Genomic DNA, 56203 nt, shown 5'->3' on the forward strand with positions numbered 1-56203 from the left:
GCCGTGCACCCGCTGTCCGTGCTGTGGCCGGGGCTCGCCATCACGATCACCGTCCTCGGCCTCAACCTCCTGGGGGACGCCCTGCGCGATGCGACCGACCCGACCCTCGGCCGGCGCGGGCCCGCCTCGACGCCCACCTCACCGCAGGGGGTGACCGCATGAGTCTCGACGTCGAAGACCTCGTCATCACGCTCGGTGGCCGCCGCGTCGTCGACGGGGTCGGGTTCAGCGTCCCGGACGGTGCCCGGTTCGGCATCATCGGCGAGTCCGGCTCGGGGAAGTCGTTGACCGCGCTCGCGATCCTCGGCCTCCTCCCCGACGGCGCGACGGTGAGCGGCAGCATCCGGTGGCAGGGCGAGGAGCTCGTCGGCCGCGACGACCGCGAGCTCGCGAGGATCCGCGGCCGGGAGATCGGCATCGTGTTCCAAGAGCCGCGGACGGCGCTGAATCCGATCCGGACGATCGGCCGGCAGATCGGCGAACCGCTCCGCATCCACGAGGGGATGTCGAAGCGGGACGCCCTCGCCCGAGCCGTCGACCTTGCCGCCCGGGTGCGGCTGCCGGAGCCCGAGCGCATCGTCCGCCGATACCCGCACCAGCTCTCCGGCGGGCAGCGGCAGCGGGTCGCAGCGGCCATCGCCCTCGCCTGCGGTCCGTCGTTGCTCATCGCGGACGAACCGACCACAGCGCTCGACGTCACGATCCAGTCGGAGATCCTCGGCCTCTTCGAGCGCCTCGTGAGCGAGACGGGGGCGTCGCTCGTCTTCATCACCCACGACCTCGCCGTCCTCTCCCGGATCGCGAGCGATGCCGTGGTGCTCGCGCAGGGGAAGGTCGTCGAGGCAGGACCCGTCGCGCGCCTGCTGTCGGCCCCGGAGTCACCCGTGACGCAGCGACTCCTGGCGGCCGCGAAGACGATGAGCTGGAAGGGCGAGGACGATGACTGAGCCGCTCCTGCGCGCCCAGGGTGTCAGCCGGGTGTACACGAACCCGCGGGAATCCCTCTTCCAGCGCCCGAGCCGCACGGTCGCGCTCCACCCGAGCAACCTCGTCGTCGCCCCCGGGGAGGCGGTCGGGATCATCGGTGAGTCCGGGTCGGGGAAGTCCACGCTCGTGCGACTCCTCCTCGCGCTCGACACCCCGAGCTCGGGCTCGGTCGAGTTCGACGGCCGCCCGGTGAGCACCGCGGCGAGTGCCCGCAGCCTGCACTGGTTCCGCCGGCAGACCGGTGTCGTGTTCCAGGACCCCTACGCGTCGCTCGATCCGCGGATGCGGGTGGGCCGGATCGTCGCCGAACCCCTCGAGGCGCTCGGGATCGACGGTGACCACCGTTCCCGGGTCGGCGAGGTGCTGCGCCTGGTCGGGCTCGAGGCGGACGCCGCCGACCGCTTCCCCCACGAGTTCTCGGGTGGTCAACGCCAACGCATCGCCCTCTCGCGCGCGATCGTGCACCGCCCGCGGCTGCTCGTCGGCGACGAACCGCTGAGCGCGCTCGACGTCACCGTCCGCGCGCAGATCCTCGACCTGCTCGGCGGGCTCCGCCAGGAGCTCGGCCTGGCGATCGTGCTCGTCTCGCACGACATCGGGGTGGTGCAGCATCTCTGCGACCGGGTCGTCGTCATGCGCGACGGCGCGATCGTCGAGGAGGGTCCCGTGTCGCGGGTCCTCAGTCGGCCCTCGCACCCGTACACGACCCAGCTCCTCGCCTCGGTCCCCCGCCTCTGACGCCGTCCCGGTCCTGAGCCGCCGCCCCGGTCGCTGAGCCACCGCCCCGGAGCCTGAGCCACCGCCCCGGTCCCTGAGCCTGTCGAAGGGCGTCAGACGGCCGGGTTCGCCAGTCGACGGTGCCGCCGCAGGGCCGCACGCTGGCTGGGCGACTCGCCGTGGAGCACGAGGCCGACGACCCAGAGGACGACCCTCGTCGCGGTCACGACCGGCAGCGGGATCGGGCCGAGGTGCGCTGTCCGGAGCCCGAGGATGCGGCGGTACTCGGGCGGGAGCGTCGCGACAGCGCCGGCGAAGAGGATCGAGTACGCGGGCAGCAGTGAGCGGTCGAGCGGTGGCCGACGGAGGAACGCCAGGGTCTCGTCCACCCGCGGGCCGCCGGTGAGTTCGCCCCGGTTGAGATACCCGCGCAACTGTCGGGCCAGCTCCGCCTCCGACCGCGGCGGGTCGACGACACCCATCAGCTCGCCCGCGAGTGCCCAGTCGGCGACGTAGGCGTCCGCGCCGCCCGGGATCGGGCCGCCCCAGGTCTGCCGCACGCTCAGGAAGGCGTCGGTGAACGCCAGGTGGACCCACCGCAGGAGGTCTGGATCGTTGGCCGCGTACGGTCGCGTCACCCCGTGGGCGTCCAGGTACTCGCCGACGACCCGCTCATGCAGGTGGAGGACGTAGTCGCTCGTCCGCCGAGCCGTGTCGCGGTCGCCGTAGGTGACCGTGAAGATCCAGCGGATGGTCCCGTCGAGCCGCCCGAGCGGATCGTCCCGATAGCGGGACCAGTCGTGCACCCCGGCGAGGGCCCCCGGGTGGGCCGCCTGCAGGAGCAGCGCCCGGAGGCCGGCGACCATGGTCTCGACGCCGCCGTGGACGACCCAGGCGGCGGATTCGGGCGTGAAGTACCCGGTGTCGGTGCCGTCCTCGAGGTCGAGCGTCCACTGCGGTGGGCGATCCTGCTCCACCGCGAAGACGGCGAGGATTCGCGAGCGGAGCCCGGCGAGGAGCCGGGTGCGTATCCGCGAGACCGGTCGTCGCCCCGTGCCGGTGTCCACCACCCGATCGTCCTCCACTCGCTGTCACGACGAGCCTACGTCGGGGTGCCGCCGCCCCCACCCGTAGGAGGCAGCGGGAGCTCATCCGACGGCCTCGGAGCGGCTCGAGTCGCGCTCGAGGTTCCGTCCGCCGCGGTACCGGGCCGCCGGGTGGTCGGACGGGAGCCGGGCGGCTCCCCCGGTCAGTCGCTCGCGGAGCGTCTCCCCCGGTCGATAGCCCTCGCGCAGCCGTCCCCTCCGACGGAGCTCCGGCACGACGAGGTCGACGAAATCGGTGAGCGTGTCGAGGCTGTGGTACTGGCGCAGGTTGATGCCGTCGATCCCGACCTCGTCGAGCCACCGCTCGATCTCGTCCGCGACGACCTCCGGAGTGCCGACGGCGAAGAAGTCCCGCTCGAGGTCGCTGCCGACGCGCGCGATGAACTCACCGACGGTGCCGGCCGTCACCTGCGGGGGCAGGGCGTCGGCCGGGACCCCCTCCGCGGCGAGCGCCTCGGCGACCGTCCGGTCCTCCGGGTGCGCCAGCGGATCGAACGGCAGGCCGGCGTGCACGAACCGGCCGACGAGGCTCGCGTGTTCCCGGTACTGCGCCGCCTTCGCCTCGGCCTCCTCCTGTGTGGCCGCGACGATCACGGCGGCCTGGACGACGATCTTCAGGGCGGTACCGTCACGGCCGTTGTCGGCTGCCGCCGCACGGAACCGCTCAAGGAGCGGCCCCGCACCGCCCGGTCCGCGCACACCCGTGAACACCGCTTCGGCATGCCGTCCGGCGAAGGCGATCCCGGCCGGCGAGGCGGTCGCGGTGTACAGCAGCGGTGTCCGTTGCGCGCTCGGCTCGGACAGGTGCGGCCCGGCGACCTGGAAGTAACGCCCGACGTGGTCGATGTACCGGACCTTGTCGGGATCGGAGTAGACGCCGGCCTCGCGGTCGCGGACGACGGCGTCGTCGTCCCACGAGCCCTCCCACAGCTTGTAGAGGACGTCCAGGTACTCCTCGGCGATCGCGAACCGCTCGTCGTGCGGGATCTCCTCGGCCAGGCCGAAGTTCCGGGCGGCGTTCGGCAGGTAGGAGGTGACGATGTTCCACGCGACACGACCGTTCGTCAGGTGGTCGAGTGTGCTCATGCGACGGGCGAAGGCGAACGGTGGTTCGTAACTCGTCGAGAAGGTGATCCCGAACCCGAGGTGCTCGGTCACGGCGGCCATCGCCGGCACGATGAGCAGCGGGTCGTTGTTCGGGATCTGCAGCCCCTCGCGCAGGGCGTCCGCCGGGCCACCGCGGAAGACGTCGTACGTCCCGACCACGTCGGCGATGAAGACGGCGTCGAAGCCGCCGGCCTCGGCCGTGCGGGCGAGCTCGGTCCAGTAGCGGATGTCGGTGTACTGCTCGCGCCGGTTGCCCGGCAGCCGCCAGAGGCCGTGGGTGATGTGGCTCACGCAGTTCATCTCGAACAGGTTGAGGATGAGGCGTTTGGGACTGGACTGGACGGTGATGACGGGCTCCTCTGCTGGAGCGGTCCGATCGATCCGTTCCGAACGGGCCGCTTCAGCACCCTAGGTGCGACGGACCGTGTCGGGCAGGGTGACCGCGTCACATCCCGTCATACGTCGCTGGGCCCGTTCACCTCGCGACGGGCGGCACCCGGTCCTGCCAGCGCAGCCGACGCTCCAGCTGCGCACCGAGGGCGAGGAGGGTGGTCTCGCCACCGGGACGGCCGATCAGCTGGACGCCCATCGGCAGCCCATCTGCCGTCTGGTGCACCGGGAGGGTGATGGCCGGGAGGCCGGTCGCGTTCACGAACGAGGTGTGCGGGGCGTAGCGCACCTGCTGCTCGAAGTTCAGCTCGGGCGAGACCGCGTCGTACCAGCCGATCGGTCGCGGTGTCTGCGCGAGCGCGGGGGTGATGATCGCGTCGAACGGGGCGAACTGGGCGAGGACGCTGCGCTCGAACCGGAGGAGGCTGGCGAGCGTCTCCATGAGCCGTGTGGCCGGCAGCGCCCGACCCCGTTCGACGAGTGACCTCGTGATCGGCTCGAGGAGCGCCAGCTCCGCTTCCGAGGACGCCGGGACACCGGCGGCGGAGGCCTGCCAGATCGTCGTGAAGTCGGCCGGGTAGCGTTCGGCGTCGCGGAGGGCGAGCTCGTCGATGCCGTGGCCCATCGCGGTAAACGCCTCGACCGCGACACCGACCGCCGCCCGGGCCTCCGGATCGTAGGACAGCTCGTAGGCGGCGTCCCACGGGGACCCGTCGAGGACCGCCAGTTGGAACCGTCCCTCACCACGGACGGCATGGCCGAGCAGTGGACCGTCGTCGGCGTCGGGCGCACGGAGGGTGAAGTGGTGGTCGATCCGGCCGTGGACGCGTTCGATCATCGCGTCGAGGAGGAGGGCGGCATCGGCGACCGTCCGCGCGATCGGGCCGGGGACCACGAGTCCGGCGAGCCGGTCGACGCCCGACCCGGCCGGGACGAGTCCCCTGGTCGGTTTCAGGCCGACGAGCCCGCAGGCGGCAGCCGGGATCCGGACGGACCCGCCGCCGTCCGAGCCCGGCGCGAACGGGAGCAGTCGAGCGGCGACGGCAGCGGCGGCTCCACCGCTCGAACCGGCGGCCCCGCGGTCGAGGGCCCACGGGTTGCGCGTCGGCTCGGCGCCGATCGGCTCCGTGTAGCCGTAGAGTCCGAACTCCGGCGTCGCAGTCTTGCCGAGACTCACCGCACCGGCGCGATCGAGCACGGAGACCAGCTCGTCGTCACTCGTCGCGACGAACTCAGCGGTGAGCCGGGACCCGAAGCGGACGGGCTGCCCCGCGCGGGACACGAGGTCCTTGTCGCCGATCGGCAGTCCCCAGAGCGGTGCGGTCCGCGACAGCTGCTCGACGGCCTCCACCCGCCCGGCAAGCGATCCGGCGGCGACCGAGGTGAACGCCCCGATCGCGTCGTCGAGCCGCTCGATCCGATCGAGGTAGTGCCGTGCCAACTCCGTCGGTGACACCTCGTCGCGCTGCAACGCCTGCCACTGCTCGAGCGCCGTCAGCTCGTGGAGTTCCGCCATGGGATCAGCCTAAGTGCGGTGGCCACCACAGCCCGTCCGGTCCCCGAGCTTGTCCTCCGGTCCCTGAGCTTGTCGAAGGGACCTTCGACAGGCTCAGGGACCGGAACGCGAGGGTCGCCCGCGAGCGGTCAGCGCTTGAGCGACTTCTGCAGCAGGACCGTGCCGATCCACCGGTCGAACTTGAATCCGACCCGGCCCATGCGCCCCACCTCGGTGAAGCCGAACTTCTCGTGCAGCTTGATCGACGCCTCGGCGCCCTTGTCGGCGATCACCGCGAGCATCTCCTTGAGGCCCGCGGCCTTTGCGCGCTCGATGAGTTCGCCGAGGAGGTCGGTGCCGAGTCCCTTCCCCGTCGCCGCCGCTCCGAGGTAGATGGAACTCTCCACCGTGAACCGGTACGCGCGCTTCTGTTTCCACGGCGCGCAGAGCGCGTACCCGAGGATCTGTCCGGTCGGGTTGACCGCGACGATGAACGGCAGCTGGAGCCGCTGGAGGTAGGCGAACTTGGACCGCCACTCCGCGAGCGTCATCGCGTCCTCGTCGAACGTCACCATGCTGTTGGCGACGTAGTGGTTGTAGATCGCACGGATGTCGGGCAGGTCGGCCGCGGTCGCGTCCCGCATGGTGAAGGCGAACGGCGTCTCCGGCGTCGGCGGCTTCCGCAGGTGCGGTGGCAGTCGGCGCTTCGGCTCGTACTCCTCTTCCAGCATCCCCCCAGCCTAGCCAGGGGGCGCGACGACGGACAGGCCTTGCGGCCCGCACCGGAGAGCGGCGCTCAGACGAGTGACCAGTCGATGGGGTCCGCCCCGCGCGAGGCGAGGAAGTCGTTCGTGCGGCTGAACGGTCTCGATCCGAAGAACCCGCGCGAGGCGGAGAGCGGACTCGGGTGGGCGGAGACGATCACGTGGCGGTCCGGGTCGTCCGGGGAGGCCAGGAGTGGCGCCAAGCGTTCGGCGTCCTTCCCCCAGAGGATGGACACGAGCGGCCCAGGACGCTCGGCGAGCGCGCGGATGGCCTGCTCGGTGACCGCCTCCCAGCCGCGTCGGCGGTGGGAACCGGCGGCACCGGCCTCGACCGTGAGCACGCGGTTGAGGAGCATGACACCCTGTCCGGTCCACGCACTGAGGTCGCCGTGCTCCGGGGTCGGGACGCCAAGGTCGTCGCGGAGTTCGCGGTGGATGTTCACGAGACTGCGCGGCAACGGGCGGACGGCCGGGTCGGCGGCGAAGGACAGCCCGATCGGGTGACCGGGCGTCGGGTACGGGTCCTGGCCGACGATGAGGACGCGGACCGCGTCGAACGGGGTCCGGAAGGCCCGCAGCACGAGCTCCGGCGCTGGGAGCCAGTGGGTGCCTGCTGCCGTCTCCGAGGCGAGCCAGGCGTCGATCCCGGCCAGTCGCTCGGTGACCGGTTCGAGCGCTGCCGCCCAGCCGTCATCGATCGAACCCGCCTCAGCGAGCTGCGCCGGGCTCCCGCCCAGGACACCGTCCGTCATCGGCTACTGCTGCTGCTCGGCGCCGATCGTGCGCACGACCACGCCGTGCTCGGCGGTGAAGACCTGCCACACACTGCCGCCGCCCAGCACGGTCAACGCACCCTGCCCGACCACGAGGGCCGTGTTCTCGTCGATCGCGACGCCGCCGTCGACGACCCCGGCCTCGGTCGCGGCCACGAGGCGCCCGAGGGTGCCCCACTGCGCGGCGTGCGCCTCGACCGCGATGTCCACGAGCCCCAGACCGTCGCCGATGGTGACCTCGTCGAGTTCCTCGGACGCGGCCTCCGGGCTCACCGGGACCTCGCCGACCCGCCAGCCACCGATGATCGCGTGCTCCGCGGCGATCATCGCACCGGCCGAGATGCCGAGGTAGGGCAGGCCTGCGGCGACCAGACGACGGATGTCGGTCGCGACGGGAGCCACGGCCTCCGCGTAGGCGGACGGCAAGCCGCCGCCGACGATGACACCGTCGACCTCGGCGAGCTGCGCCTGCGCGACCACGCCGCCCTCGCGGACCACGACCCGCACGGCCTCGATCTCACCAGCGCGGGCGACGGCGCGCTCCAGCGCGGCGGACTGCTCGAGCCCGTCGCCGTCGTGGACGACGACGATCGCGATCCGCGGCGCGAGCCGGCCAGCGACGACCGCGAGGGCGGCCGCCTCGGCGATGAACGCTGCGTAGACGGTCGACTCGGTCTCTGGGGCGGCCGGACCGCCGAGGAGGAAAACACTCACCCTGTGACCCTACCCGGCACCCGGGCCACGAGGGGTCCGGTCAGGCCGTGATCGTCGGCAGGGTCGACCAGGGGAAGGAGATCCACCGGTCGACGCGCTTCCACACGTAGTCCGGGCGGAGCACCGTCTGCGGCTTCTCGTAGAGGGTGACCGTCCGCACCTCGGCCCCGCTGGCCTGCATGAGTTCCAGCACCATCGCGAGGGTGCGCCCGGAGTCCGAGACGTCGTCCACGAGGAGCACCCGGCTGCCGGGCAGGCCGGCCACGTCGAGCAGCGGCGGCAGGACGACGGGCTCCGGGAGCCGTGCGTCGACGCCCGTGTAGAACTCCACGTTCAACGCACCGCACGCCTTGACGTCGAGGGCGTAGGCGATGGCGCCGGCCAGGAGGAGGCCACCGCGGGCGATGGCGACGACCGAGTCGGGCCGGAACCCGCTCGCGACGATCTGGCTGGACAGCTCACGGGACGCGTCACCGAACGTGGGCCAGTCGAGGACCTCTCGCTCCGTGGACGCTGCGCTGGGGTTCTCGGTCGACATCCTCCAACGCTATCCTGCCGGACCGGGCGCCTGTACCATCCCCCTCATGACGCGAGATCGGCAGGCTCAGGGGGCGGCGGCCGGCGGGTGGCGGACGTCCCTCCGCGGTTCGACGGCGGGCATCACGGCAGGGCTCATCGGCTGGCTGTTCTTCGTCGAGATCACGAGTGGTGTGCTGCAGGGGTACTACGTCCCGCTCATCCCCGACCTCGTCCGGCACCTCGGGGTCGTCGACGCGGACTTCAACTGGTTCGAGGCCGCCCAGCTGCTGCTGTCGGCGCTCGTGGTGCCGATCCTCGCCAAGCTCGGCGACCTGTACGGGCACAAACGGATCCTCCTCCTCTCGACGGTCCTGACGGCCGGCGCGAGCTGGTGGCTCGTCGTCGCCGGCGACTTCTGGTCGTTCCTCGCGGCGTGGGCGCTGCAGGGCTTCTACGTCGTGTGGCTACCGCTCGAGATCGCGCTGATCTTCGAACGCGGCCGGCGTTCCGGCACCGGGGCCTCGCAGACCCGTCGGGCCGCCGGCCTGCTCGTCGTCGCGCTCGAGGCGGGTGCCATCATCGGCGCACTGTCGGGTGGGCGCATCCTCACGGCCCTGGGCGGCGACATCGCGGTCACGCTCATGCTCCCGGCCGTCGCCGTCACCCTCGTCTTCTTCGCCATCCTGTTCGGCGTCCCGGAGTCGGAGCCCCTACCCGGCCGGACGCTGGACCTCGCCGGCTTCGTGCTGCTCAGCCTCGCACTCCTCCTCATCACCTCCGGCCTCACCTTCCTGCGCCTCAACGGTCCGGAGACCTGGTGGGTCTGGGCGCTCATCGGCATCGGTGTGCTGGCGTTCCTCCCCTTCGGCCGACATGAGCTCCGCCAACCGGACCCGGCGATCGACCTCCGCGTCCTCCGGCAGCCCACCATGTGGCCGGTGCAGCTGACCGCCGGTCTGATCGGGATCAGCCTGCTCGGCGCCCAGGCCCCGCTCAGCACCTACGCGGGCACGCCGCGCGAGAACGGCTACGGACTCGGACTCGACGCGGGTGACATCTCCACCCTCATCGGCGCGTACCTGATCTCGATGATCGTCGGCGCGCTCCTGTTCCCGCTCGTGTCGCGCTGGGCTTCGCCTCGGATCGCCCTCATCGTCGCGGCGTCGCTCGTCGCCGTCGGATACCTGCTGTTCCTGCCGTTCCACCTCGAGACCTGGCAGGTCTTCGTCAACATGGCGATCGCCGGGCTCGGGTCCGGCGCCCTCGTGGGAGCCATGCCCGCCGCGGCCGCCGCCGCCGCACCACGCGGCCAGACGGGTGTCGCCGCCGCATTGACGAACACGACGAAGACGATCGGTGGGTCCTTCGCATCGGCCGTCTTCGGCGTCGTCCTCGTGGCCGGTGCCGCCCAGGCGGTGACGGCGGGCGCATCGAGCCTGTCCGGCTACCTCACGGTGTGGACGATCTGCGGCGTCGGTGCGCTGGTCGCCGCGGTCCTGCTCTGCTTCGTGCCGAAGCTCGCCTTCGCCGACGCGGCTCCCGTCGACGCGGCCCTGATGCCGAGCACCGACCCGGCCGCTGAGCGCCCGACCGCTCACTGAGCACCCGAACGGACGCCGAGCGCCGGCCCGGTCCGTGAACGCCGGAACGGTCCCTGAGCCTGTCGAAGGGCCTACTCCGCGACGCGCAACGGCCCCTTCGCCAGGCGGTACGGGGCCGCCTGCGCGACCGGCTTGATCGTGATGTGGTCGAGGTTCACGTGGGGTGGCAGCGAGGTCGCGTGGACGATCGCCTCGGCGACGTCGTCGGCCGACAGCGGGTCGGGCACGTCCTCGTAGACGGCGTCGGCGCGCTCCTGGTCGCCGCCGAACCGGACGAGCGAGAACTCCTCCGTGTGCACCATGCCCGGGGCCACCTCGATCACGCGGATGGGTTCACCGTTGAGCTCCAGGCGGAGCACCTCGAAGAGGGCGCGCTCGGCGAACTTCGCGGCGTTGTACCCGCCACCGCCGACGTAGGCGACGTGTCCGGCGATGGACGTCACGCCGACGATGGTCGCCGCGCCGCCGTCGGGGATGCTCCGGCGGAGGATCGGCAGGAGCGCCTGCACGACCCGCTTCGTCCCGAGCACGTTGATGTCGTACATGCGCGCCCAGTCGTCGACGTCGCCGTCCTCGACGGAGGCCAGGCCGAAGGCGCCGCCCGCGTTGTTGACGAGGGCGTGCGCCCCGCCGAGCCCCTCGACCCGGGCCGCGAGGGCGTCGACGTCGGCCTGGACGGTCAGGTCCGCGACGACGGCCGTGCCGCCGATGTCCGCGACGACGGCCGTGCCGCCGATGTCCGCGACGAGCGTCTCGAGGCGGTCGGCTCGGCGGGCCACCGCGACCACGTCCCAGCCCTCGGCTGCGAAGCGTCTCGCCGTCGCCTCACCGATCCCCGAACTCGCACCGGTCACCACCACACGTCTCGTCGTCATGCTTCCAGGGTAGCCACGCGCCGAGGGCGTTACGTCGTGTTTCCGCGCGGTTGGCCTGTCCAGGCGGGGCCGGTAGCCTCGGGGTCACGACGGACCACCGTCCTGGGACGCCCCGACGACATGGATGTCGGACCGAGCGGCCGACCGGCGGCACCCGACACCCGAGCAGCACCGACCACCCGAGCAGAGGGGACCATCCATCATGAGCGATGCCACGAACGACTGGAAGTTCGAGACGAAGCAGATCCACTCGGGAGCCGCGCCCGATCCCGTCACGAAGGCGCGGGCGACGCCGATCTACCAGACCACGAGCTACGTGTTCGACAACGCCGACCACGCGAAGAACCTCTTCGCGCTCGCAGAGTTCGGCAACATCTACACGCGCATCCAGAACCCGACGCAGGCCGTCGTCGAGGAGCGGCTCACCGCACTCGAAGGAGGATCGGGTGCGCTCCTCCTCGCGTCCGGTCAGGCCGCCGAGGCGTCCGCCGTGCTGAACATCGCGCAGGCGGGCGACCACATCGTGTCGTCCTCATCGATCTACGGCGGTACGTACAACCTCTTCAAGTACACGCTCGCGAAGCTCGGCATCGAGACCACCTTCGTCGAGAACCAGGACGATGCCGAGGAATGGCGGCGCGCCGTGCGTCCGAACACGAAGCTGTTCTTCGCGGAGACCATCGGCAACCCGAAGATCAACATCCTCGACATCCGGCTCGTCGCGGACGTCGCGCACGCGGCCGGTGTGCCACTCATCGTCGACAACACGATCGCGACGCCGTACCTGATCCGCCCCTTCGAGCACGGAGCGGACATCATCGTCCACTCGGCGACGAAGTTCCTCGGCGGCCACGGCACGGTCATCGGCGGGGTCATCGTCGACGGCGGCACGTTCTCCTGGACCGGTCACGCGGAGCGGTTCCCGGGCCTCACCACGCCGGACCCCTCGTACCACGGGGCCGTCTACACGGACGCCGTCGGCGACGCACTCGCCTACATCATCAAGGCCCGCGTGCAGTTGCTGCGCGACCTCGGTGCGGCCATCGCCCCGGCGAGCGCCTGGCAGCTCATCCAGGGCATCGAGACGCTCAGCCTGCGGATCGAGCGCCACGTGCAGAACGCCCAGCACGTCGCCGAGTGGCTCGACGCGCACCCCGACATCGCGAGCGTCAACTACTCGGGGCTGCCGTCGAGCCCCTGGTACGCCACCGCCAACCGATACGCCCCGAAGGGGGTCGGCGCGGTGCTGTCCTTCGAGCTGAAGGGCGGCGTCGACGCGGGTCGCGCGTTCGTGAACTCCCTGAAGTTGTTCTCGCACCTCGCGAACATCGGCGACGTGCGGTCGCTCGTGATCCACCCGGCGTCGACGACGCACTCGCAGTTGTCGCCCGAACAGCAGCTCACGGCCGGGGTCACGCCGGGCCTCGTGCGCCTCTCCGTGGGCCTCGAGAACATCGAGGACATCACGGCGGACCTCCAGGCGGGCCTGACCGCCGCGAAGCAGGTCGTCGAGGCCGCCCGGGTCTGATCCGTCCCGGGGTTGTGCCAGCCCGGTGCGCCGACCTCCACCGACCGGGTGACGTAACACAGCCGGTCAGCGCGCCAGGGCACGCCACAATGGAGACCTATGGACTGGCAGATCCCGGAAGACAGCGTGCCCTCCCGCTTCGTGACCGAAGCCGAGGTCGGCGCCCTGCTCGCGAACCCGCCCTCGAGCGGCGCGTGGCGGGACGGCGACCGCCCGGGCGACCGGTTGTTCGCGCCGCTCGGCCGCCTCGACTTCGAGCACGGCGGCAGCATCCCGCACGCCAGGTTGGCCTACGAGACCTGGGGCACCCTCGACGACGACGGCGGGAACGCGGTCCTCGTGCTCCACGCCCTCACCGGCGACAGTCACGTGCTCGGCTCCGCGGGCAACGGGCACGCGACGGCCGGTTGGTGGGCCGGCGTGGTCGGGCCCGGGCTCGCCATCGACACCGACCGCTGGTTCGTCGTCGCGCCGAACATGATCGGCGGCTGCCAGGGCAGCACCGGGCCGTCGTCCTTCGCCCCCGACGGCGTCGAGTGGGGCTCACGCTTCCCGTACACCTCGGTGCGCGACCAGGTGGAGGCCCAGCACCGGCTCCTCGGACACCTCGGCCTCGACCGCTGGGCCGCCGTCATCGGCGGGTCGATGGGCGGCATGCACGCCCTCGAGTGGGCGGTCACCCATCCGGACCTCGTCGAGCGTCTCGCCGTGATCGCGGCTCCTCCGGTGACGACGGCCGACCAGATCTCCTTGAACTTCGTGCAACTCGAGGCGGTGCGGACCGACCCGAACTTCCAGGGCGGCGACTACTACGACGCGCGCGACGGCGACGGTCCGCACCGCGGGCTCGCCCTCGCCCGTCGCATGGCGCTGCTCAACTACCGCAGTCCGGGTGAGTTGAACGCGCGGTTCGAGCGCAGCTGGCAGTCGAGCGTCAGCCCGCTCGGCCGGGGCGGACGCTTCGCCGTGGAGTCCTACCTCGACTTCCACGGCAACAAGTTCACGCGCCGCTTCGACGCCGGGAGCTACGTGACGCTCGTCGAGGCGATGAACTCGCACGACGTCGGGCGCGATCGCGGCGGGGTCGGAGCAGCGTTGCGCGGCTACCACGGACCGTCGCTCGTGCTCGGGATCGACAGCGACCGGCTCTTCCCGGTCAGTGGGCAGGAGGAGATCGCGCTGCACCTCTCGGGCAATCTCGACGGCACACGACCGGCGGTCCTCCGGTCCGATTTCGGACACGACGGGTTCCTCATCGAGAACGCGTTGGTCGGCCCGCATCTGCGTCGACTCCTCGACGTCTGACGACCGGCACCTGGCCACCCCACACTCGTTCCGTTGCGCGCGCGTCACCCGATAAGGTGACTCCTCAGAGGAGCGTGAGCATGGAACGCGAGGCGAGGACCAAGCGACGTCTGCTGCGACGCACGACACGCTTGTTCGGGCTCTCGGGATGCGTCACCGCCGCGATGATCCTCAGCGTCCCGGGGGTGGTCTCCGGAGGTCGGTACGCCGCCGTGCTCCTCCTCGTCGCCATGCTGGCGATCGCACACATCGCCGCCGAGCAGTACGACGATCCCCGCTGGCTCGCCCTGGTCTTCGTCGCCGGCGTCGTCGCGGTCGTCTTCGTCGGCCTGTCCAACGGCGGCACCGGCAGCGTCGGACAGGCGGGCGCCATCGCCGCCATCGCCTCCCTCGGGATGGGGGCGATCGCCGCGAGACTCGTGCCGTTCCGCCGCGCCTGGCCGTTGCTGCTCGGGGCGTTCCTGCTGACCGCCGTCGCGATCGTCGTCGTCACCGGGGCGACCAACCTCACGATCCCCACCATCGGTCTCACCGCGGCCGTCTGGGTGACGATCGGAGCGTTCGGCCGGTGGCTCGACTCGAGCGTGCCCCGACTCATCCGGCGCGTCGACAACATCGGCAGCGCGTACAACGCGGAACGGCTCGCGAGCCAGGCCGAGTCGCAACGGCGACAGGATGCACGGCTCCTCCACGACACCGCGCTCGCGACCCTCACGCTCCTCGCGCACTCGGGGCGAGGGGTCGATGCCACCGCCCTCCGGTCGCAAGCACGGAACGACGCGCACCTGCTCCGGAGCCTCCGGCTCGGCGAGGAGCTCAGTCCTGTCTCCTCCGGCACCTACATCCTGCAACGGAGTGCCGACTTCACCCTCGACGAGGGCATCGAAGCCGTGACGGACCGCTTCGCCGGGCTGGGCCTCACCGTCAACGTCTACGGCGGTGGCCAGGCGAAGCTCGACCCCCGCGTGCGCGAAGCCTTCCTGCTCGCGCTCGGCGAATGCCTCGAGAACGTACGGCGTCATTCCGGCGTGGATTCGGCCGACGTCACCGTCTCCATCGATGAGCAGACCGCCAGGCTCCTCATCACCGACACCGGGAGCGGGTTCGATCCGACAGCGGTACCGGACGGTCACCTCGGCGTGGCTGAATCGGTCGTCGCGCGCATCCAGGAGGTCGGCGGCCAGGCACGCGTGTTCTCCGCCCCGGGCGCCGGGACGACCGTGATCCTGGAGGTCCCGCAGGCATGAGCATCGACAGCCTGGCCGCGGCCTCCGGGCCGACCCGCCGCTACCGGCACCGGCGTGCCCTGGACCGCCAACGGTCGTCGCTCGGGACGAGACAGCTGGGCATCGGGCTGTCGGTGTCCGGTCTCATCCTCGTCGCCTACGCGGCGATCCGGTTCGTCGAGTCGTTCTGGCACTACCCGCGTCCGCTCCTCACCGTGGTCGCCTGGCTGCTCCTCGCCGGCGCCGTCGCGTCCACCTTCCTGCTGCTCCGCCGTTCCGCGTTCCACCTGTCCGACCGATTGTTCGTCGCGCTGCTGATCGAGCTGGTGGTGGTCGCCACCCTCGACCTCGCGAGCGTGTGGAGCCGCGACGCCGTCGGGGTGTATCCGACGGCCGCCGCGGCCGTGGGTGGCGTGCTGCTCGCCGTCGTCACGCTCCGCCCCGCACGCGACGTCGCCGCGGCGACCGTCGTGCTCGGGCTCCTGCTCGTCGGGTCTATCCTCACCATCACGCGGACGCAGAGCGCCACCCTCGGGGCGGAGCTGATCTTCGCCGCGATCGCCGTCGTGCCGCCACTCATCGCCTGCGCGATCGTCTCCCAGTACCGCCGGATCGTCCGCCTCGAACTCGACCGGGTCATGGTCGCCTCGACCGTCGCGAGCGTCCGCGACGCCCTCGGGTTCTTCGACTCCGAGGAGCTCGTCGCGCTCGACCTCGAGGCCGAGGAGTTGTTCGACGGGGTCGCCGACGGCTCCGTCGACCTCCCGCTCAGTCCCGAGCTCGCCGCCCGCGCGTCGCGCCTCGCCACGGAGCTCCGCCGCCACCTCATGTCGGAGGGCAAGGAGACCTGGCTCGAGCACGCGTTCCAAGAGTCGTCCGTGCTGTCCGAGCGCGCGACCCTGCGCGATCCCGAGCGGCTGGCGACCTATCTCGCAACGGATCAGCGGGATGGACTGCTCTCTGCAGTATGGTTGCTCCTCGGGGAAGCAGACGCGCAGACTGCCACAGCTGTGCTGACGCTCGGGCCGGTCGACCGCTCCGAACGACAGGGCCGTCCGGGAGCACTCACGGTCCCGATCGTCCTCGAAGCGAGCGGGGTGCAGCGCGCCAAAGTGGATCCCGCGGTTTGGGAAGCACTCGGACGAGTGGGCTCCTCTTCGGACACGTACCAGAAATCCCGCATCAGGATCGACATCGACAGCACCGTCGACAATCCCGCTGCGGGCCAGCGGAAAGGGGAACGTCAATGACGTCACAGGAGTCACGGATCAGGGTCGGCATCGTCGATGACCACCGGATGCTGCTCGGCGCGCTCACCGAATGGATCAGGAGCGTCGCCGACGACATCGAACTCGTCGTCGTCACCCCCTCGTGGCCGGAACTCCTGACGCACCCGGCTTTCCCCGTCGACGTCCTCCTGCTCGACGTCGACCTCAAGGACAACGTCCCGGTGGCCGTGAAACTCGCGACGCTGAAGACCACCGGCGTCACCACCGTGCTCATGAGCACGTACAGCGACCCGGCCGTGGTGCGCGAGGCCCTGGCGGCCGGCGCGCTCGGCTACCTCGCGAAGAGCGAGGACGCGGAGACCATCGTGCACGCGCTCCGCGCGGCATCCCGTGGCGAGTCGTACATCTCCCCGGAGCTCGACCTCGCGCTCGCGAGCGGCGCGTCCGGGACGGGACCCCGCCTCAGCGCGCAGGAGCGTCGGGTCATGGCCCTGTACGCCGCCGGTGAGCCGGTGAAGATGGTCGCCGAGAGCCTCGGGATCTCCGACGAGACGGCGAAGAGCTACCTCAAGCGCATCCGAGAGAAGTACCGCAACGCGGGCATCGACGTCGGCACGAAGGTCGCCCTGCGGAAGCGCGCGATCCTCGACGGCATCATCGTCGACTAGCCGCACTGATCACAGCTCAGGCGCCCCTTCCCCGATGGCGGGAGGGGCGCCTGTTCCGTCTTCAGACGGGGATCGGAGCCGTCGGCGGGTTGCGGTCCGCGACGCGTCGGTCTTCGGCCTTGTTCGCCCTGGCGAGCTCGCGCGCGAGTTGACGTCGCTCCACCCGGAAGCTCGTGATCACGATCGCCAAGCCGACGCCCGTCAGCACGACACCCGTCCACACCGGTGCGAGGTAGCCGAGACCGCCCGCGATGACGACCCCGCCGAGGAAAGCACCGAGCGCGTTGCCGATGTTGAGGGCTGAGTGGTTGAGCGCGGCGGCGAGCGACTGACTGTCGCCGGCGACGTCCATGAGTCTCGTCTGGATGGCCGGCCCGAGCCCCTGCGAGGCGAACCCGACGGCGAAGACGAAGAGGAACATGGTCGGCGTCCATGACGCGGTGAGCGCGAGCGCGGTCAGCACGACGATCATGAGGCTGAAGAACACGATGAGCGCCCGCTTCACGCCGCGATCGGCGAGGTGTCCGCCGACGAGGTTGCCGATCGTCATGCCGACACCCATGGTCGCCAGGGCCCACGGCACGAGGGATGCGGACTCGCCTGCCACCTCCGTCACGAGCGGGGCGAGGTAGCTGTAGACGGCGAAGAGCCCGCCGAACCCGATGGATCCGAAGCCGAGCACGAACCACACCTGGCTCCGCCGGAACACCCGGAGCTCCCGCCGCATCGTCTGCTGCGGGTTCCCCGCCTGGACGGGCACGGCGAACCAGATCGTGACCGTCGCGAGCGCGAAGATCCCGGTGACGATGAGGTAGGCGGACCGCCAGCCGAACTCCTGGCCGACCCAGGTGGCGAACGGCACGCCGATCACGTTGGCGATCGTCAGGCCGGTCATGACGAGCGCGACGCCCTTGCCGCGCTTGCCCGGTCCCATGAGACTCGCGGCCACGAGCGCCGCCATCCCGAAGTAGGCGCCGTGCGGGAGCGCCGCGACGAAGCGGGCCAGCAGGACGAGGCCGAAGCTCGGCAGCAGCGCGGACGCGAGGGTGCCGACGGTGAACGCGACGCCGAGCCAGAGGAGCACGGTCTTGCGGCGGTAGCGGGCGACGAGCGCGGCGATCGTCGGGGCTCCGACGACCACGCCGAGCGCATAGGCGGTGATCAGCCAGGCGGCCTGGGCGTTCGCCTGTTCCTGGCTGCGCGCCGCGAGCTCAGGGAGGAGGTCGGTGGCGATGTTCGGCAGCAGCCCCATCGCGACGAACTCGGTGGTGCCGATGCCGAAGGCACCCACGGCGAGCGCGAGGATGGCAAGACGAATACGGGTCGGCGACAGCTGCGTCGACCCGTCCAGGATGGTGGGCATGGATCGAGTGTACGCGAATCCTCGAATCGATTCGAGTCCCGATCCCGAACGACCGCGTGATGCGTCCGGACGGGATCAGCCGTCGTTGTCGAGTGCGGCGTCGAGCCGATCGAGCTTGGCCGTCAGCTCACCCGTGTAGCCGGGCCGGATGTCGGCCTTCAGGACGAGGGAGACGCGGCTCCCGTAGGCGCCGACCGCCTCGGTGGCGTCCTTGATGACGGCGAACACCTCGTCCCACTCCCCCTCGATCGTCGTGAACATCGAGTCGGTGTGGTTGGGCAGCCCCGACTCGCGGACGATGCGGACGGCCGCGGCGACGGCGTCGTGGACGGAGCCGTCCGACTTGCCGGTGCCGCTGGGTGCGACGGAGAAGGCGACGAGCATGGGTCACTCCTTGAGGGTTCGAGCGTGGACACGGACGGGAGCCGGAGACGACACCGCGTCGTCCTCGGGGTGGGCTGGTGCGAAGAGCGCGTGGACCGCCCACCCCGCGAGGACGAGGTAGGCGAGGTTGCGGACGGTCAGCACGGTCACGAGTACGGGGTCGACGTTCAGCAGCCACAGGTACAGGTACGGGTACACGAGCTGCGTGAGTGCCGCGATCACCAGGGTGATGACCGCCGGTGCGATGAAGCGCCGACGCTGGAGCACGAGTCCGAGGATCACCGGTGCCGCCAACCACATCGCGAACTGCGGCGACCCCACCTTGTTGAAGACGATGAGCGTGAGGACGAACAGGAGCGCCAGCGGTGCCAGCACGGTCACGAGGGGGCGCCCGGTCCGGACGGCGAGGACACCCAGCAGCACCACACCGGCGACGGCGATCGCGAGCAGCGGCGTCATGACGGCGATCGCGGTGTCGACGCCGGGACCGGTCACCTGGAACGTCAGGATGTCGCGGTCGTAGTAGACGAAGCTCTGCGGGACGCGCAGCACGGCCAGCCAGAGGTAGGCGTTCCCGATGAGGGACTCGATCTGCAGGCCACGACCGGTCTGCTCCGTGACGAAGCTCACGGCGTTCGCACCGCCGAGGAGGAGTCCCACCCCGAGCACGACCGCCGAGGTCGCCGCAGCGGCGGCCACCACCCGTCCGCGGTGCCGATGGGCCAGGACGATCGCGCCGACGAGCGCCGCCGGCCAGATCTTCATCCAGGCGGCGATCGTGAGGAGGACGGCGGCGACGCGCGGGCGCCCGGCGACCCAGAGCAGTCCGACGATCGCGATCGGCACGGTCACCGAATCGATCCGAGCGAGGGCGATGGGTCCGAGCAGCAGTAGGAACGCAAGCCACCACCCCGCCGCGATCAGCCGCGGGCGCGAGTGACCGTTGCCGAGCAGCACGGCGAAGGCGCCGGCGTTCAACACACTCACCATGAGGAGCCACCCGACGCCGTACCCGGCGCTACCGAGCAGGAGCGGGATCAGCATCGGCACGATCGCGAGGATCGGGTAGACCCAGGGTGCGTCGACGGCGGGGATGGGGCCGCCGGAAGTCGCCTGCTCCACCCACGGACGGTAGACGAGGACGACGTCGCCCAGTGGGAGCCCCTCAGCCACGAGGCAGAGCCAGCCGACCAGGAGGTGCACGAAGCCGAACCCGCACCAGAGGACCCAACGCCGCATCACGTGCACCATCCTAGGCTCGCGCACGGCATCGGGGCCGATCCGCCACTCGCGCGGCGTTCGACCCCGATGGGTGTGGCCTGGGTGCCGATCAATACCCGCTGAAGGCGTCGGTGTGGACCCGCCCCACGCCGATGCCGCGGAGCGCGGGCTTCAGGGCGTCGACCATGGCCGGCGGCCCGGAGATGAAGACCTCGCGGGAGGCCAGATCCGGGACTGCCTCGGCGAGGCGTCCGTGGTCGAGTCGGCCCGGGCCGAGGGTGCGCCATCCCGAGGGCAGCGCGGCGTCCGCCGGCGGCCCGACCACGAGCACCTGGGTCCCCCAGGTCTCAAGCTCTGCGGCGTAGGCGAGCTCCTGCGGATCGGACACGACGTAGACGAGGACGATGTCGCGCTTCTCGGCTCGCAGATGCAGCCGGGACAGCTGGCTGGCGAACGGCGTGATCCCGATCCCGGCGGCGATCAGCAGGACGGGCTTGGCCGGATCCTTCGGCAGGACGAAGTCGCCCCACACCCCGGTGGCCGAGAGGCTCGCGCCGACGGGCAGCGCGCTCAGCGCGCGCTTGAAGCTGCTGGCCCGCTCCGGGACCCGCATCGCCACGCGGATCGTCCGATCGTCGTCGGGCGGTGACGAGATGCTGAACATGCGCCGCGAGCCCCTGACGTCCGCACCGCGGTGCGGCAGCGACAGCTCCAGGTACTGGCCGGCCGCGAAGGGCACCGGACGCTTCGAGCTGAACCGGTACTCGACCGCCGTCGGGGTGAGCGTGCGCGTCCCCTCGAGCGTCAGCCGCATCCCGCGGCGACGGGCGACCGCGAACGCGAGCACGTTGCCCACGATGAGCGCGAGTTCCGGGGTCGACGCCACCTGACCGAGCATGAACGGGATGGAGAACAGCACCGCGACGATCGCTGCCTCGCCGAGCTGCTGCCAGCGCCGGGGCGGCAGGGTCAGCGGTTCGGTCAGCATGAACGCGGCGAGGAAGAGGATCGGGTAGGACGTGAGCGGGGCGAGCAGCGCCGGCCCCACGTCCTGGCCACCGACGACGAGTCGGACGGTCACGAGCGCCCAAGAGAGCACGATGAAGACGAGTGCCATCGTGAGTCGCTTGGTGCGGATGAGGACCAGGCCGCCGAGGACGACCACCGCGGGCAGCAGCCACGGGTTGGCGACCCACCAGACCGACGGCGACACCCCGGGGAGGACGACGTAGCTCGCGAGCACGCTCGACACGAGGGCGGCGAAGGCGGCCGGGTTGAAGACGTGCCGGCCGCGGATCGCGAGCAGGTACTTCGACGCGGACCCGACCGTGGCCGCCAGAGCGATCCAGGCCAGTGCGGCCGGATCGCTCGTCGGCCACAGGATGAAGAACAGCAGGAGCGAGGTGATGATCGACGACTCGCTGTGCGGGCGCACCTGGAACAGGGCGCCGAACAGACGGTTCGTCAGGTACCCGACGACGAGCAGTGTGGCCAGCGTCGCGAGCAGGTCGAGCGGTTTGTAGAACACCTGCCCGAAGAGGGACAGCACGAACGCATAGATCGCGAGGGTGCCGAGCGAGAGCGTCACGAGGCGGTACATGGTGACCCGTCCGAGGACGGTGTCGAAGAAGTAGCCGATGCGGCCGTTCATGTGCGGTCTGCTTTCTGGAAGGTGGTGGCGCCGGAGCGATGCACGACGGCGCGTGACTCAGGTGAAGAGCTCGCCGGGGAAGCCGGCGGACCGATCCGTGAGGCCGCTGGTGAACATGCGGACGCTCTCGCAGGCGAAGGCTCCGCTGAGCGACTCGTGATCGGTGAAGAACAGCGCGGTGGCGAGGCCGTCCGCGAGCATCGCCTGCCCGGCGGTGACCCAGGTCGCCGCCACCGTCACCGTCGGTTCGCCCGTCCGGCCGTCGATCACGTGGTGGAGCCCCTCGCCCCAGGCGCGGCGATTGACGGCCGACGCGCAGAGGGCGCCTGATCCGATCGTCGCGACCCCGATGGCCTTCCGGGGGTCGTAGGGATGCTCGAGTGCGATCCGGAGCGGTTCCGGGGCGCTGCTCCCGTGTTCGTGTCGCAGGTCGCCCGAGGCGTCGATGGTGAAGGCCTCGTGCCCGTGCTCGACGAGGACGTCGGCGACGAGGTCGACGAGTCGGCCCTTGCCCGCCGCGCCGATGTCGATCACGAGCGGGCGGTCGGTCTCGAGCACCTCGCCGTCCCACCGGGCCACGTCGTCCCAGGCCGGAGCGGCGAGCGCCGGCCCCTGCGGGACGAGCGTGTACGCGGCGTCGTACCCGAGCCGTTCGAGGGAGGCCCCGATGAACGGGGTCATGGCGCCGCCGGTGACGTCGTGCAGGCGGCGGTAGGTGTCGAACAGGGCGATCGCGTCGTCCCTGGCGTCGTCCGGGAAGGCTGTCGAGACGGGGCCCTGGGCGAACCGGGCGACGAACGCGTCGCCGCGGAACCGCGACCAGGTGCGGTCGAACCGGTCGATGCGGGCGGCGACGGCCTCGGCGGTCTCCGGCTCGAGCGGCAGCACGGTGTCGAGCTCCCAGCCGGTGCCGATCGCGTCGAAGCGCAGCGTCGTCTCGCTCATCGTCCGGCCGACCTGGCGGCTCAGCCCTTCGCTTCGGTCTTGATCGTGTCGATGGCGGCGTTGAACCCGCCGCTCGTGAGCGAGGAGCCGGCGACCTTGGAGACCTTGAGGCCGTCGATGTCCTTGCCGACGACCTCGCCGGCGATGCCGGAGATGAACTCGGCCTGGTAGCGCTTGCTGTTCGCGCTCTCGGCGTGCGAGACGACGTCGACGGCGGTGACCTTGTCCTCGGCGAGCGTCACCGTCACGGTGATCGACTCGGTGCCGTTCGGCGACTGGTAGCTGCCGTCGGCGGTGTAGGAGCCGTCCTTGTAGTCGGTCGAGCCGGATCCCGTCGCCGCACCGGTGTCGCTGGTGGCCTCCGGGGTGGACGAGCTCTTGGCGTCCGGCGTGGTGGTCGTGGTCGTGCTCCCGGCGTCGGCTGCGGAGCATCCGGCGAGGCTGCCGATGAGGGTGAGACCGGTGAGCGCCGCGAACGTCGTCTTCTTCGCGGCCACGGACAGCCGTGGCGTCCGTGCGGGGAGCTGGGTGGTGGTGGGGTTGCGCATCGTTCAATCTCCTCGGGCGATGTGGAGGCCGGGTGCCGGCCACCGCGGCGAGATCCCTGCCGCGGTGGCTTCAGTGTCCTGAGCTTCCCTATGGGCCAGCTATGAGCGTTCTGGGAGTTGTCCGCCGCCTGTCGGATGACGCGGGTTCAGGCGAGGAGACCGTGCACGACGCCTCGGACCGCCTGAGCCACGTCCAGCGCGGCCAGCGGCCCGTCGGCGGCGGCGGCATCTCCTGCGGCGGCGTGGATGAGCACCCCGCTCGCGGCGATGCTCGCGAGCGAGGCCGGGTCGGCGAGGACGCGTTCCGCGTTGGTGGCCACGAGCGCCCCGATGATCCCGGCCAGCGCGTCGCCGGTGCCGGCGGTCGCCAGCCAGGGCGATCCTCCGGCGACCGTGATCGCCTCGCCGTCCGGAGCGACGACATGAGTGGTCCCGCCCTTCAGCACCACGACGATGCCGAGCCGGGCAGCGACGTCCGCGGCGTACGGCACCGGCTCGGCGCGGATCGCCTCGACGTCGGCCGGACTCCCCAGGCCGCTCAGCATGGTCGCCAACTCCCCGACGTGCGGCGTCGCGACGATGCGCCACGACTCGTCGACCCCGAACGCGCGCTGGTGGGCCCCGGCAGCGACCCGACGGAGGGACCCGGCGTCGGCGACGACCGGTTCACCGCCGTGCAAGGCGCCGTCGAGGAGCGCGCTCTCGGCGCGGGTCAGCTTGCCGGGATCCATGCCGGAGCCGATGAGCCAGGCCTGGACCCGGCCCTCCGCCGTCACGATCTCCGGCCGTCGCTGCAGCACGAGCTCGGTCGGGCGGTCCGCGCCGAGGTACCGGACCATGCCGACGCCGGTGCGGATCGCCGCCTCGACACCGATGACGGCGGCGCCCGGGTAGTGGTCGGATCCGGTCACCACCCCGAGCACGCCGCGAGAGTACTTGTCCGATTCGGCGTCGGGCACGGCGATCCAGTGACGTGCGTCGGCAGGGGTCCAGTGTCGGGGTTCGGCCATGCCTTCACCCTAGCCAGTCACCGCCAGGCGGGATGGGAATCGCAGCGACCCCCGCGACGTTGCGCCAGAGGCGACACCCGGTCGCCCGCCCCAGAGGAGTTCCGTGCCAGCACTGTTCGATCCGATCACCATCCGCGACCGCAGCATCCCCAACCGCCTGTGGGTCGCCCCGATGTGCCAGTACAGCGTCACCGCCCGGGACGGCGTCCCGACCGACTGGCACCTCATGCACCTCGGCCAATTCGCTGCGGGCGGCTTCGGACTCGTCATCTCCGAGGCGGCGGCCGTCAGCCCCGAGGGTCGGATCACCCCGCAGGACGCCGGGATCTGGAACGACGAGCAGCGTGACGCCTGGCGCCGCATCACCGCGTTCATCGCCGAACAGGGCGCCGTCCCCGGCACCCAGCTCGCGCACGCCGGCCGGAAGGCCTCCACCTTCGCCCCGTGGGGCACCGACGCCACGGGGAGCGTCCCGCTCGACCAGGGCGGCTGGCCGACGGTGGCGCCGTCAGCCGAGGCGTTCCCGGGGTACGACGTCCCCACCGCGCTCGACGAGCCCGGCATCGACCGGGTCGTCGACGACTTCCGCGCGGCGGCGGTCCGATCCGTCGACGCCGGCTTCCAGGTCGTGGAACTGCACGCCGCGCACGGGTACCTGCTCCACCAGTTCCTCTCCCCGCTCGTCAACCACCGCGAGGACGCCTACGGTGGGTCGCTCGAGGATCGCGCCAGGCTCCTGCTCCGCGTCGTCGAGGCCGTCCGTGTGGTCCTGCCCGACGGCATGCCGCTGTTCATCCGGTTCTCCGCGACGGACTGGGTGGACGACGGCTGGGACGAGCACCAGACCGCGACGGTCGCCGCCTGGTGCGCGGAGCGGGGTGCGGACTTCTTCGACATCTCCACCGGCGGTGCCGTTGGTGGCGTCCGGATCCCGCTCTCCCCCGGCTACCAGGTGCCGTTCGCGGCGCACATCGGTTCCACCGGTGTCGACACCAGTGCGGTGGGACTCATCACCGACGCCCAGCAGGCCGCGGCGATCGTGGCCGACGGTCAGGCGGAGGCGGTCATGGTCGCGCGCGAAGCCCTGCGGGACCCGCACTTCGCCCTCCGCGCCGCCTCGGAGCTCGGTGTGGATGTCGCCTGGCCCGGCCAGTACGAGCGGGCGAAGCCGCGCGGCTGACCACTCGACCCACGCGAGGACGGCCCGCACGCGATCGCGTGCGGGCCGTCCTGCCGTCTGCGTGGGCGACGCCGGTCAGCGGCGCCTCGTGGCGTCCTGGACCTCTCCGACGAGTTCCTCGATGATGTCCTCGAGGAAGAGCACTCCGGTCGTGGCTCCGGCCTCGTCGAACACCCGCGCCACGTGGGCGCCGGAACGACGCATGGTCGTCAGGGCGTCCTCGACGTCCGATCCCTCGAACACGGACACGAGCTGACGGATGTGCTTCGCCGGTACTGGGCGCTCTTCGTCGCCCGTGCCGTCGAGGTCGTCGTACCGCAGCACGTCCTTGAGGTGGAGGTAGCCGATCGGGACCGACTCCTCGTCGACGATGACGTACCGCGAGTAGCCGTACTTCGCGACCGCGCGCTCGACGTCGGAGGGGGTGGCCTCCTCCGTCAGCGTGATGAGGCTTGTGAGCGGTAGGGCCACGTCGTGGACCTTCTTCTCGGTGAACTCGAACGCCGCGACGAGCGCGCCGGTGGCGTCCGTGAGCACCCCCTCGCGCGTCGACTGGTCGACGATCGTCGCCACCTCGTCGAGCGTGAAGGCGCTGGCCGCCTCGTTCTTCGGCTCGACCCGGAACAACCGCAGCACGGCGTTCGCGATCGCATTGAGCGAGACGATGATCGGGCGGAAGACCCGTGCGACGAACACGAGCGGTGGTGCGAGCAGCAGCACCGCTCGGTCGGGGATCGAGAAGGAGAGGTTCTTCGGCACCATCTCGCCGAAGACGACGTGGAGGTAGGACACGAGCAGCAGCGCGATGATGAACGCCACCGTGCCGATGGTCTCCTCCGGCCAACCGGTGAGCGCGAGCGGCACCTCGAGGAGGTGGTGGATCGCGGGTTCCGAGACGTTCAGGATCAGGAGCGAGCAGACCGTGATGCCCAGCTGGCTCGTCGCCAGCATGAGCGTGGCGTGCTCCATGGCCCAGAGCGCGGTCTTGGCGCTCCGGCTGCCCTGCTCCGCGAGTGGTTCGATCTGCGAACGGCGTGCGGAGATGACCGCGAACTCGGCGCCGACGAAGAAGGCGTTCGCGAGCAGCAGCACGACGAGCCAGGCGATTCCTGCCCAGTCGCTCATGCGTCACCACCTTCCTCCGGGGGGACGGGTCTCGGGGTGAATCGGATCCGGTCGATGCGGCGGCCGTCGAGTCGTTCGACACGGAGGGTGCCGTCCTCGAGCTCGATGACGTCGCCGGAGACGGCGAGGCGTCCGAGCTCACTCATGACGAAGCCGGCGACGGTCTCGTACGGGCCGTCCGCCGGCACGCGCACACCGGCGCGCTCGAGGAGTTCGTCGGGACGGAGGCTGCCGGGGAAGGTGGTGGAGTCCCGCCCGCGGACGACGCCGGCCCGTGACCGGTCGTGTTCGTCGGCGACCTCACCGACGAGCTCCTCGACGAGGTCCTCGAGGGTCGTGACGCCGGCGGTGCCGCCGTACTCGTCGACGACGACGGCCATCTGGTAGCCGCGCCCGCGCAGTTGCGAGAGCAGGACGTCGAGCTTCATCGTCTCGGGGACGCGCAACGCCGGCGACTGCAGCGCCGAGACCGGCACCTGACCGCGCCGGTCGCGGGGCACCGCGATGGCCTGTTTGACGTGCACGACACCGGTGATGTCGTCGGCGTCGGCGTCGGTCACCGGGAAGCGGGAGTGCCCCGTCGCCCGTGCGAGTGCGAGCACCGCCTGGGCGGGCTCCCCCCGCTGGATCGAGGCGACGCGAGGGCGCGGCGTCATGACGTCGGAGGCGTCGAGGTTGGAGAAGCGGAGCGTGCGGTTCAACAGGGTCGCGGTGTCGGCCTCGAGGGTGCCCTCGAGCGCCGAGCGCCGCACGAGCGAGGAGAGTTCCTCGGCCGTCCGAGCCCCGGACAGCTCCTCCTTGGGTTCGATGCCCATCGAGCGCAGGAGCCCGTTGGCACTGCCGTTCAGGACGACGATGGCCGGCTTGAACACCCAGGTGAACGCGGTCTGGAACGGCACGACGAACTTGGCCGTCTGGCGTGGCAGCGCGAGCGCGAAGTTCTTCGGGACGAGCTCGCCGACGATCATGCTGAGCAGGGTGGCCACGGTGACGGCGACGATCGTCGCGACGACCGCCACGACGGCCTCGGGGATGCCGAGTGCTCCGAGCGGACCGGCGAGCATCGAGGAGAGCGCCGGCTCCATCGTGTACCCGGTGAGCAGGGTGGTGAGGGTGATGCCGAGCTGCGCGCTCGACAGGTGCGTCGACGTGATCTTGAGTGCCGCGATCGTCATCGTCAGGCGGCTCTCACCGCGATCGCGGCGGGCCTCGAGGTCCGCGCGGTCGAGGTTCACGAGGGCGAACTCGGAGGCGACGAAGAAACCGGTGCCGATCGTCAGGACGAGGCCGACACCGAGCATGATCCACTCAGACATGCCGGTCCTGTCCGAGCCGGCCGGTCGAAGCCGGACGGAGGGGACGACCGCCGGATCGAGCCGACGGCGCAGTGGGTCGGATCAGGTCGAAGCGGGGATGGTGGCCGGGGGATCTGTCTGAAGGAGGGTCGTCCATTGTGCGGACGAGTCTATCGGACTTCCGTCGCCGTGGACCCCGGATTCCCGGGGTTCTTCTCAGCTTCGACGGTGCCGGAGCGACGCCCTGCGGCCCGTGCCCGGCGGCGGCGCACGAGGAGGAACCGCAGGCCGATGAACCCCGCCGCGAGCGCCGGCACCCCACCGGACACGATCATGCCGACGTGCGCTCCGGCGGCCTCCACGAGCCACCCCATGAGCGGCCCGCCGATGGACTGCCCGCCGAGCAGGACGAGGATGTACAGCGACATCACTCGACCGCGGATCGCCACGTTCGAGGACAGCTGGACGAGCGAGTTCGCCGCGGTGATGAAGAGCAGGTTCGCGACGCCGCCGGCGACGAGCAGGAGCGCGAACGGGATGAGCACGGGCATGGTCCCTGCGGCTGCCTGCAGGACGCCGACCGACGCCGCCGCCACGATCACGATGCGGAGGTTCACGCCTCCGCGCCGTGTCGAGGCGAGTGCGCCGGTGAGCGCGCCGACCGCCACGAGGGAGTTGAGGAGTCCGTAGCCGCTCGCACCGATGTCGAAGACGTCCGAGGCGTAGGCCGCCAGGAGGACGGGCAGGTTGAAGGCGAACACCGACATGAAGGCGACCATGATGACGGTCCACCGGATCGCCGGCTTCCGCATCGCGTAGCCGAGCCCCTCCTTGAGCTGCCCCTTCGCCTTCGCGAGCACGGGGGTCGGGACCAGCTCGGAGACCCGCATGAGGGCGAGCGTGAGCACGACGCCCGAGCAGGCGAGGGCGTTGATCGCGAACGACCAACCGGACCCGACGGCGGTGATGAGGATGCCGCCGACCGCCGGTCCGACGAGCTGCCCCAGTTGGAACACGGCGGAGTTCAGGCTGATCGCGTTGCGCAGTCTGGCGGGCCCGACGAGTTCGTTCACGAACACCTGTCGTGCCGGGTTGTCGACGACGGTGACGAGTCCGAGCATGAACGCGATGACGTAGATGTGCCACACCTCGACGGCGCCGCTCAGCGTCAGGATCGACAGCGCCACGGCGAGCGCGGCGGCGAGCGACTGCGTGATCATGAGCAGCACCCGCTTGGAGTACCGGTCGGCGATGACCCCGCCGAGCAGGCCGAAGAGGAGCATCGGCGCGAACTGCATCGCGACGGTGATGCCGACGGCCGCGACGCTGCCGGAGAGTTCGAGGACGAGCCAGTCCTGCGCGATGCGCTGCATCCCGATCGCGGTCGTGGCCACGATGTGCCCGATCGTGAAGAGCCGGAAGTTCGGGACGCGGAGCGAGGAGAAGGTGTCCCGCCAGGCGGGACGCTCCCCCACGATCGGCATGGGTGCGGTGGGTGGCGGCGGAGCGACGGCGGTGTCGGAGGGAGGGGTCACGGGGAGAGCCAGCGTTTCGTATGTCGAGTGCGTGTCGTATGGGTGGAGCCCGGCCGGGGCCGGTGGCTCCCCTCCACGCTATTGCCGAGCCCGCCATTTCCGAGCAGGATGGTCCCTATCAGTCCTATTCGATTCCCGAATGATCGGTGAACCATGTTCGACCCGGCGCTCCTCCGCACCTTCCTGGCCGTCGCCGAGACGCGGAACTTCACCCGGGCCGCCGCGCAGCTCGGGTTGAGCCAGCCGACGGTCAGCCAGCAGATCCGCCGCCTCGAGGAGGCCGCCGGACGCTGGCTCGTCGTCCGCGACACGAGGGCCGTCCGGCTCACCGACAACGGGGACGCGATGGCCGGGTTCGCGCGCACCATCCTCGCCGCCCACGCCGCGGCCGAGAGCTACTTCACGGGCTCGGCGATGAGCGGACGCCTCCGCTTCGGCGCGGCCGACGACCTGGCGATGACCCAGCTCCCCCGGATCCTCCGCCACTTCCGGCAAGGCCACCCGCAGCTCAACCTCGAACTCACCGTCAACCAGAGCGGGCCGCTCTACCGGCGCTTGAAGGCGGGCGCCCTCGACCTCATCTTCATCAAGATGCATCCCGGCCAGAACGAGGGGAAGCTCGTGCGGACCGACTCGATGGTCTGGGTGGGGCTCGAGAAGACGGCGATCGAGCCCGGGCAGCCGATCCCCCTCATCGCCTACCAGGACCCGAGCCTGTCGCGCCAGCTCGCGATCGACGCGCTCGAAGCGGCCGGGCGCACCTGGCGGATCACCTGCAGCACCCGCGAGGTCAACGGCGTACTGGCCGCGGTCCGCGCCGGCCTCGGTGTCGCGGTCTTCCCCCGCAGCCTGATCCCGAGCGACCTTGTCATGCTGAGCAACCGACTCGAGCTGCCACCCCTCGGAGGCGTCGACTTCACGCTGCTCGCCAACCCTCTGGCCGCCTCGGGCCCGGTCGAAGCGCTCTCCTCGGCGATCATGGACCGATCGCTCGCCTGACGCCGGCGACGGTCACACCGTGACGGGGGCGGTCTCCTCGGTGAACGGCGCCGGGATCAGGTAGGTTTCGCGAACCTCGGCGGACTCATGCGGGCCACTGCCGTCCGGGGCGACGAAGGGTTCGTCGAACTCGACGATCCACGTCGTCAGCCGGTCGGTCCACACAGAGATGAAGGCCGCAGCGCGCTGTCGGCCCGGAGCGACGATGACGCCGGACACGCGGGCCCCCGTCGACGGATCCGTCTCGGGGTCCACGAGCACCAGCACCTGCATGCCGACGCCGAACCCGTGCTCGCGCTTGTCCATCACCATGCGTCCATCATCCCATCGCGCCCGTCGGCGGCGCATCGGACCGGGCACCCCTCGACGTGGATCACCAGGAGACCGGGAGCGCCTTGCCCTCCTCGTACCCGGCCGCCGACTGCACGCCGACGATGGCACGCTCGTGGAAGCCGGGGACCGTGTCGGCACCCGCATAGGTGAACGACGAGCGCACGCCGGCGGTGATCATGTCGAGGAGGTCCTCCACGGACGGCCGGAGCGGGTCGATCATGATGCGCGAGGAGGAGATGCCCTCGGCGAAGAGCGTCTTGCGGGCCAACTCGAACGGATCGAGCCGACCGAAGCGCTCGTGGACGGCCTTCGTCGACGCCATCCCCCAGCTCTCCTTGTAGATCGATCCGTCGGCGGCGCGCTGGAGTTCGCCCGGGGCCTCGATAGTGCCGGCGAACCAGGAACCGATCATGACGGAACTCGCACCGGCGGCGAGGGCGAGAGCGACGTCGCGCGGGTAGCGGACCCCGCCGTCGGCCCAGACCGTCGCGCCGAGGGCCCGCGCCGCGGCGGCCGTCTCGAGGACGGCCGAGAACTGCGGGCGCCCGACGGCGGTCATCATGCGCGTCGTGCACATCGCGCCGGGGCCGACGCCGACCTTGAGGATGTCGGCACCGGCGTCGACGAGGTCCTGCACGGCGAGGGACGAGACGACGTTGCCTGCGACGATCGGGAGGCCGAGGTCGAGCGCCCGGACGGCGGCGATGGCCCGGAGCATGCCCTCCTGATGCCCGTGTGCGGTGTCGATCACCAGGACGTCCACGCCGGCTGCGGCGAGCGCCTTCGCCTTCGCCGCGACGTCGCCGTTGATGCCGACGGCCGCTGCCACCCGGAGGCGGCCCGACGCGTCGAGCGCCGGCGTGTAGATGGTCGACCGGAGTGCACTGGTGCGGCTCAGCGTGCCGACGACTGCACCGTGGTGCAGCACCGGCGCGAACTCGACGTCCGCCGCGACCATGAGGTCGAAGGCTGCTCGGCCACCGGTGACGTCGTCGGCGTCGATCGAGGCCAGCGAGCCCCGCGCGAGATCGCCGAGTCGTGCGTCGGGCAGTGCCGTGGCGAGTCGGGCGGCGGGGATGCAGCCGGCGAACGCGTCGTGCTCGTCATGGAGCACGATGCCGTGACCGGCGACCGCGGGGATGAGCCGCAGGGCCTCGGCGGCCGTCTGGTCGGCGCGCATGATCAACGGGGTATCGAACGCGACGGGCTGCGCCTTGACCCAGCGGATCGCCGCGTCGAGGTCTTGGAGCGGCATGTCCTGGGGCAGGACCCCGAGCCCGCCACGGCGAGCGAGCGCCGCCGCCAGACGCGGCCCGGTGACGGAGTTCATGTTCGCCGAGACGATGGGGATCGTGGCACCGGTGCCGTCGTCCGGAGCCAGGTCGACGTCGAGCCGGCTCGTGATCGCCGAGCGGCTGGGGACGAGGAAGACGTCCGAGTAGGTCAGGTCGTGGCTGGGAATCTCACCGATGAACCGCATGAGAACACCGTATCCCGAGCGGCGTCCGAGCCGCGCCGACGGCGGAATGGGTTTAGGCTTGATGACTGGATCGTGCGGGCATGTTCCCTGCCCGCAAACAGCAAGAATTCAACGGAGAGAGTGGGCGATCGACGGTGTCGAGCCAGATGACCGGAGTGGGCGCCGAAGACGGCGCAACGAACGAATTCGGAGCCAATGAATGGCTCGTCGACGAGATGTACGAGCAGTACCTCGTCGACAAGGATTCCGTGGACCGCTCCTGGTGGCCGATCCTCGAGCACTACCGACCGGTGAACGGTGCCGCCCAGGGAACGACGGGCGACCAGGCCGGTGCTGCGGGCGGTGGGGGCTCCTCCGCTCCAACGGCCCCCGCCGAGGACGCCGCCAACCGCGTCAACCCGCCGACGGCTCCGATCCAGGTCATCGGCGCCCAGCCGGTGGCCCGCACGACCTCGGTGCAGGCGAAGCCGGCCCCGATCCCGGCCGACGCCCCCATGACGAGCCCGAACCAGGTCCAGCAGCCGAAGAGCGACCAGACCGAGCCCGCTCCCGAGGACGTCGACAAGGTCACGGTCCTGAAGGGCATGGCCAAGTCGCTCGCCACGAACATGGACGCGAGCCTCACGGTCCCGACGGCGACGAGCGTGCGCACCATCCCCGCGAAGCTGATGATCGACAACCGCATCGTCATCAACAACCACTTGAAGCGCGCCAGAGGCGGCAAGGTCAGCTTCACCCACCTCATCGGTTGGGCGCTCATCCAGGCGTTGAAGGACTTCCCGAGCCAGAACGTCTACTACGAGGAGGCCGACGGCAAGCCGACGGTCGTCGCGCCCGCCCACATCAACCTCGGTATCGCCATCGACCTGCCGAAGCCCGATGGTTCGCGCGCCCTCATGGTGCCCGGCATCAAGCGCGCCGACACGCTCACGTTCAACGAGTACCTGTCCGCCTACGAGGACCTCGTCACCCGCGCCCGCAAGGGCAAGCTGACCGGGGCCGACTTCCAGGGCGTCACGATCTCGCTCACGAACCCCGGCGGCATCGGGACGGTCCACTCGGTCCCACGGCTCATGAAGGGCCAGGGCTGCATCATCGGAGCCGGCGCCCTCGAGTACCCGGCGGAGTTCCAGGGCGCCTCCGAGCGCACGCTGAACGAGCTCGCGATCGGCAAGACGATCACGCTCACGAGCACGTACGACCACCGCGTCATCCAGGGCGCAGGCTCCGGCGAATTCCTGAAGGTGGTGCACGAGCTCCTCATCGGCAGCCGCAGCTTCTACCAGGACATCTTCGCGGCCCTCCGCATCCCCTACGACCCGATCCACTGGTCGCCCGACATCAGCGTCGACCTCGCCGACGCCGTCGACAAGACCGCCCGCGTCCAGGAGCTCATCAACGCGTTCCGCGTCCGCGGCCACCTCATGGCCGACATCGACCCACTCGAGTACGTGCAGCGCTCGCACCCCGACCTCGAGATCGAGACCCACGGACTCACGTTCTGGGACCTCGACCGCGAGTTCGTCACGGGAGCCTTCGGTTCGGCGCGGACGGCCAAGCTGCGCGACATCCTCGGTGTCCTGCGTGACTCCTACTGCCGCACCACGGGCATCGAGTACATGCACATCCAGGACCCCGCGCAGCGCAAGTGGATCCAGAGCAAGGTCGAGCGCAAGTACGAGAAGCCGACGCATGACGAGCAGATGCGCATCCTCGGCAAGCTCAACGAGGCCGAGGCCTTCGAGACCTTCCTGCAGACGAAGTACGTCGGTCAGAAGCGCTTCAGCCTCGAGGGCGGCGAGTCGACCATCGCCCTCCTCGACACCATCCTCCAGGGTGCCTCCCAGGCCCAGCTGGACGAGGTCGCCATCGGCATGGCCCACCGCGGCCGCCTCAACGTCCTCACGAACATCGCCGGCAAGACGTACGGTCAGATCTTCCGCGAGTTCGAGGGCACGCAGGACCCGGCGAGCCACGGTTCCGGCGACGTGAAGTACCACCTCGGCACAGAGGGCACCTTCAAGGCCGAGGACGGCCGCGAGATCCCGGTCTACCTGGCCGCGAACCCCTCGCACCTCGAGGCCGTCAACGGCGTGCTCGAGGGCATCGTCCGCGCGAAGCAGGACCGCGGCCCCATCGGCGCGTTCGGCACCCTCCCGATCCTCATCCACGGTGACGCGGCGATGGCCGGGCAGGGCGTCGTCCTCGAGACGATGCAGCTGTCCCAGCTCCGCGGCTACCGCACCGGCGGCACGGTCCACGTCGTCATCAACAACCAGGTCGGCTTCACCACGCCTCCCGGCGAGGGCCGCTCCTCCATCTACAACACCGACGTCGCGAAGACCATCCAGGCACCGATCTTCCACGTGAACGGCGACGACCCCGAGGCCGTCGTCCGGGTCGCGGAGCTCGCCTTCGAGTACCGCCAAGAGTTTAAGCGCGACGTCGTCATCGACCTCGTGTGCTACCGCCGGCGCGGCCACAACGAGGGCGACGACCCGTCGATGACGCAGCCGCTCATGTACAGCCTCATCGAGGCGAAGCGCTCCGTCCGCAAGCTGTACACCGAGGCGCTCGTCGGCCGTGGCGACATCACCGAGGAGGAGTACGAGGCCGCACACCGCGACTTCCAGGACCGCCTCGAGCGCGCCTTCATGGAGACGCACGCCGAGCAGACCTCGCCGACGCCGATCCCGACGGAGGTCCTCGACGAGGACGGCTACTCCGGCGAGCTCGAGACGACCGGGGTCTCGGAGGGCGTCGTCCAGCTGATCGGCGACGCGTTCAACAACAAGCCGGCCGGCTTCACGGTGCACCCGAAGGTGCAGCAGCTGCTCGAGAAGCGCCTCGACATGAGCCGCAACGGCAACATCGACTGGGGCTTCGGCGAGCTGCTGGCCCTCGGGTCCGTCCTCATCGAGGGCACGCCGGTGCGCATGTCCGGTCAGGACTCCCGCCGCGGCACCTTCGTGCAGCGTCACGCCGTCCTCCACGACCGGGTCAACGGTCAGGAGTGGCTGCCGCTCGCGAACCTCAGCGACAACCAGGCGCGGTTCTGGATCTACGACTCGCTGCTCAGCGAGTACGCGGTCATGGGCTTCGAGTACGGCTACTCGGTCGAGCGGGCCGACGCCCTCGTGCTGTGGGAGGCGCAGTTCGGTGACTTCACCAACGGCGCGCAGACCATCATCGACGAGTTCATCTCCTCCGCCGAGCAGAAGTGGTCGCAGCGGTCGAGCGTGACGCTCCTCCTCCCCCACGGCTACGAGGGGCAGGGACCCGACCACTCCTCCGCGCGGATCGAGCGGTTCCTCCAGCTCTGCGCGGAAGACAACATGACCGTCGCGCGCCCGTCGACCCCGGCATCGTACTTCCACCTGCTGCGCCGTCAGGCGTACGCACGCCCGCGCCGCCCGCTCGTCGTCTTCACCCCGAAGGCGATGCTGCGGCTGCGCGGCGCGACCAGCCCGGTGGCCGACTTCACCTCGGGTCGCTTCGAGCCGGTGATCGACGACGCCAGGATCACCGACAAGGCGGCCGTCAAGCGCGTGCTGCTGCACTCCGGCAAGATCCACTACGACCTGTTGAGCGAGCTGCAGAAGCAGCCGAACGAGGAGATCGCCCTCGTCCGTGTGGAGCAGTTCTACCCGGTCCCCGCAGCGGAGCTGAACGCGGTCGTGGCCCAGTACCCGAACGCTGAACTCGTCTGGGTGCAGGACGAGCCCGAGAACCAGGGCGCGTGGCCGTTCATCTGCCTCGAGGCCGCGAAGCACCTCGAGGGCCGGACGATCCGCAACGTGTCGCGGACCGCCTCCGCGTCGCCCGCGACCGGTTCCGCGAAGCGCCACGCCGCTGAGCAGGCCGAGCTCCTGCGCACGGCGCTCGCGCTCTGACGCGACAGCTGAAGACGAAGGCCGCCCGTGGAAACGGGCGGCCTTCGTCGTCAGCGAGACGACAGCGATCCGTGGGTGGTCGGTGAGCGAGCGCCAATAGGCTGACGCCATGGACTTCGCATTCCTCGCCGTCGTCGCGGTGGTGACCATCGTCGCGGTGGCCCGCTTCGCCACCAAGCTGCGCGTGGCAGCCCCGCTCATCCTCGTCCTCGTCGGCCTGGCGCTCAGCTACCTGCCGTTCGTGCCGGACGTCGAGGTCAAGCCGGAGTGGATCCTCGCCGGCGTGCTGCCCCCGCTGCTCTATTCGGCGGCGGTCAACGTCCCGCTCGTGGACTTCCGTCGCAATCTGAAGGCGATCTCGGGGCTGTCTGTCGTCCTCGTCGTCGTCTCGTCCGTGCTGATCGGCCTCATCCTGTCGACGATCCTGCCCGACCTCAGCCTGGCCGCCGGCATCGCCCTCGGTGCGGTCGTCAGTCCGACGGACGCCGTCGCCGCGACCTCGATCGGGAAGCGGCTCGGCATGCCGCCACGCCTCGTCAGCGTGCTGGAGGGCGAGAGCCTCGTGAACGACGCGTCAGCGCTCGTCCTCCTCCGCTCGGCGATCGCGGCGACCGCCGGATCCGTCTCGCTTTGGGGCGTGATCGGCGACTTCGCCTACGCCGTCGCGTTGGCCATCGCCATCGGGATCGTCGTGGGGTTCGTGACCGTCCGCATCCGCTCGCGGCTCGGGGATCCCGTGCTGACGACGGTCGTCTCGTTCGCGGTGCCGTTCATCGCCTACCTCCCGGCCGAGCACTTCCACGCCTCCGGCGTGCTCTCCGTCGTGGTCGCCGGGCTCTACACCGGTCACCAGAGTGCGAAGTACTTCACCGCTCAGGACCGCATCAGCGAGCGGATCAACTGGCGGACCACCCAGTTCCTCCTCGAGAACGGCGTGTTCCTGCTCATGGGACTGGAGCTCGAGGCCATCGTCTCGCAGGTCGAACAGGACGACCTCGGCGTCTGGCCGTCGATCGGCCTCGGACTCCTGACCGCCTGCACGCTCATCGTCGTGCGGATCGTCTTCGTCGGCGGCCTCGTCTGGTCGTTGCGTCGGGACGAACGCGAGGCGCTGTCGCGGCGACCGAAACTCGACGAGTTCTCGGCACGGCTGGAGGACCACCCCTCGGAGAACCCCCGGTCCGCCAGACGGAAGGCCGCCTTCACGCGGTCGATCGCCCGCCGGAGCGCCGACCTCGACTTCCTCCAACGCGAAGGCCTCGGCTGGAGGGGTGGAGCGGTCCTCGCCTGGGCGGGGATGCGCGGCGTCGTCACGATCGCGGCCGCGCAGTCGCTCCCGCTCGAGACTCCGTACCGAGCCGAGTTGGTGCTCATCGCCTTCACCGTCGCGATCGTCACCCTGCTCCTGCAGGGCGGCTCGCTGCCGCTCGTCATCCGGCTGAGCCGGGTGGGCGGCACGGATCAGGAAGCGGCGACGGCGGAGCTGGCGGGCCTCGTCGAGGAGATCTCGACCGTCGGCGTCGCTGCCCTCGACGACCCGCAACTCCAGACCGACGACGGCGAGCCGTTCGACCCCGCCGTCGTCGACCGGGTGCGCACCACCAGCCTCATCCGCGTGGAGTCGGCTGCGGAGCGCACGGACGCCGGCGTCGGGCCGCATGAGCAGTACCGCCAGCTCAGGCGGCGCGTGCTCGACGCCGAACGGGACGCCCTCCTCGACGCGCGCGCGACCGGGAGCTACCCGTCAGAGGTGCTCGCGAGGGCACAACGCATGCTCGACGTCGAGGAGTCACGCCTCGACGGTGCCGGATGAACCGGAGGGACCGGGGTCAGGCGCTCTCGTGCGCGGCCTGGGTGGCACGCAGGGAGGCCAGCACCTGGTTCTTGAGGTCCTCGGGTGCCGTCTCCTTGCAGGCGCGCTGCACGGCCTCGGTCAGCGTCTGGGCGACCAGCGCCTCGTTCTGACACTCGGGGCAGCTCGCGAGGTGCTCGCGGATGTCCGCGGCCTCGGTCTTGCACACCTCGTGACGGAGGTACTCCTCGAGGTCCTTCTTGGCCTTGTCGCAGCCGCAGTCGCTCATTTCTTGCTCCCCTGCTTCGTCACGCTGAAGCCGCGTGATTCGGCGTAGTCGGCCAACAGGTCGCGCAGGAGTCGTCGGCCACGGTGCAGACGACTCATCACGGTCCCGATGGGGGTCTTCATGATGTCGGCGATCTCCTGGTAGGCGAAGCCCTCCACGTCGGCGAGGTACACCGCGAGGCGGAAGTCCTCCGGGATGGCCTGCAGTGCGTCCTTGACGTCGCTGTCCGGCAGGTGATCGATCGCTTCGGCCTCGGCGGACCGGCTCGAGGTGGCGCTGATCGACTCGGCACCGCCCAACTGCCAGTCCTCGAGGTCGTCGATGGTGCCCTGATACGGCTCGCGTTGCTTCTTCCGATACGTGTTGATGTACGTGTTCGTGAGGATGCGGTAGAGCCACGCCTTCAGGTTGGTGCCCTGCTCGAACTGCGCGAACGCGGCGAAGGCCTTCACGAACGTCTCCTGGACCAGGTCCTGAGCGTCCGACGGGTTCTTCGTCATGCGCATGGCAGCGCCGTACAGCTGGTCGATGAACGGCAGTGCCTGTGCTTCGAACAGTGATCGGGGGTCCGGCTCGGCCGGAAGGGGTTCTGGGTCGACGGAGGTCATCACCGGCCAGTCTACGGCCAGCGCCAGACGGCCGTGATCGGCCTCGGTCACCGGTCGTTCCAATACCGCTGTGGACATCCGTTCCTCCTTCTGCTCGTGACCCCGACTACTGTTGGAACCAATGTTGACCAATCCGTATTCCGCACCAGATTTCGACGTGTACGGCGATGCCGAACCCGAGCACGACGACGCGGCCTGGCCGGCACCCGTCGCAGGTGGGCCGGTCGATGCGTCCGTGTCACTTCCGGGGTCCAAATCGCTCACGAACCGGGAGCTCGTCCTGGCCGCGCTGGCCGACGGCCCCTCGCTGCTGCGTGCTCCGCTCCATTCGTTGGACAGCACCAACATGGTCGAGGCGCTCCGTGCCCTCGGCACGACGATCGTCGAGCGCCCGGCGACGGGCGCGTTCGGCGCCGACTGGCTCGTCACCCCCGGTGAGCTGTTCGGGAGCACGACCGTCGAGTGCGGTCTCGCCGGCACCGTGATGCGGTTCGTCCCGCCCCTCGCCGCCCTCGCCCTCGGTCCGACCGTGTTCGACGCGGACCCCTCGGCCAGGAACCGGCCGATGTCCACGATGATCACCTCCCTGCAGGCGCTCGGCGTCGACATCAGCGACGACGGACGGAAGGCGCTCCCCTTCACCGTGCACGGCACCGGCGCGATCGCCGGCGGGAAGCTCACGATCGACGCCTCGTCGTCCAGCCAGTTCGTGTCGGGCCTGTTGCTCGCCGCACCGCGCTTCGAACAGGGTCTCCACCTCGTCCACGAGGGCGAACGCCTGCCGAGCCTCCCCCACATCGAGATGACCATCGCCGCGCTCGCAGCACGCGGGGTCACGGTCGAGCAGCCCGCCGTCGGCGAATGGGTGGTCGCTCCAGGGACGATCGCCGCGCGCGACGTCGACCTCGAGCCCGATCTCTCCAACGCCGCCCCGTTCCTCGCCGCGGCGCTCGTCACGGGCGGCAGCGTGACCCTCCGCGGCTGGCCGGCGTCCACCACGCAGGTCGGCGCCGACCTGGCCGAGCTGCTCCCCCGCTTCGGTGCGACCGTCACCCTCGAGGGCGACCGTCTGACCGTGACGGGTGGCGAGCGCATCACCGCGGTCGACCTCGACCTCACCACAGGTGGCGAGCTCGCACCGGCCCTGACCGCCCTCGCGGCACTGGCCGACGGTCCTTCCACGATCACCGGTATCGGGCACATCCGCCATCACGAGACCGATCGCCTCGCGGCCCTCGCGACCGAGATCAACAAGCTCGGTGGAGCCGTCACGGAACTGCCCGACGGCCTCCGCATCGAGCCGCGTCCCCTCCACGGCGGCGAGTGGTCGAGTTACCACGACCACCGCATGGCGACCACCGGCGCGATCCTCGGGCTCGTCGTGCCCGGCATCACCATCGAGAACATCGCCACCACCGCCAAGACGCTCCCGCAGTTCACCGAGCTGTGGCACGCGATGCTCGGAGCCTGAACCGATGAGCTGGTGGAGCGACGACGCCGATGACGACGACGACCGACTCGAGATCGACGAGTCGAGCATCAGGATGCGGCCGAACCCGAAGGCGAACCGCCCACGGACGAAGACGCGGCCCGAGCACCTCGATGCGCTGACCGCCCGAGTCCTCGCCGTCGACCGGGGGCGGTACACCGTCCTCCTCGACGAGGGGACGCCGGACGAGCGCGTGCTGACGTCCACCCGCGCCCGTGAACTCCGCAAACAGGCCATCGTCACCGGCGACCGCGTGGACGTCGTCGGCGACACCTCGGGCGCCGAGGGCACGTTGTCCCGCATCGTCCGGATCGTGCCGCGGACCACGCTCCTCCGCCGGAGCGGTGACGACACCGACGCCATGGAACGCGTCGTCGTCGCGAACGCCGACCAGATGCTCATCGTCGTCGCTGCGGCGAACCCCGAGCCGCGGGCACGCCTCGTCGACCGCTACCTGGTCGCGGCCTACGACGCCGGGATCACCCCCATCCTCTGCATCACGAAGACCGACCTGCAGGATCCCGACGAGTTCCTCGCGAACTTCGCCGGGCTCGGGCTCCGCGTGTTCCGCAGCCGAGAGGACGACGTCCCGCTCGCGGAGATCACCGAGGCCCTCGTCGGCCACGACACGGTCTTCGTCGGCCACTCCGGCGTCGGCAAGTCCACCCTGGTCAACGCGCTCGTGCCCACGGCCGAACGCGCGACTGGACATGTGAACGTCGTGACCGGTCGCGGGCGCCACACCTCCTCGTCGACGGTGTCGTTGCGGATCGAGAGCCCCACGGGTTCCGGATGGGTCATCGACACCCCCGGCGTCCGTTCGTTCGGCCTCGGGCACGTCGACACGGCGAACATCCTGAAGTCCTTCACTGACCTCGCCGAGATCGCGCTCGAATGCCCGCGCGGCTGCACCCACCTGCCGGACGCACCGGACTGCGCGATCATCGAGGCGGTGGCCGAAGGGCGACTCGGCGAGAACGGGCCGGCGCGCCTCGACTCCCTCCAACGACTGCTCGGCACCTTCGCCACGATCAAGGCCGACCAGTACTCCTGAGTAGGCTGGTGGACATGCCCGAACCCATCCGTCTGTCCGCCGGCGACCCGGCTCCCACGTTCACCCTCACCGACCAGGACGGCTCGTCCGTGTCGCTCGCCGACTTCGCCGGCCGACGGGTCATCCTCTACTTCTACCCCGCCGCCATGACGCCCGGCTGCACGACGCAGGCCTGCGACTTCCGCGACAACCTCGCGTCGCTCGCCGGTGCCGGGTACGTGGTCCTGGGTGTCTCGAAGGACTCCGTCGAGAAGCTCAAGGCGTTCCAGGAGGAGGACGGGCTCACCTTCCCGCTCCTCAGCGACCCCGACCTGACGGTGCACCGGGCCTACGGCGCCTACGGCGAGAAGAACTCGTACGGGCGCATCGTCACCGGCGTCCTCCGCTCGACGTTCGTGATCGACGAGGCCGGCGCCATCTCCCTGGCCCGGTACAACGTCAAGGCCACCGGACACGTGAAGAGCCTCCGGAAGGCACTCGGCCTCGACGCCTGACGGGCAACCGGTGGCCCGTCGCGCTCAGAGCTCGCGGCGGGTCACCGCGGCGACGGCGGGCGTGAACAGGAGCCCGAGGACGACGAGCGACGGCACCAGCAGGCACCAGCCGATGGCAGGCTGCGCGAAGACCCCCTGGAACGCGCCGACCGCCACGGCGATCTGCACGAGCTGCCAGGTGACCGCGCCACCGCGGATCCAGCTCCGTCCGCGCACGGCCCCGAGCGCGAGAGCGGTGACGAACGCCGTGGCGATGAGCAGGATGACGAAGATCGCGAGCGCGCTCGTGAACGAGGCCGGTGTCGCCGCGACCAGCTCGAACAGGAACCACGCGGAGAGCCCGATCATGAACAGCGCCTCGACCACGAGGAGGGCGACGAAGGCCAGCACCGCGGGGTGACGACGTCCCTGAGGGTTCGGAGCGGAAGCGGTGTTGCGGTCGGTACTCACAGGGTTCACCCAAACTTGACTATTGATTTGCTCTTACCGATATGAAACCATGTTTGAGGCCGACATGAGGTCCACGAGGGTGTGGACAGATCCCGATTCCCGGACGATCATCCCCCTCGCATTTCGGCTTTCCCTTCCCGAGACCCCTCACTCGGTTGAAGACATCTCACCATGCAATAAAAGGAGCTCCCCTATGGATTGGCGCGATAAAGCTGCCTGCCTGACCGTCGACCCGGAATTGTTCTTCCCGGTCGGGAACACCGGTCCGGCGGTCGATCAGATCGACAAGGCGAAGGCCGTGTGCGCCACCTGCAGTGTCACCGAGCTCTGCCTCCAGTACGCGCTCGAGACCGGCCAGGACTCGGGTGTCTGGGGCGGCCTCAGCGAAGACGAGCGTCGCGCACTCAAGCGCCGCGCAGCTCGCGCCCGCCGCGCCTCCTAGCCACGAACGGGAACCCCGGTGCCGATCACGGCACCGGGGTTCCCGCATGTCCAGGGGCGGTGGCCCCGAGCGGCGGCCTGCGATTCGACCTCAGCTCTTGGCGACCCAGCGCATCGGGATCGCGATCGTGACCTCGGTCCCGCTGCCCATCAGCGTGTGCCAGTCGATGGTCCCGCCGAGCTCCCCCTGGATGAGCGTGCGGACGATCTGCGTCCCGAGGCCTGAACCGACCTTGCCCTCCGGCAGGCCGACCCCGTTGTCGCGCACCTGGACGCTCAGCAGCTCGTCGGTCCGGTCGGCGGTGATCTCCACGTCGCCGTCCCGCCCGTTGAGGCCGTGCTCGACGGCGTTGGTGACGAGCTCCGTGAGGGCCAGCGCGAGCGGCGTCGCGTACTCGCTCGGGAGCACCCCGAACGAGCCGGAGGACTTGGGCCGGACGGTGGTGTTGTGCGAGCTCGCGACCTCGGCGACGAGCAGCAGCACACGCTCGAAGACCTCGTCGAAGTCGACGTTCTGGTTGAGGCCCTCGGAGAGCGTGTCGTGGACGACCGCGATGGCCGCCACGCGCCGCATGGCCTGGGTGAGGGCGTCGTGCGCGTCCTCGGAGTGCGTCCGCCTCGCCTGGATCCGCAGGAGCGAGGCGACGGTCTGCAGGTTGTTCTTGACCCGGTGGTGGATCTCGCGGATGGTCGCGTCCTTGGTGATGAGCTCCTGCTCCTGGTGGCGCAGTTCACTGACGTCGCGGCAGAGGACGATCGCACCGACGCGCTCGCCCCGGCTCCGCAACGGGATCGCGCGGAGGGACACCGTCACGCCCTTGTCCTCGATGTCGGTGCGCCAGGGAGCGCGCCCGGTCACGACGAGCGGAAGCGACTCGTCCACGGTGACCGTCCCCGTGCCGGAGAGCAGGTGCGTGGTGACGTCCGCGAGCGATTCGCCTTCGAGTTCCTCGGCGAAACCGATGCGGTTGAACGCGGAGAGCGCGTTCGGGCTGGCGAAGGTGACCGTCCCGTCGACGTCGAGTCGGATCAGCCCGTCGCTGGCGCGCGGAGCACCTCGGCGGGGGCCGGTCGGCGCCCCGAGATCGGGGAAGTCACCAACCGCGATCATCTCGAACAGGTCGCTCGCGCAGTCGTTGAAGGTGAGTTCCTGACGGCTCGGGGTTCGTGCTTCGCCGAGGTTCGTGTGTCGGGTGATGACCGCGATCGGCCCTTCGGCGTTCGTCTTCTCGGTCGGCGAGATCCGGCGTGCGACCGGCACCGCGCGCACGCGGGTCGGGGTCTCCTCGTACCAATCGGGTGCGGACGATTCGATGATCCGTCCGCTCTCGAAACAATCGGTGACCTGCTTGCGCCATTCCTGCTTGATCGACTGACCGACGAAGTCGCGATAGAAGAGGGTGGCGGCACTGGACGGCCGCGAATGCGCGACGGCGATGAAACTCCCGGAATCCGTCGGCACCCAGATGACGATATCCGCGAAAGCGAGGTCTGCGAGGAGTTGACTGTCTGCGAGCAGCATATGCAGCCACTCGACGTCGGCCGCACTGGAGCGGCCCTGGGCGAGAACGAGATCACTGAGCGTCGACACGTTTCCAGTCTAGGCTCGGGCGGCGTGCATCGCGTGCGGGCCGACTCCCTGGGTGGAGCCCGCACCGGCCTGCTCGGCATACGACGACGGCGCTCGGTACCACGGGGGTGGACCGAGCGCCGTCGTCAGGCGCGAGGAGCTAGTTGGCTGCGCGGTAGGCGTCCTGGACGGCCTGCGGGATGCGTCCACGAGAGGAGACGGCATGCCCGTTCTTCGCAGCCCACTCGCGGATCGCGGCGAGGTTCTCCGCGCTGTTCCGCGTGCTCGTACCCGAGGTGCGACGGCCACGCTTGACCGGACGGCCAGCACCGATGAACGGCTTCAGCGATTCGCGGAGGTTCTTCGCATTGTCGGCACCGAGGTCGATCTCGTATTCGGTTCCGTCGATGGCGAAACGTACGGTCTCACCCGCGCCGGCGGCGAGTTCACTGCCGTCGAGATCATCGATGTATGTGGTGGTGACTTTCTGAGCCATGGGGGTCCTCCTGAAACATTCCGTGGTGAATCCGACGGTTATCCAATCATAACGAACCGAGCCGGATGAATACGAATTGCCGTGCAACGCCCATTGAATACATCATCCAACGGATAACGGTATCGACTCCCGAAACAATGCAGATGAATATATCGGGATCCGCTGCATATTCGGGTGTTCACCTGGATATGCATTCGCGGGCACGCCCACTATTCATGTCGCCGCGTGCGCTCGACACCACGGCGGCGACCGCGTCGCCGTCGGAGCGACCGTCGACCCCGGCCGCGGTCTCGGCCGCGCGACGTCATCGCGTGGTCCTCCAGCTCGGCGGAGACGAATCGGCGCAGCGCCGTGGGGAGTGCGCCACGTGGTGCCTGGTCGCGGAGGCACTGCCCGGCGATGACGGCGGCGTCCACCACCCGCTGATCCTCGGGGAGCAGCGCAACCGCCTCGATCCCGCCGAACCGGGAGAGCGTCGAGGCCAGCTGACCGGCCGGCCCGGTGCCGAGCGCGACGCTGCGCAGCCGGTTCACCACGACGGAGATCCTGCTCGGATCGACGAGTTCGACGAGTTCCGCGTGCCCGCGGAGGAGACGCGTGATCCCGACCGGGTCCGCCGCCCCGACCTCGACGACGCGGTCGGCGGACCCGAGCACGGCGAACGCCGCACCGTTCCGACGTGGAGCGAAGAGGTCGCTCGAGATCTCCTCGTCCGCCTCCAGACAGAACGCGGTGTCTACGACGACGTCGTCCATCCACTCCCGGCACCGCTCCAAGGTCGTCGCGACGCGCTCGGTCGAGAGCTCGGGCCAGCGTGCTGCTCTCGAGATGCCGGTCAGTACCCGGAAGGCGCCGGACGGCGACGGGTGCACGACGGCGATGCGCTCGAGCTGTTCGATGTCGAGCGCGCCGCTGCCGGCCAGGCGACAAGCGGCCGCGAACCCCGGCGCTTCGTCGAGGAGCCCCAGCATGGTCGCGATGGACGAACCGTACGTGTCGGCGTCGATGAGCAGGACGCGCCGACCGCGCGCGGCGAGCTCGCTCGCGATGCCCGCGGCGACCGTCGTCGTGCCCGGCGAACCCGCCGAACCCCAGACGGCGATCACCCGACCCGCCACCCGCTCGGGCACCCGACGGTCGGCATCGCCGAGTTCGATCGGCGCGATGCTCCGCTCGAGTTCCTCCGCGTCCACCGGCAGGAGGACGACGTCCACGAGCCCGAGACCGGTGGCGTGACGGCGTTCCGATTCACCCGAGGCGAGCGCCACGACCCTGGTTCCGACGCGGTCGGCAGTGTCGATGAGTTCCGCACGGAGACCGGCGGCACCGGGTGAGACCAGCAGCACGTCCACGGGCGACGCGGCCGCCAGCCGGTCCTCGAGTTCGGCCGGGTCGTGGCAGCGCCAGGCCACGCGGTGACCGAGGTCGAGCATCGTCGCCAGGATCTCGCCCTCGACGCGCGGGTCGAGGGCGAGGCCGACCCGCAGCATCAGTGGCCGCCGGGTTCCGTCGGGACCACCGAGAGCAGGTGCGCGGCCGCGGTGGAGGCGAGGACCGTCGCCACGGCGGATCTGGGGACGGCGAGTTCGAGCGCGACCGAGCCGCCCCTCGCCAGGAACCCCTCCTCTTCGCTCGCCCGGACGACGGTCGCCGCCGAGACGAGCACCTCGGGGACGCCGTACCCGTCACCCTCGGGCGCAGCGGCCCAGAGGTCGACCACGGTCCCGCGGACGATGTCGGCGCTGAGCCTGCCCGCCGGCTCGACGACGAGCGTGGTCACGCCCACGGCGTCCGCCTCGCCGAGGGCCGCGAGCGGCACGAGCTCCCCGGCCGCGATGGTCCGGGTGACGACGGCGTCGTCCGGTGGATCCCCCTGCGCACCGAGGTAGCCCTCCTCGACGGCGCCGAGGCGGGTGTCGATGACACGCAGGGAGGATCGGTCGAGCGGGGTCCCCGGCGTCAGCGTCTCGGACGCGGCGTAGACCGGCACGGTGCGACTGGAGGTGGTCACGAGCCACCACACGCCGGCGATGGACGCCACGACGAGCATCACGCCCACCAGGAACCGCGGGTCCACCCAGATGCGCGAGCGCGACCAGCTCCGATTGCGCATCGGATCCGGGCTGACAGGGACGCCCCCGGGACGCGGTCTCCCGTCGGCCCTCGCACCCACCGGCTCCACGCCCGGGCCTCGTTCGATTCCCCGCACCGTCTCCTCCTTCGTCGGCGCACCCTGCGCCGTCTCCGTCCCCATGCTGCCGAGTGCGCGGCGGGCGCCGTGGAAGTTATCCACAGACCTCCGGACGCCGATCGCACGAGAGGATAATCGAGGAATGGAACTGCAGCGCGACCCGGCCCCGCTCGGCCGCTTCCTCACCGTCAGCGACGCGGCGGAGGTCCTGAACGTGTCGGCGGCGGAGATCGCCGGACTCATCGAGACCGGCGAACTGCCCGCGATCAGGGTCGGCCGCAGCGGTCCGTGGCGGATCGAGTTCCCGGCGCTCGAGGCCTTCATCTCGGGTCGATACGAGGAGGCCCGTCGTGCCGGGCTCTGGCACGAGGCCCAGTTCACCGAGCTGTCGGAGTTCTCCGGCGCCCCGACACTCCGGCCGCTCCTCCCCTTCAGCTGACGCCCGCCCGGGTGATCCACCGGCTGCGACCGCGTCAGTCCGCCCGCTCGACGACGACGAGTTCCGAGAAGGCGATGAGACGGATCTGCTCGACGTCCCGGGCGCGCCTGACGGACCCGGGCTCGTGCACGGCGAGGTCGAGATGGTCGCGACCGACGCGGTCGATCGTCCCGGCCCATCGGCCGGAGCGCGTGCGCACCAAGACGTTCGAACGTCGGCGAGCGAGGTCACGCAGGAGGAAGGAGATCGTGAGGCGGTCGAGCAGACGTGGCTCGTGCGGCGCGACCTCGTCGAGGCTCCAGTCGACCTGGGTCTCGGTCAACGCGACCGCTGCGACGGCGGAGAGCGGCACGATGAGCTCCTGTCGATCCCGCACCCCTGCGCTGGCCTGCAACCAGTCCTTGCCCACACTCCGGACGCGAAGCCGCCAGGTGCTGCCATCGACGAGTTCGACGACCAGTGCCTCGTCGGTGCCGAGATCGGCTTGCAGCGCCAGGACGCGCTCGCGCAGGGTGAGCCGTCCGCGACGAAGCCGCTCGGCCTCCAGCCGCACGCCGGCGTCGTCGGCCTCGAGCTCGTCGTCGAGCTGGCCGGCGAGATCGTCGAACAGGCTGTCCCAACGCATACGCCGACGCTAGTCCGCCGACCGGCCAAGCGTCACGAGTTCTCCACAGCGAGGAACGGCTCGGCGAAGCACTGGACATCGGATCTCTGGCATGGTTAGTTTAACATTCCACATACGGTCGCCCCACTCCGGTCGGCCGTTCGACCCCCTCGGAGGCCCCATGACCATCGCTGCACGGCATGACGACGACGAGTCCACGACGCGGCCGGCACGCCTCCGGCCGGCGGGCCCACTCCCCGAGCGCCGCACGCGGGAGCCTCGCTCCGTCATCCGTCCGGGGAGCGACGAATTCTTCGGACACCAGCCCGCACCCCGCGCCGAGCTCCCCGACCCACGGCCGCTCCTCGAGAACCTCACGCGCAGCGTCATCGAGGTCATCGCCGGAGCACGCGACCTCACGCAGCTCGCCCGCTGGATCACGGCCGACGTCCACACCGTCCTGCTGAAGCGGGTCATCCTCGCCGAACGGGCCAGACGCGTCCGCGGCGTCCCGGGGAGCGTCCCCCTCATCTCGATCGGCACCGTCACCGTCACGGAACCGCGGGACGGCGTCGTCGAATCCGTCGTCATGGTGCACGGACGCGCCAGATCCCGCGCCGTCGCCATCCGACTCGAGGGCCTCGACGGCCGGTGGCGAGCCACCTCCGTCAGCGTCCTCTGAGCCCGGGCGACCGCCCCATCGACGACGAAAGCCCTCCGGACCGATGACTCCTGGTCCGGAGGGCTTCGTCGTGCGCGGAGTGACTACTTCTTCTTGCCCTGCTTGCGTCGGTCGGAACGGTTGCTCGGCGCCGCGGGCGCCGCGTCGGACTGCTGTCCGAAGGCCCCACGCGTCGCCTTCGCCGTGGGCGCGGACTTGGCCGACGGGGTCGACTTCGTCGCCGGAGCGCCCGCACCTGCGGTGCCGCCGGCCTGCTGCAGACGCTGAGCACGCTCGGTCGCCGCCTTCTCGATCTGCCCGCGCTGGTTGCGCACCTCGACGCCACCCTGCTCGCTCGGCGCGGAGTAGCTCAGCTTCTCGGTGTCGGGTGTCTCCTGCGTCAGGCCCTTGGCCGTGATCGCCGGTGCGGCAGCACCCGAGTCGACCTCGCCGTTCACCTCGACCTCGAGGTTGAACAGGAATCCGACGCTCTCCTCACGGATCTGCCCCATCATCTGCTGGAACATCGCGTATCCCTCGCGCTGGTACTCGACGAGCGGGTCGCGCTGCGCCATGGCACGGAGGCCGATACCGTCCTTCAGGTAGTCCATCTCGTAGAGGTGGTCGCGCCAACGGCGGTCGATCACCTGGAGCACGACGCGACGCTCGAGCTCGCGCATCGCGGGGGCCCCGAGGGACTCCTCGCGGTTGGTGTACGCCAGCTTCGCGTCCGAGAGGATTTCGCGCCGCATGAAGTCGCGGTTGATCCGTCCCTTCGCTCCGGCCTCCTGGACCACCTCGTCGATCGTCAGACCCACCGGGTAGAGGGTCTTGAGTTCCGCCCAGAGGGCGTCGAAGTCCCAGTCGTCGCCGTTGCCTTCGCCGGTGTGCTCGTCGAGCACGTCGTCGACGACGCTCTCCAGGAACTGCTGCGCGCGGTCGTGGAGGTCGTCGCCCTCCAGGATGTGGCGGCGGTCGGAGTAGATCGCCTCGCGCTGGCGGTTGAGGACGTCGTCGTACTTGAGCACGTTCTTGCGGATCTCGGCGTTGCGCGCCTCGACCTGCGACTGGGCACTGCGGATCGCGCGGCTCACGATCTTCGACTCGATCGCCAGGTCGTCGGGGACGTTCTGACGACCCATGAGGCTCTCGGCTGCGCCGGCGTTGAACAGGCGCATGAGGTCGTCGGTGAGCGACAGGTAGAAGCGGCTCTCACCCGGGTCGCCCTGACGTCCGGAACGACCGCGCAGCTGGTTGTCGATACGGCGGGACTCGTGGCGCTCGGTGCCGAGGACGTACAGGCCACCGGCCTCGATGACCTTGTCGGCCTCCACCTTGACCGCGGCCTTGACCTCCGTGAAGACCTCGTCCCACGCCGCCTCGTACTCCTCGGGCGTCTCGATCGGGCTGAGACCCTTCGCGTTCATCTCGGCGACGGCGAGGAACTCGGCGTTGCCGCCGAGCATGATGTCGGTTCCACGTCCGGCCATGTTGGTGGCGACGGTGACCGAGCCGAGCCGCCCGGCCTGGGCGATGATCGCGGCTTCACGCGCGTGGTTCTTCGCGTTGAGGACCTCGTGCTTCACTCCCTTCTTGGCGAGGAGCCGTGACAGGTACTCGCTCTTCTCGACGCTCGTCGTGCCGACCAGCACCGGCTGGCCCTGCTCGTGCCGCTCGACGATGTCCTCGACGACCTGGGCGAACTTCGCCTCCTCGTTCTTGTAGACGAGGTCGGACTGGTCGATGCGCTGCATCGGACGGTTCGTCGGGATGGGTACGACGCCGAGCTTGTAGGTCGACATGAACTCCGCCGCCTCGGTCTCGGCCGTACCGGTCATGCCGGAGAGCTTCTCGTAGAGACGGAAGTAGTTCTGGAGCGTCACCGTGGCGAGCGTCTGATTCTCCGCCTGGACGGCGACGCCCTCCTTGGCCTCGATCGCCTGGTGGATGCCCTCGTTGTAGCGACGACCGACGAGGATACGGCCCGTGTGCTCGTCGACGATGAGCACCTCGCCGTTCATGACGACGTAGTCCTTGTCTTTCTTGAACAGGGCGCGGGCCTTGATCGCGTTGTTCAGGAACGAGATGAGCGGGGTGTTCGCGGACTCGTAGAGGTTGTCGATGCCGAGGTAGTCCTCGACCTTCTCGATACCGGGCTCGAGCACGCCGACGGTGCGCTTCTTCTCGTCGACCTCGAAGTCCTCGCCGGGTTCGAGCCGGACGGCGAGCCGCGCGAACTCCTGGAACCAGCGGTTCGCCTCGCCGGAGGCCTTCCCGGAGATGATGAGCGGGGTCCGCGCCTCGTCGATGAGGATGGAGTCGACCTCGTCGACCACGGCGAAGAAGTGGCCGCGCTGCACCATGTCCTTGGCCTGCCAGGCCATGTTGTCGCGCAGGTAGTCGAAGCCGAACTGGTTGTTCGTGCCGTAGGTGATGTCGGCGGCGTACTGCTCGCGACGCTGCTCCGGCGTCTGACCCTCGACGATCACGCCGGTGGTCATGCCGAGCGCGCGGAAGACGCGGCCCATGATCTCCGACTGGTAGGACGCCAGGTAGTCGTTCACCGTGACGATGTGGACGCCCTTGCCGGCGATCGCGTTGAGGTACGCCGGGAGGGTCGCGACGAGCGTCTTGCCCTCACCGGTCTTCATCTCGGCGATGTTGCCGAGGTGGAGGGCGGCACCACCCATGATCTGGACGTCGAAGTGCCGCATGCCGATCGTGCGACGCGCCGCTTCGCGCACCGCCGCGAACGCCTCGGGGAGGAGGTCGTCGAGGGTCTCGCCCTTCTCGAAGCGCTCTCGCAACTCGACGGTCTCGCTCTTCAGCTCCTCGTCGCTCAACTCCGTGAAGTCGTCCTCGAGGGCATTGACCGCCTTCGTGAGGCTGGTCAGCTTCCGGAGGATGCGACCTTCGCCGACGCGAAGGATCTTCTCAAGTGGTGAGGCCACGAATTGCTCTCCATTACGTGTTCCTGATCTCCACCCGGGTCGACTGACCTGGACGGACGGGGTGCACCAGAACGGGGCAGTCCTCTCAACATGTTAGCGGTGAGTCGCTTGAGTGGACCCTGTGTATCGGCCGTCCGCCGATGTCCTCGGAGCGCCGCCGTCCCGCGCGAGGGTCCGGTCACTAGGCTGGCCACACCATACGGCGTAGGTATATGTGGGAGGTTCGATGTCGGTCAAGCACGGTCTCCTCGCGATCCTGGCCTCCGGCGACGACTACGGGTACCGGCTGCGCGCGGAGTTCGACCGCCGGACGACACCGACGACGGCGCTCAACGTCGGCCAGGCCTACGCGACCCTCGATCGACTCGAGCGCGACGGGCTCGTCGAACGCGCCGCGGTGAACGGGCAGGGTCACGTCTTCTACCGGATCACGACTGCGGGCTTGGCCGTCCTCGACACCTGGTGGTCGACACCGGTCACCACGGGCGCCTCACGGGACGAACTCCCGAACAAGGTCGCGCTCGCGGCGTCGTTGCGCGGGGTCGACGCCCACGGGGTCATCGCGGTGCAGCAGGCGTGGACCCTCGACCTCGCCCAGGACCTCGACAGCACGCTCGCCGCCCTCCCACCGACCCCGCAGGGCGACATCGCGTGGATCGGCCTGGACGCGCGGCGCCGACGCGCCGCCGCGGAACTCGAGTGGCTCGCGGCGACGTCTGCACGACTGCGCGCGCGCGACCCCGCCTTCGACGTCGGGACCGACACACCACGACGCGGCCGCCCGGCGAACCGGGCGACCGCGTCGGCGGGTGGAGCTGACGTTACTTCGAGCCGTCCTCGAGGCTGATCACGCCGTAGTCCCAGCCCTTCCGGCGGTACACGACGCTCGCGCGCTCCGAGGCGGCGTCGATGAAGAGGAAGAAGTCGTGACCGACGAGTTCCATGCGGTCCACCGCCTCCTCGAGGCTCATCCACTCGGCGGGGAACTCCTTCGTGCGGATCACGACGGGCGAGTACGCCTCGGGTTCCTCGTCCTCTCGGGTCAGCGTCGCGACGCTCCCGGTCGCGACCTGCTCGATGAGCTCCGGTGCCGCGGGCGTGATGTCGACCCCGCTGAAGCCCTCGCTGCTCGCCGCGTGCAAGGAGGTCCGGTGCTTGCCGCGGTGTTCCTGCTTGCGGTCCTTGGACCGGCGGACGCGCTCGAGCATGCGGGCGATCGCCAGGTCGAAGGCGACGTACTTGTCGGAGCCGGTCGACTCCGCCCGGACCAGCGGCCCCGGCCCCACGAGCGTGAGCTCCACGCGGTCCTCACCCTTGCGACCGTTGGCGTCGTTGTGGCGGGACACCTTGATGTCGAGCGACTGCGCCTGCTCGACCAGATGGGCGACCTTCTCCGCCTTCTCGGTCGCGTACTCGCGGAACCGATCGGTGATGCCGAGTCCAAGTCCGACGATGTTGATATCCACGTTCGACCTCCTCATCCGGCTGACCACCCGGTCTCGGGCGGTCTTTCGCGCCGTTCTGCCACCGTAGTGCCCGAGGCTGCGGAAGTCATCAGCGGAGTTCGGCGTGTGTTCACCCGACGGCTGTCCGGCACCCCTACCGTTCACCCGTCGACCCGGGCGAGCGCGACGACACCGGCCACGACACCGCCCGCCGCGTGGACCGCACGGATCGCCTCCGCGACCGTGGCACCGGTCGTGACGACGTCCTCGACGAGGAGGAACCGACGACCGTCGAGCGGTTCACGGGCGACGAGTGCACCGTCCAGGTTCGCGAACCGCTCCGCGCGGCCGAAGTCGCGTTGATCGGCCGGCTCACGGACCCACCGGAGCGGTCGGTGTGGTCGGGCGCCGAGCCGCCGGACGATCCGCTCCACCGGATGGAAGCCCCGCTCCCGCGCGGCGCGTCGTCTGGCCGGGACGGTCGCGATCTCCGGGGTGACGCCGTCGGTACCTGCCGCCTCGGCCATCGCGAGCCGGAATGCGGGTTCCAGCGCTGCGGCCAGCGGCCGGACGAGCCCGACCCGTGCGTCCTCCTTGTAGGCGAGCAGGACGGCGCCGACGAGCGCGTCGTACCGACGCGCGGCGAGCCCCGGGGTGCCGTCCGGGCAGGACCAGCGCACTCGGGCGTCGGATCCGGGGCCGCCCGGTGCACGCAGGCGGGTGCGACACCGGTCGCAGAGGCCGCGGTCGGGCGACCCGCAGCCGGCGCACACCACGGGCACGAGCAACGCCCAGGCGTCGAGACAGGCCGCTCGGGTCGCGTTCACGGCCGCCTGTCGGTCGAGGGTGGAGGTCATCCTCCGATGATCCTGCGCCGCTGGGACGTCGCGGAGCAGGATCGATCGATGGGGCACGCCGGCGGGTCGGCGGCACGGTGTGGAGCGCGGTCGCTCAGTCGGGCGAACCCAACTGAGTCGCGATGAACCGGACGTCGCCACCCGCTTCCTGCCAACTCGATCCCCGCGGGAGCAGGAGCCGGCCATCGCTCGTGAGCGCCCGGAGCTGGGTGAGCCCGTTCCCGCCGACGAGGGTCGTCACGTTCGCCAACGGCGGCACCGGCGCCGAGCGCCCGCCGATCTGCTGCGTGAGGATCGTCGTCTGCTCATCGCCGTCGAGGAGCACGGCGACCGTGATGTCGTCGACCCAGGTGACGGTCTTCGCCGCCGAGGACATCACGCGGAGCTCGACGGGGTCGCCGAGCCGCAGCGGCGCGTTCCGATCTCCGCGGATGATCGCCGCGGCCACGAGTCGGGACTGGGTCCCGTCGCGCAGGAGGGCGACCAGTCGGGTCCCCTCCCTGGAGACCTGGATCGAGTCGATCGTGGATGCACCCGTCCAGCTCGTGGTGACCTGGACCGTGCCGCCGGCCGCGTCGTGCGCGAGCAGCGCCGTGGGCGCGGTGGCGGGGACGGTCCAGGTGAATCCGAACGGGTCCATGGTCGGCGGCAGCAGCCCCGGCCGGTCGTCCACCAGCCGGACGTCGCCGTCGGCCTGGACGACCGTGACGCCCGCCGCGGACCGCACCGCCGCCTGGTCGTGGTCGGCCGAGAGCACCGCCGCGTCCGCTCCGGCCGCGACGACCGCCGCCGAGATCCCCGGCACCGTCTCGATCCCGTCGCCGGAGGCGAAGCCGAACTCGTCACCGCGCTGCACGAGCGCCCTGGGGTCGACGCGTGGTGCGGCGAGCGTCAACGGTGACACCGTCTGGGTCGAGTTGCCGACCACGGTGATCGCGACGTTCGAGACCGCTGCGACACCGCCCACGCTGCCGGACAGCTGCACGAGACTGCTCGTCAGCTGGAGCTGCATCCGCTGGAGGGTGACCGCGTCGGCCTGCAAGGCAGGTTTGGTGAGGTCCACGCGGGCGGTACCCGCCTCGACCGGGACCGCGTCGCTCGTGAGTGACGTCCCCTCGGGGAACGCCGTCGCGACCGCGCCCTTCAACCACTCCGCGGGCCCGTCGAGCAGCGCCCCGACGATCCGCGTCGCCGTGGAGGCCCGGGACGGGAACCAGCGCTGGTCCGGCACGAGTCGCGTGTAGCTCGGGTCGAAGTAGCTCAGCGAGTACGCCGCGAAGACGTCGGCGAAGGTCGAGGCCTCGAGCACGATGCCGGGTGGTGCGGACGCGATGCGCCACTCCCCCCGCACCTGGATGAACCCGTAGGTCCAGCTGAGGGGCGAGGAGTTCGCCGATTCGCGGTACTCGCCGCGGTCGTCCACCGCGGCTACGGGGCTGACGGTCAGCTGCACCGCGTCGGCGACGGGCGCGAAGGTCCGCCCGCCCTGGTCGATCGTCACCCCGGCGTCGGGATCCCAGTCGGACCGGAGTTCCGGTGCGAGGAACTCGCGGGCGATCTCGTAGTTGTTCTGCGGGCTCGCGGCGGCGTCGATGAACCCGCGGAGGATCTGCTCCTGGGTCGCGCCCTCCGTCGGGCCTGGCGCGATGAAGTTGACGTCCACATCGCCGTCGCCACCTCCGACGGTGCCGCCGTCCTGCACCGAACCGCCACGAGGGATCCCGACGCAGGCGGAGAGCACCGCGACGAGGAGCACCGGGAGGGCCGCGGCGGCGAGGCGCCGCGCGACGGATCGTCGTCGTCGAGGTCGTGTGGAGCGGTCAACCACGAGCATCCTCCTCATCGTCGTCGGGTGCGGTCACCGTCTGGAGCGAGCGCGTCGTCGGGGCGGTCAGCTCGTCGACGATGGACTCGATCGCGTCGTCCGGGGGCAGACTGATCGGCGATCGCACGATCTCCGTCCCCGGTTCGCGCGGGATCGTGAGGCGGAACGACGAACCGCCCGCCGGCTCGGACCAGACCTCCAGCCACCCCTCGTGGAGGATCGCGTCCTCCAGGGAGATGGCGAGCCCGAGACCCGTTCCACCGATGGTCCGTTTGCGTGACGGGTCCGCGCGCCAGAAGCGGTCGAACACCCGCTCCGTCGCCTCGGGGGTCATCCCCTGGCCGTAGTCCCGGACGGCGATGGCGACCGAGGACTCGTTGCTGTCGACCGACACCACGATCGGTTTCCCTTCGCCGTGCTCGATGGCGTTGCCGATGAGGTTGCGCACGATCCGACGGATGCGGCGTGGGTCCATCGGGACCGCCGAGTACCCGCCGGGCGCGACGATGCGGAGATCCGACCCGGTCGGCTCAGCGAGGGGTCGCAGCTCGTCGACGACCTCTTCCGCAAGGTGGACGAGG

53 protein-coding genes (2 of these 53 running past the window's edge) are annotated in these 56203 nt (G+C 70.3%); 20 read left to right on the plus strand and 33 right to left on the minus strand.

Features of this window, described 5'->3' with window-relative positions; all coding sequences use genetic code 11:
• The 3 genes in view from ITJ57_RS13265 to ITJ57_RS13275 are tightly spaced (each overlapping or abutting the next) and all read left to right on the plus strand, a layout consistent with a single transcriptional unit that may run on beyond the window.
• Positions 1 to 162: the final stretch of an ABC transporter permease gene (locus ITJ57_RS13265; protein ID WP_194670589.1), read on the plus strand. The gene continues 750 nt to the left of window position 1, outside the view; only the last 162 of its 912 coding nucleotides appear in the window; the start codon falls outside the window, past its left edge; its stop codon occupies positions 160 to 162.
• Positions 159 to 947, plus strand: a complete 789-nt coding sequence (locus ITJ57_RS13270; RefSeq protein WP_194670590.1) for an ABC transporter ATP-binding protein — start codon at positions 159 to 161, stop codon at positions 945 to 947. Before ITJ57_RS13265 ends, ITJ57_RS13270 begins: the two co-directional genes overlap by 4 nt.
• The gene (locus ITJ57_RS13275; protein WP_194670591.1) at positions 940 to 1725 is read left to right on the plus strand and encodes an ABC transporter ATP-binding protein; all 786 of its coding nucleotides are present in this window, start codon (positions 940 to 942) and stop codon (positions 1723 to 1725) included. Before ITJ57_RS13270 ends, ITJ57_RS13275 begins: the two co-directional genes overlap by 8 nt.
• A gap of 92 nt (positions 1726 to 1817) precedes the next feature.
• Here the strand turns inward: ITJ57_RS13275 and ITJ57_RS13280 are convergent, their stop codons facing one another.
• The 7 genes from ITJ57_RS13280 to ITJ57_RS13310 all read right to left on the minus strand — a co-directional run bounded on the left by ITJ57_RS13280 (position 1818) and on the right by ITJ57_RS13310 (position 8591).
• Positions 1818 to 2771, minus strand: a complete 954-nt coding sequence (locus ITJ57_RS13280; protein ID WP_370582394.1) for an oxygenase MpaB family protein — start codon at positions 2769 to 2771, stop codon at positions 1818 to 1820.
• 81 nt (positions 2772 to 2852) lie between these two features.
• Entirely contained in the window at positions 2853 to 4217 is a 1365-nt protein-coding gene (locus tag ITJ57_RS13285) for an NtaA/DmoA family FMN-dependent monooxygenase (protein WP_194670592.1), read from the minus strand.
• A 175-nt stretch (positions 4218 to 4392) separates the two neighbouring features.
• Positions 4393 to 5823 carry an amidase gene (locus ITJ57_RS13290; protein ID WP_194670593.1) on the minus strand — a complete coding sequence of 477 codons (1431 nt, stop codon included), beginning with the start codon at positions 5821 to 5823 and terminating at the stop codon, positions 4393 to 4395.
• A 128-nt stretch (positions 5824 to 5951) separates the two neighbouring features.
• Entirely contained in the window at positions 5952 to 6533 is a 582-nt protein-coding gene (locus ITJ57_RS13295) for a GNAT family N-acetyltransferase (protein ID WP_056012546.1), read from the minus strand.
• 65 nt (positions 6534 to 6598) lie between these two features.
• Positions 6599 to 7318 carry a uracil-DNA glycosylase gene (locus ITJ57_RS13300; RefSeq protein WP_194670594.1) on the minus strand — a complete coding sequence of 240 codons (720 nt, stop codon included), beginning with the start codon at positions 7316 to 7318 and terminating at the stop codon, positions 6599 to 6601.
• Positions 7319 to 7321: 3 nt separating this feature from the next.
• Positions 7322 to 8053, minus strand: coding sequence for a Type 1 glutamine amidotransferase-like domain-containing protein (locus ITJ57_RS13305; RefSeq protein ID WP_056781747.1), 732 nt, complete (start codon positions 8051 to 8053; stop codon positions 7322 to 7324).
• Between the two features lie 40 nt (positions 8054 to 8093).
• The gene (locus tag ITJ57_RS13310; protein WP_194670595.1) at positions 8094 to 8591 is read right to left on the minus strand and encodes a phosphoribosyltransferase; all 498 of its coding nucleotides are present in this window, start codon (positions 8589 to 8591) and stop codon (positions 8094 to 8096) included.
• Between the two features lie 46 nt (positions 8592 to 8637).
• On the opposite strand from ITJ57_RS13310, the gene ITJ57_RS13315 reads away from it, so the two are divergent.
• Positions 8638 to 10173, plus strand: coding sequence for an MFS transporter (locus ITJ57_RS13315; RefSeq protein ID WP_194670596.1), 1536 nt, complete (start codon positions 8638 to 8640; stop codon positions 10171 to 10173).
• Between the two features lie 71 nt (positions 10174 to 10244).
• On the opposite strand, the gene ITJ57_RS13320 is transcribed toward ITJ57_RS13315, so the two are convergent.
• Positions 10245 to 11048 (minus strand): SDR family oxidoreductase, encoded by an 804-nt coding sequence (locus ITJ57_RS13320; protein WP_194670597.1) that lies wholly within the window; start codon positions 11046 to 11048, stop codon positions 10245 to 10247.
• Positions 11049 to 11250: 202 nt separating this feature from the next.
• Between ITJ57_RS13320 and ITJ57_RS13325 the strand changes: the two genes are divergently transcribed.
• The 5 genes from ITJ57_RS13325 (at position 11251) to ITJ57_RS13345 (ending at position 17004) form a co-directional block, all read left to right on the plus strand.
• Positions 11251 to 12576 carry a bifunctional o-acetylhomoserine/o-acetylserine sulfhydrylase gene (locus ITJ57_RS13325; protein WP_194670598.1) on the plus strand — a complete coding sequence of 442 codons (1326 nt, stop codon included), beginning with the start codon at positions 11251 to 11253 and terminating at the stop codon, positions 12574 to 12576.
• 99 nt (positions 12577 to 12675) lie between these two features.
• Entirely contained in the window at positions 12676 to 13881 is a 1206-nt protein-coding gene (locus ITJ57_RS13330) for a homoserine O-acetyltransferase (protein ID WP_194670599.1), read from the plus strand.
• Positions 13882 to 13961: 80 nt separating this feature from the next.
• Positions 13962 to 15128, plus strand: coding sequence for a sensor histidine kinase (locus ITJ57_RS13335; protein ID WP_194670600.1), 1167 nt, complete (start codon positions 13962 to 13964; stop codon positions 15126 to 15128).
• Positions 15125 to 16357 carry a hypothetical protein gene (locus tag ITJ57_RS13340; RefSeq protein ID WP_194670601.1) on the plus strand — a complete coding sequence of 411 codons (1233 nt, stop codon included), beginning with the start codon at positions 15125 to 15127 and terminating at the stop codon, positions 16355 to 16357. The genes ITJ57_RS13335 and ITJ57_RS13340 overlap by 4 nt, the downstream gene beginning before the upstream one ends.
• Positions 16354 to 17004 (plus strand): response regulator transcription factor, encoded by a 651-nt coding sequence (locus ITJ57_RS13345; protein WP_056012577.1) that lies wholly within the window; start codon positions 16354 to 16356, stop codon positions 17002 to 17004. Before ITJ57_RS13340 ends, ITJ57_RS13345 begins: the two co-directional genes overlap by 4 nt.
• 61 nt (positions 17005 to 17065) lie before the next feature.
• On the opposite strand, the gene ITJ57_RS13350 is transcribed toward ITJ57_RS13345, so the two are convergent.
• The 7 genes from ITJ57_RS13350 to ITJ57_RS13380 form a co-directional block, all read right to left on the minus strand.
• On the minus strand, positions 17066 to 18367 hold the full coding sequence (locus tag ITJ57_RS13350) for an MFS transporter (protein ID WP_194670602.1): 1302 nt from the start codon (positions 18365 to 18367) through the stop codon (positions 17066 to 17068).
• Between the two features lie 75 nt (positions 18368 to 18442).
• Complete coding sequence (locus ITJ57_RS13355; protein ID WP_194670603.1) at positions 18443 to 18751, minus strand: thiamine-binding protein; 309 nt, start codon at positions 18749 to 18751, stop codon at positions 18443 to 18445.
• Positions 18752 to 18754: 3 nt separating this feature from the next.
• Positions 18755 to 19990 (minus strand): glycosyltransferase 87 family protein, encoded by a 1236-nt coding sequence (locus ITJ57_RS13360; protein ID WP_228507411.1) that lies wholly within the window; start codon positions 19988 to 19990, stop codon positions 18755 to 18757.
• A 91-nt stretch (positions 19991 to 20081) separates the two neighbouring features.
• Positions 20082 to 21623 (minus strand): FAD-dependent oxidoreductase, encoded by a 1542-nt coding sequence (locus ITJ57_RS13365; RefSeq protein ID WP_194670605.1) that lies wholly within the window; start codon positions 21621 to 21623, stop codon positions 20082 to 20084.
• A gap of 57 nt (positions 21624 to 21680) precedes the next feature.
• Entirely contained in the window at positions 21681 to 22568 is an 888-nt protein-coding gene (locus ITJ57_RS13370) for an FAD:protein FMN transferase (RefSeq protein WP_194670606.1), read from the minus strand.
• A gap of 20 nt (positions 22569 to 22588) precedes the next feature.
• On the minus strand, positions 22589 to 23116 hold the full coding sequence (locus ITJ57_RS13375; protein WP_194670607.1) for an FMN-binding protein: 528 nt from the start codon (positions 23114 to 23116) through the stop codon (positions 22589 to 22591).
• Between the two features lie 146 nt (positions 23117 to 23262).
• Positions 23263 to 24126 (minus strand): ADP/ATP-dependent (S)-NAD(P)H-hydrate dehydratase, encoded by an 864-nt coding sequence (locus tag ITJ57_RS13380; protein ID WP_194670608.1) that lies wholly within the window; start codon positions 24124 to 24126, stop codon positions 23263 to 23265.
• 103 nt (positions 24127 to 24229) lie between these two features.
• Between ITJ57_RS13380 and ITJ57_RS13385 the strand changes: the two genes are divergently transcribed.
• Positions 24230 to 25306 (plus strand): NADH:flavin oxidoreductase/NADH oxidase, encoded by a 1077-nt coding sequence (locus ITJ57_RS13385; RefSeq protein WP_194670609.1) that lies wholly within the window; start codon positions 24230 to 24232, stop codon positions 25304 to 25306.
• 75 nt (positions 25307 to 25381) lie between these two features.
• On the opposite strand, the gene ITJ57_RS13390 is transcribed toward ITJ57_RS13385, so the two are convergent.
• From ITJ57_RS13390 to ITJ57_RS13400, 3 genes are all read right to left on the minus strand, one after another.
• Positions 25382 to 26431 carry a hemolysin family protein gene (locus ITJ57_RS13390; protein ID WP_194670610.1) on the minus strand — a complete coding sequence of 350 codons (1050 nt, stop codon included), beginning with the start codon at positions 26429 to 26431 and terminating at the stop codon, positions 25382 to 25384.
• Positions 26428 to 27747: a hemolysin family protein gene (locus ITJ57_RS13395; protein ID WP_194670611.1), complete on the minus strand. Its 1320-nt coding sequence runs from the start codon at positions 27745 to 27747 to the stop codon at positions 26428 to 26430. Before ITJ57_RS13395 ends, ITJ57_RS13390 begins: the two co-directional genes overlap by 4 nt.
• Before the next feature lie 149 nt (positions 27748 to 27896).
• Complete coding sequence (locus tag ITJ57_RS13400; RefSeq protein ID WP_194671453.1) at positions 27897 to 29210, minus strand: MFS transporter; 1314 nt, start codon at positions 29208 to 29210, stop codon at positions 27897 to 27899.
• Between the two features lie 204 nt (positions 29211 to 29414).
• Here ITJ57_RS13400 and ITJ57_RS13405 point away from each other — a divergent pair, with 204 nt between their 5' ends.
• Positions 29415 to 30260: a LysR substrate-binding domain-containing protein gene (locus tag ITJ57_RS13405; RefSeq protein WP_056012604.1), complete on the plus strand. Its 846-nt coding sequence runs from the start codon at positions 29415 to 29417 to the stop codon at positions 30258 to 30260.
• Positions 30261 to 30272: 12 nt separating this feature from the next.
• On the opposite strand, the gene ITJ57_RS13410 is transcribed toward ITJ57_RS13405, so the two are convergent.
• A complete protein-coding gene (locus ITJ57_RS13410) occupies positions 30273 to 30572 on the minus strand; it encodes a hypothetical protein (protein ID WP_194670612.1) in 300 nt (99 codons plus the stop codon).
• 61 nt (positions 30573 to 30633) lie between these two features.
• On the minus strand, positions 30634 to 32073 hold the full coding sequence (locus tag ITJ57_RS13415; protein ID WP_194670613.1) for a GuaB1 family IMP dehydrogenase-related protein: 1440 nt from the start codon (positions 32071 to 32073) through the stop codon (positions 30634 to 30636).
• A gap of 134 nt (positions 32074 to 32207) precedes the next feature.
• Here ITJ57_RS13415 and ITJ57_RS13420 point away from each other — a divergent pair, with 134 nt between their 5' ends.
• Entirely contained in the window at positions 32208 to 35966 is a 3759-nt protein-coding gene (locus tag ITJ57_RS13420) for a multifunctional oxoglutarate decarboxylase/oxoglutarate dehydrogenase thiamine pyrophosphate-binding subunit/dihydrolipoyllysine-residue succinyltransferase subunit (RefSeq protein WP_194670614.1), read from the plus strand.
• A gap of 109 nt (positions 35967 to 36075) precedes the next feature.
• Entirely contained in the window at positions 36076 to 37779 is a 1704-nt protein-coding gene (locus tag ITJ57_RS13425) for a sodium:proton antiporter (RefSeq protein WP_194670615.1), read from the plus strand.
• 16 nt (positions 37780 to 37795) lie between these two features.
• Here the strand turns inward: ITJ57_RS13425 and ITJ57_RS13430 are convergent, their stop codons facing one another.
• Positions 37796 to 38047, minus strand: a complete 252-nt coding sequence (locus ITJ57_RS13430) for a zf-HC2 domain-containing protein (RefSeq protein ID WP_056012616.1) — start codon at positions 38045 to 38047, stop codon at positions 37796 to 37798.
• Entirely contained in the window at positions 38044 to 38733 is a 690-nt protein-coding gene (locus ITJ57_RS13435; RefSeq protein WP_370582398.1) for a sigma-70 family RNA polymerase sigma factor, read from the minus strand. Before ITJ57_RS13435 ends, ITJ57_RS13430 begins: the two co-directional genes overlap by 4 nt.
• A 43-nt stretch (positions 38734 to 38776) precedes the next feature.
• Between ITJ57_RS13435 and aroA the strand changes: the two genes are divergently transcribed.
• The 3 genes from aroA to bcp are packed head-to-tail and all read left to right on the plus strand — an operon-like array spanning position 38777 to position 41692.
• Positions 38777 to 40126: a 3-phosphoshikimate 1-carboxyvinyltransferase gene (gene aroA / locus ITJ57_RS13440; RefSeq protein ID WP_194670616.1), complete on the plus strand. Its 1350-nt coding sequence runs from the start codon at positions 38777 to 38779 to the stop codon at positions 40124 to 40126.
• Positions 40127 to 40130: 4 nt separating this feature from the next.
• On the plus strand, positions 40131 to 41198 hold the full coding sequence (gene rsgA / locus ITJ57_RS13445; protein WP_056012622.1) for a ribosome small subunit-dependent GTPase A: 1068 nt from the start codon (positions 40131 to 40133) through the stop codon (positions 41196 to 41198).
• 14 nt (positions 41199 to 41212) lie between these two features.
• Positions 41213 to 41692 (plus strand): thioredoxin-dependent thiol peroxidase, encoded by a 480-nt coding sequence (gene bcp / locus ITJ57_RS13450; protein ID WP_194670617.1) that lies wholly within the window; start codon positions 41213 to 41215, stop codon positions 41690 to 41692.
• 24 nt (positions 41693 to 41716) lie between these two features.
• Here the strand turns inward: bcp and ITJ57_RS13455 are convergent, their stop codons facing one another.
• The gene (locus tag ITJ57_RS13455; protein WP_194670618.1) at positions 41717 to 42142 is read right to left on the minus strand and encodes a hypothetical protein; all 426 of its coding nucleotides are present in this window, start codon (positions 42140 to 42142) and stop codon (positions 41717 to 41719) included.
• A gap of 193 nt (positions 42143 to 42335) precedes the next feature.
• On the opposite strand from ITJ57_RS13455, the gene ITJ57_RS13460 reads away from it, so the two are divergent.
• Positions 42336 to 42584: a WhiB family transcriptional regulator gene (locus tag ITJ57_RS13460; RefSeq protein WP_056012627.1), complete on the plus strand. Its 249-nt coding sequence runs from the start codon at positions 42336 to 42338 to the stop codon at positions 42582 to 42584.
• Between the two features lie 90 nt (positions 42585 to 42674).
• Here the strand turns inward: ITJ57_RS13460 and ITJ57_RS13465 are convergent, their stop codons facing one another.
• The 4 genes from ITJ57_RS13465 to ITJ57_RS13480 form a co-directional block, all read right to left on the minus strand.
• The gene (locus ITJ57_RS13465) at positions 42675 to 44174 is read right to left on the minus strand and encodes a PAS domain-containing sensor histidine kinase (RefSeq protein WP_194670619.1); all 1500 of its coding nucleotides are present in this window, start codon (positions 44172 to 44174) and stop codon (positions 42675 to 42677) included.
• A 139-nt stretch (positions 44175 to 44313) separates the two neighbouring features.
• A complete protein-coding gene (locus ITJ57_RS13470) occupies positions 44314 to 44649 on the minus strand; it encodes an Lsr2 family protein (protein WP_194670620.1) in 336 nt (111 codons plus the stop codon).
• A gap of 209 nt (positions 44650 to 44858) precedes the next feature.
• On the minus strand, positions 44859 to 46139 hold the full coding sequence (locus tag ITJ57_RS13475) for a ParA family protein (protein WP_194670621.1): 1281 nt from the start codon (positions 46137 to 46139) through the stop codon (positions 44859 to 44861).
• Positions 46139 to 46762, minus strand: a complete 624-nt coding sequence (locus ITJ57_RS13480) for a hypothetical protein (RefSeq protein WP_194670622.1) — start codon at positions 46760 to 46762, stop codon at positions 46139 to 46141. The genes ITJ57_RS13475 and ITJ57_RS13480 overlap by 1 nt, the downstream gene beginning before the upstream one ends.
• A gap of 220 nt (positions 46763 to 46982) precedes the next feature.
• Between ITJ57_RS13480 and ITJ57_RS13485 the strand changes: the two genes are divergently transcribed.
• A complete protein-coding gene (locus ITJ57_RS13485; protein ID WP_194670623.1) occupies positions 46983 to 47279 on the plus strand; it encodes a helix-turn-helix domain-containing protein in 297 nt (98 codons plus the stop codon).
• A 34-nt stretch (positions 47280 to 47313) separates the two neighbouring features.
• Here the strand turns inward: ITJ57_RS13485 and ITJ57_RS13490 are convergent, their stop codons facing one another.
• Positions 47314 to 47904, minus strand: a complete 591-nt coding sequence (locus ITJ57_RS13490; RefSeq protein ID WP_194670624.1) for a hypothetical protein — start codon at positions 47902 to 47904, stop codon at positions 47314 to 47316.
• A 160-nt stretch (positions 47905 to 48064) separates the two neighbouring features.
• On the opposite strand from ITJ57_RS13490, the gene ITJ57_RS13495 reads away from it, so the two are divergent.
• A complete protein-coding gene (locus ITJ57_RS13495) occupies positions 48065 to 48565 on the plus strand; it encodes an Rv3235 family protein (protein ID WP_228507246.1) in 501 nt (166 codons plus the stop codon).
• A gap of 83 nt (positions 48566 to 48648) precedes the next feature.
• On the opposite strand, the gene secA is transcribed toward ITJ57_RS13495, so the two are convergent.
• Entirely contained in the window at positions 48649 to 51495 is a 2847-nt protein-coding gene (secA, locus tag ITJ57_RS13500) for a preprotein translocase subunit SecA (protein WP_194670625.1), read from the minus strand.
• A gap of 226 nt (positions 51496 to 51721) precedes the next feature.
• Here secA and ITJ57_RS13505 point away from each other — a divergent pair, with 226 nt between their 5' ends.
• Positions 51722 to 52342, plus strand: coding sequence for a PadR family transcriptional regulator (locus ITJ57_RS13505; RefSeq protein WP_194670626.1), 621 nt, complete (start codon positions 51722 to 51724; stop codon positions 52340 to 52342).
• Here the strand turns inward: ITJ57_RS13505 and hpf are convergent.
• The 4 genes from hpf to mtrB all read right to left on the minus strand — a co-directional run.
• Positions 52317 to 52961, minus strand: a complete 645-nt coding sequence (gene hpf / locus ITJ57_RS13510; protein ID WP_056012652.1) for a ribosome hibernation-promoting factor, HPF/YfiA family — start codon at positions 52959 to 52961, stop codon at positions 52317 to 52319. The two genes, ITJ57_RS13505 and hpf, sit on opposite strands and share 26 nt — an antisense overlap.
• Positions 52962 to 53101: 140 nt before the next feature.
• Positions 53102 to 53797 (minus strand): ComF family protein, encoded by a 696-nt coding sequence (locus tag ITJ57_RS13515; protein ID WP_194670627.1) that lies wholly within the window; start codon positions 53795 to 53797, stop codon positions 53102 to 53104.
• Positions 53798 to 53891: 94 nt separating this feature from the next.
• A complete protein-coding gene (locus ITJ57_RS13520) occupies positions 53892 to 55625 on the minus strand; it encodes an LpqB family beta-propeller domain-containing protein (RefSeq protein WP_194670628.1) in 1734 nt (577 codons plus the stop codon).
• Positions 55618 to 56203, minus strand: partial view of an MtrAB system histidine kinase MtrB gene (mtrB, locus tag ITJ57_RS13525; protein ID WP_194670629.1) — the 3' end only. Its footprint extends 1106 nt past the window's final position; only the last 586 of its 1692 coding nucleotides appear in the window; its start codon lies beyond the right edge, outside the window; it ends in the stop codon at positions 55618 to 55620. Before mtrB ends, ITJ57_RS13520 begins: the two co-directional genes overlap by 8 nt.

The organism is Plantibacter sp. VKM Ac-2880, from assembly GCF_015351235.1.
In the GTDB taxonomy this organism is placed as follows: Bacteria; Actinomycetota; Actinomycetes; order Actinomycetales; family Microbacteriaceae; genus Plantibacter.

Bases quoted from the DNA above. Each gene is read 5' to 3' on its own strand.
- ITJ57_RS13270 (WP_194670590.1), top strand. From the start codon at position 159: ATGAGTCTCGACGTCGAAGACCTCGTCATCACGCTCGGTGGCCGCCGC.
- ITJ57_RS13275 (WP_194670591.1), top strand. From the start codon at position 940: ATGACTGAGCCGCTCCTGCGCGCCCAGGGTGTCAGCCGGGTGTACACG.
- ITJ57_RS13285 (WP_194670592.1), bottom strand. From the start codon at position 4,217: ATGAACTGCGTGAGCCACATCACCCACGGCCTCTGGCGGCTGCCGGGC.
- ITJ57_RS13290 (WP_194670593.1), bottom strand. From the start codon at position 5,823: ATGGCGGAACTCCACGAGCTGACGGCGCTCGAGCAGTGGCAGGCGTTG.
- ITJ57_RS13295 (WP_056012546.1), bottom strand. From the start codon at position 6,533: ATGCTGGAAGAGGAGTACGAGCCGAAGCGCCGACTGCCACCGCACCTG.
- ITJ57_RS13300 (WP_194670594.1), bottom strand. From the start codon at position 7,318: ATGACGGACGGTGTCCTGGGCGGGAGCCCGGCGCAGCTCGCTGAGGCG.
- ITJ57_RS13310 (WP_194670595.1), bottom strand. From the start codon at position 8,591: ATGTCGACCGAGAACCCCAGCGCAGCGTCCACGGAGCGAGAGGTCCTC.
- ITJ57_RS13315 (WP_194670596.1), top strand. From the start codon at position 8,638: ATGACGCGAGATCGGCAGGCTCAGGGGGCGGCGGCCGGCGGGTGGCGG.
- ITJ57_RS13320 (WP_194670597.1), bottom strand. From the start codon at position 11,048: ATGACGACGAGACGTGTGGTGGTGACCGGTGCGAGTTCGGGGATCGGT.
- ITJ57_RS13325 (WP_194670598.1), top strand. From the start codon at position 11,251: ATGAGCGATGCCACGAACGACTGGAAGTTCGAGACGAAGCAGATCCAC.
- ITJ57_RS13330 (WP_194670599.1), top strand. From the start codon at position 12,676: ATGGACTGGCAGATCCCGGAAGACAGCGTGCCCTCCCGCTTCGTGACC.
- ITJ57_RS13335 (WP_194670600.1), top strand. From the start codon at position 13,962: ATGGAACGCGAGGCGAGGACCAAGCGACGTCTGCTGCGACGCACGACA.
- ITJ57_RS13340 (WP_194670601.1), top strand. From the start codon at position 15,125: ATGAGCATCGACAGCCTGGCCGCGGCCTCCGGGCCGACCCGCCGCTAC.
- ITJ57_RS13345 (WP_056012577.1), top strand. From the start codon at position 16,354: ATGACGTCACAGGAGTCACGGATCAGGGTCGGCATCGTCGATGACCAC.
- ITJ57_RS13350 (WP_194670602.1), bottom strand. From the start codon at position 18,367: ATGCCCACCATCCTGGACGGGTCGACGCAGCTGTCGCCGACCCGTATT.
- ITJ57_RS13355 (WP_194670603.1), bottom strand. From the start codon at position 18,751: ATGCTCGTCGCCTTCTCCGTCGCACCCAGCGGCACCGGCAAGTCGGAC.
- ITJ57_RS13360 (WP_228507411.1), bottom strand. From the start codon at position 19,990: ATGCGGCGTTGGGTCCTCTGGTGCGGGTTCGGCTTCGTGCACCTCCTG.
- ITJ57_RS13365 (WP_194670605.1), bottom strand. From the start codon at position 21,623: ATGAACGGCCGCATCGGCTACTTCTTCGACACCGTCCTCGGACGGGTC.
- ITJ57_RS13370 (WP_194670606.1), bottom strand. From the start codon at position 22,568: ATGAGCGAGACGACGCTGCGCTTCGACGCGATCGGCACCGGCTGGGAG.
- ITJ57_RS13375 (WP_194670607.1), bottom strand. From the start codon at position 23,116: ATGCGCAACCCCACCACCACCCAGCTCCCCGCACGGACGCCACGGCTG.
- ITJ57_RS13380 (WP_194670608.1), bottom strand. From the start codon at position 24,126: ATGGCCGAACCCCGACACTGGACCCCTGCCGACGCACGTCACTGGATC.
- ITJ57_RS13390 (WP_194670610.1), bottom strand. From the start codon at position 26,431: ATGAGCGACTGGGCAGGAATCGCCTGGCTCGTCGTGCTGCTGCTCGCG.
- ITJ57_RS13395 (WP_194670611.1), bottom strand. From the start codon at position 27,747: ATGTCTGAGTGGATCATGCTCGGTGTCGGCCTCGTCCTGACGATCGGC.
- ITJ57_RS13400 (WP_194671453.1), bottom strand. From the start codon at position 29,210: ATGCCGATCGTGGGGGAGCGTCCCGCCTGGCGGGACACCTTCTCCTCG.
- ITJ57_RS13405 (WP_056012604.1), top strand. From the start codon at position 29,415: ATGTTCGACCCGGCGCTCCTCCGCACCTTCCTGGCCGTCGCCGAGACG.
- ITJ57_RS13410 (WP_194670612.1), bottom strand. From the start codon at position 30,572: ATGGTGATGGACAAGCGCGAGCACGGGTTCGGCGTCGGCATGCAGGTG.
- ITJ57_RS13415 (WP_194670613.1), bottom strand. From the start codon at position 32,073: ATGCGGTTCATCGGTGAGATTCCCAGCCACGACCTGACCTACTCGGAC.
- ITJ57_RS13425 (WP_194670615.1), top strand. From the start codon at position 36,076: ATGGACTTCGCATTCCTCGCCGTCGTCGCGGTGGTGACCATCGTCGCG.
- ITJ57_RS13430 (WP_056012616.1), bottom strand. From the start codon at position 38,047: ATGAGCGACTGCGGCTGCGACAAGGCCAAGAAGGACCTCGAGGAGTAC.
- ITJ57_RS13435 (WP_370582398.1), bottom strand. From the start codon at position 38,733: ATGTCCACAGCGGTATTGGAACGACCGGTGACCGAGGCCGATCACGGC.
- aroA (WP_194670616.1), top strand. From the start codon at position 38,777: ATGTTGACCAATCCGTATTCCGCACCAGATTTCGACGTGTACGGCGAT.
- rsgA (WP_056012622.1), top strand. From the start codon at position 40,131: ATGAGCTGGTGGAGCGACGACGCCGATGACGACGACGACCGACTCGAG.
- bcp (WP_194670617.1), top strand. From the start codon at position 41,213: ATGCCCGAACCCATCCGTCTGTCCGCCGGCGACCCGGCTCCCACGTTC.
- ITJ57_RS13460 (WP_056012627.1), top strand. From the start codon at position 42,336: ATGGATTGGCGCGATAAAGCTGCCTGCCTGACCGTCGACCCGGAATTG.
- ITJ57_RS13470 (WP_194670620.1), bottom strand. From the start codon at position 44,649: ATGGCTCAGAAAGTCACCACCACATACATCGATGATCTCGACGGCAGT.
- ITJ57_RS13475 (WP_194670621.1), bottom strand. From the start codon at position 46,139: ATGCTGCGGGTCGGCCTCGCCCTCGACCCGCGCGTCGAGGGCGAGATC.
- ITJ57_RS13480 (WP_194670622.1), bottom strand. From the start codon at position 46,762: ATGCGCAATCGGAGCTGGTCGCGCTCGCGCATCTGGGTGGACCCGCGG.
- ITJ57_RS13485 (WP_194670623.1), top strand. From the start codon at position 46,983: ATGGAACTGCAGCGCGACCCGGCCCCGCTCGGCCGCTTCCTCACCGTC.
- ITJ57_RS13490 (WP_194670624.1), bottom strand. From the start codon at position 47,904: ATGCGTTGGGACAGCCTGTTCGACGATCTCGCCGGCCAGCTCGACGAC.
- ITJ57_RS13495 (WP_228507246.1), top strand. From the start codon at position 48,065: ATGACCATCGCTGCACGGCATGACGACGACGAGTCCACGACGCGGCCG.
- ITJ57_RS13505 (WP_194670626.1), top strand. From the start codon at position 51,722: ATGTCGGTCAAGCACGGTCTCCTCGCGATCCTGGCCTCCGGCGACGAC.
- ITJ57_RS13515 (WP_194670627.1), bottom strand. From the start codon at position 53,797: ATGACCTCCACCCTCGACCGACAGGCGGCCGTGAACGCGACCCGAGCG.